Genomic DNA, 56,106 nt, shown 5'->3' with positions numbered 1-56,106 from the left:
AGCGAATCGCGCACGGAGCCCTCCGCGGCCCGCGCCACGGCAGCGAGCGCCTCTTCCTCGGCCTCGATGCCTTCGGCCCGGCAGATCTTGTCGAGATGCCCGACCAAGAGCGCGGCATCGACGCGGCGCAGGTCGAAGCGCTGGCAGCGCGACAGCACCGTCACCGGCACCTTCCGGATCTCGGTGGTGGCGAAGATGAACTTGGCGTGCGGCGGCGGCTCCTCCAGCGTCTTCAGGAAGGCGTTGAAGGCGCCTCCCGAGAGCATGTGGACCTCGTCGATGATGTAGACCTTGTAGCGCGCGCTGGTCGGGGCGTAGCGCACCGCGTCGTTGATCTGGCGGACATTGTCGACGCCGTTGTTCGAGGCGGCGTCGATCTCCATCACGTCGATATGCCGGCCCTCGACGATTGCCTGGCAATGTACGCCGAATTGCGTGAGGTCGGTGGTCGGGGCGCCGCTGCCGTCGGCATTCTGGTAGTTCAGCGCCCGCGCCAGGATGCGGGCCGTCGTGGTCTTGCCGACGCCGCGCACGCCGGTCAGCATCCAGGCCTGCGGGATGCGGCCCGCCGCGAAGGCGTTGGTCAGCGTCCGGACCATCGCATCCTGGCCGATCAGGTCGCCGAAATGCGCTGGCCGGTACTTGCGCGCCAGCACGCGATAGCCGGTGGGCGCTGCGGCCGGGGCTGGCGCCGGAGCCATGCCGGGAAAACCCGGCTCGTCGGCAAGGACGGTCTCGTCGGTCATGCCCCTGCTTTCGCCAATCCCGGCGCGGCGGTCAACGCCACTCTGTCATGGGTCGGCGCGAATGCGTCAGGAATGTGAAGGGAGGCGCGGTTCGCGAACATGCGCGAAGATGGTCGTGCGCGAAGGTAGGAGGTTGGACGAAGACCCGTTCGGTCTCGTTACGGCTGCTTCCTTCCGGACCTGACCGGGTTGGCGAGTGAGACGTCCCTCGCCAACCTCCCGCCGGCTATATCGTTGCTTTGGCGCGCGAGCGCAAGTCTGCGATGGATGGCGCCGCTGCGACGGTCCGGCACAGGTGTTTCGGCATTGACTTGGGCTGCCCCATCCGCCATAAGCCCGCCACCTGCGCTGCCTACCGGGCGGCGCGGACCCTTTTTGCACGACAGGCCTGGCTGGCATCGGCTTTCCTTGAGAGCTGCGCCCGCCCTGCCGATCAAGGCCCCGGAGACGGACCGTGAAGAGAACCTATCAACCCAGCAAGCTGGTGCGTAAGCGCCGTCACGGCTACCGCGCCCGTATGGCGACCAAGGGTGGCCGCAAGGTCATCGCCGCTCGCCGCGCCCACGGCCGCAAGCGCCTGTCGGCCTGATGAGCTCAAGGCGCGCAGGTCTGGCGCGCCCGTTCCGGAAGACTGGCCAACCGCCATGCGCCTCGCCCGTCTGACGCAACGCAAGGACTTTCTCGCGGCGGCCGAGCACGGCCGCCGTTTTCGTTCGCCCGCCTTCACCGCGCAGGTCCTGGACAAGCCGGCCCAGGAGGGCTTGCGCCTCGGGTTGACCGCCTCGCGCAAGACCGGCAACGCTGTGGTGCGTAACCGCATCCGCCGCCGTCTGCGCGCCGCCGCTGCGCTCGCCTTGGCGGAGCAGACCGGCAAGCCCTGCGATCTCGTGATCGTCGCCCGAGCCGAAACCGTGAACGCCGCGTTCAGGGCCATGGTCGATGATATCGCGGTCGCGCTCGACCGTGCCCGCCCGAGCGGCGGCAAGCGCCGCCCCGATAGGCGCCCTTCTCCGCGCCAAGCCTCATAAGGCCCGCCAGGGCCGCCAGCGAGACCGTTTTCAGACGATGATGAAAGAAGACAACCGCAATCTGCTGCTGGCGATCACGCTCTCGGTCGTCGTGCTGCTCGGCTGGCAATATTTCTACGGCCTGCCGCAAGCCGAGAAGCAAAAGCAGATCGCCCAGCAGAACCAGCAGACGCAGAGCCAGCAGATGGCCCAGCCTTCTGGCGCACCGGCTGCTCCCGGCACTGCCCCGGCTCCGGGCACGGCGCCGGCGCAGCCCGGCCAGGCGCCCGTCACGGCTGCTCCGGTTGCCGCGACCCGCGAGGCGGCGCTCGCCGCCGGCCCGCGCCTCAGGATCGACACGCCCAAGATCGCTGGCTCGCTCTCGCTGACCGGCGCGCGCATAGACGATGTCTCGCTCAAGGCCTATCACGAGACGGTCGACCCGAAGAGCCCGATCATCGTGCTGCTCTCGCCGGCCGGCGGCCCGAACGCCTACTATTCCGATTTCGGCTGGGTCGCGGGGCCGGGCGCTTCCGTCCCGCTGCCGAACGCCACCACGGTCTGGGCCGCCGACAGCCAGGTCCTGACCTCGGCCAAGCCGGTGACGCTGACCTGGGACAACGGCCAGGGCCTCACGTTCAAGCGCACCATCGCAGTCGACGACAACGCCATGTTCTCGATCCGCGACGAGGTCGAGAACAAGGGCACCAACGCCGTCTCGCTCTACCCCTATGGCCAGGTCGTTCGCGTCGGCAAGCCGACGACGCTCGGCTACTACGTGCTGCACGAGGGCATGATCGGCTCGCTCGGCGAGCAGGGCCTGCAGGAATACACCTACGATACCGTCGACAAGGAGCCGGCGCTCGGCTCGGCGACGCATGGCAAGGCCTGGAAGGATGTCGTCGGCGGTTTCGTCGGCATCACCGACAAGTACTGGGCTGCCGCCGCGATCCCGGACCAGGCCAAGAAATACGAGGGCCGCTATTCCTCGGTGCAGACCGGCTCGGTGCGCACCTATCAGGCCGACTTCCTCGGAGAGGCCGTCAATGTCGCGCCCGGCGCCTCGGCCAGCGCTTCCTCGCGCCTGTTCGCCGGCGCCAAGGAAGTCGCGGCGATCGACGGCTACGAGAAGAACCAGGGCATCAAGCGCTTCGAGCTGATGATCGACTGGGGCTGGTTCTATTTCATCACGAAGCCGATGTTCTACGTGATGGACTGGGTCTACAAGCATGTCGGCAATTTCGGCATCGCCATCCTGGTCGTCACCGTCCTGCTGAAGGGCCTGTTCTTCCCGCTCGCCAACAAGTCCTACGCCTCGATGGCGAAGATGAAGGCGGTCCAGCCGGAGATGATGGCGATCCGCGAGCGCTATGCTGACGACAAGATGAAGCAGCAGCAGGCGCTGATGGAGCTGTACAAGACGCAGAAGATCAACCCGCTCGCCGGCTGCTGGCCGGTGCTGGTGCAGATCCCGGTCTTCTTCGCGCTCTACAAGATCCTGTTCATCACCATCGAGATGCGGCACGCGCCGTTCTATGGCTGGATCAAGGATCTCGCCGCGCCGGACCCGACCAACCTCTTCAACCTGTTCGGCCTGCTGCCGTTCACGCCGCCCGCCATGCTCCATCTCGGCATCTGGCCGATCCTGATGGGCGTGACGATGTTCGTGCAGATGAAGATGAATCCGGAGCCGCCGGATCCGGTCCAGAAGATGATGTTCACCTGGATGCCGGTGTTCTTCACCTTCCTGCTCGGCTCGTTCCCGGCCGGCCTGGTGATCTACTGGAGCTGGAATAACCTGCTCTCGGTCGCCCAGCAGGGCTACATCATGCGCAAGCACGGCGTGAAGATCGAGCTCTGGGACAATCTCAAGGGCCTGTTCGGCAAGAAGCCGGCCGCGGCTGGCGCCGTTACCGCGCCCAAACCGGCGAATAGCAACAAGAAGTGAGGCGGCGGGGCGAGAGCCCCTGCCTGACGACATCGAACGCCGGATGCCTCTCGGGGCTCCGGCGTTTTTCGTTTGCTGCCAGGTTTGCGCGGCTTCGCGGCTTGTCCCTGATGGTGGCGATGTGCTTAGTGCCGCGCCATGCCTCTTCCCGATCCGAAAACCCGCCATCCGATCGCCGGCTGGAAGGGCACGGCCTTCCTGAAGGCGGTCGTCGACCACCCGCTCGTCGAGGTCGGCGACTACTCCTATTATGACGACTCGCGCGGGCCCGAGCATTTCCTCGCCCGCTGCGTGCGCTATCACTTCGACTTCATCGGCGACCGATTGATCATCGGCAAGTTCGTCGCGATCGCCCAGGCGGCGCAGTTCATCATGAACGGCGCCAACCATCCGATGGGCGGCTTCTCGACCTATCCGTTCGGCATGTTCGGCTTCGAGAATGTGCCCGACTTCACCCGCGACGGCCTTGGATTGCGCGGCGATACCGTTGTTGGCAACGATGTCTGGATCGGCCGCGAGGCGGTGATCATGCCGGGCGTCACGATCGGCGATGGCGCGATCATCGGCACCCGTGCTCAGGTCGTGCGTGACGTGCCACCTTATGCCGTCATCGTCGGCAATCCCGGGCGCGTCGTGAAGATGCGCTTCCCAGCGGAAGTGGTCGCGGCCCTGCTCGAGATCCGCTGGTGGGATTGGGAGCCGGAAAAGATCGCGCGCAACCTGCCATTGATCGCTGGCGCGGACATCGACGCGCTGCGCTCTGCCGTGTAGGCAGGGGCTATGACCTCAGATCAGACCACGCCCTTCAGCGCCGACGAACTCGAATCCGCCCGAAAACTGTTCGAGGGCCCGTGGGACTTTGTCTGGGCCTCGACCAAGATCGACGACCTGCCGCCCATGGTCGGCCAGGAGATCGCCTTCGCCGGCCGCTCCAATGTCGGCAAGTCGAGCCTGATCAACGCGCTGACCCGCCGCAATGCCCTGGCGCGGACTTCGCATACGCCGGGCCGCACCCAGCAGCTCAATTTCTTCCGGCAGGTCGACCATGACGAGCGCCTGACCATCGTCGACATGCCGGGCTATGGCTATGCCGCCGTCGGCAAGGAGAAGGTCGCGGCCTGGACGCGGCTGATCCACGACTATCTGCGCGGCCGCGCCAATCTGATGCGGGTCTATGTGCTGATCGACGCCCGTCACGGCATCAAGGATGTCGACGGTGCCGTGCTGGAGACGCTCGACAAGGCCGCCGTCAGCTACCAGGTCGTGCTGACCAAGGGTGATGCGCTCAAGCAGGCCGACCAGACCTTCATGGCCGAGGCGACCTATGACGAGATCAAGCGCCGGCCTGCCGCCTTTCCCGAGGTGCTGCTGACCTCCAGCGAGAAGGGTCTCGGCATTCCCGAATTCCGCGCCGCAATCGCGCGGGCACTGGCGGAGCGGGCCTGACGGCTTGGGTCGTCATTGCTGGGGCGCTCTGCTTTTCGCGATGACAATCCGATGAGATTGCGGTGGCGCAATATTTGATTTGCCCGCGAGGGGACGACAAGCGCGGCTGAAAGCCCCATCTTGCAGTCAGGCGGCGTTGCCGCCAGCAAGTTTGGAGCAGCCCGATGTCCGCAGCCACAGAGGCTTTGGCCCACCCCGTCCGTAACGAAGCGCTCGACGCTCCCGTCCAGATCGGTGCGGTGAGTTTGCGCGTCCGCGATCTCGCCGGGCTGACGGCGTTCTATCGCGATGCGATCGGGCTTTCGGTCATTGAGCAGGATGCGGACCACGCGGTGCTCGGCGCCGGCGGCGAGCCGCTGGTGAAGCTGGAGGCCGGTGCGCAGCATCCCTCCTCGGCAGCCGGTCTGTTCCATATGGCGATCCTGCTGCCCTCGCGCGGCGATCTCGGCAATTGGCTGCAGCATGCCGCGCAGACGTCCGTGCCGCTCGAAGGTGCCTCGAACCATCTCGTCAGCGAGGCGCTCTATCTCTCTGACCCCGAGGGCAACGGGATCGAGATCTATCGCGACCGCGGCCGTCCCGAATGGCCGCGTCTCGACGGTGGTCGGATCAAGATGGCGACCGAGCGACTCGATCTCGATGCGCTGCTGCGCGACGCGGATGGCCGTGCCTATGCCGGCATGCCGGAGGGCACGGTGATGGGCCATATCCATCTGCGCGTCGGCGATGTCGCGCAGGCGGAGAGCTTCTATTGCGATGCGCTCGGCTTCGAGGTGATGGTGCACTATCCCGGTGCGAGCTTCATGGCGACTGGCGGCTATCACCACCACATCGCGACCAATACCTGGCACAGCCGTGGCGCGGGCCCGCGCCGGGACAGTGAGGCGGGTTTGTCGAGCTTCGAACTGGTCGCGCGCGGTGTGGAAGCTCATGCCGCGCTGAGCCGGCGTATGGCCGCTGCCGGCGGCGATGCTGGATCGGTCGTCGATCCCTGGGGTAACCGGATCACGCTCCGAGGCTGACTTCAGCGCGTCAGCAGATGGGTCCGGCGCGTGCCGCCTGTATAGGGTTGGAAGCCCATGGCCTCCCAAAAGGCGGAAGCACTGGCATCGGCAGCATTGAGCGAGAGTCGCGGCGCCAGCGCGAGCCCTTGCTGAATCAAGGCACTGGCGAGCGCCCTGCCGACGCCCTCGCGCCGGGAAGCCGGCCGGACATAGACATGGCGAATGCGCAGCAGGTCTGGCGCTGGATCGTACGGATCGGGCGTCACGGCCCCGACCGCCGCCAGGACACCTTCGCGATATAGCGCGAACAGCGCGTTGCGCTCGTCTCCGCCTTCGTAGCGGCCGGTATCCCACTCTTCCAGGATACCCTCGACGAAGCGGTAGCCCTCGGCCGCCGCTTCGGCCTGCAAGGCAGGCAGATCGTCCGGCAAGGCTTCGCCGACCCGGACGATCTGCAGGTTTGCTGGGATCACAGACCCTCGAACAGCGCGCTGGAGATATAGCGCTCGGCGAAGGAGGGAATGATCACCACGATCGTCTTGCCGGCGTTCTCCGGCCGGGCGCCGACCTCCAGCGCTGCGGCGACGGCCGCGCCGGAGGAGATGCCGGCCGGGATGCCCTCGGCCTTGGCGAGCGCGCGCGCGGTCTCGAAGGCAGTCTGGTTGCCGACGGTGACGACCTCGTCGATGACGCTCCGGTCGAGGATGCCCGGGACGAAGCCGGCGCCGATGCCCTGAATCTTGTGCGGGCCGGGCTGGCCGCCGGACAGGACCGGCGAATCCTCCGGTTCGATTGCAACCATCTTCACCGAGGACTTCTTCGCCTTCAGCACCTGGCCGACGCCGGTGATGGTGCCGCCTGTGCCGACGCCCGAGATGACGATGTCGACCGCGCCATTGGTGTCGTTCCAGATCTCCTCCGCCGTGGTCTTGCGGTGGATCGCCGGATTGGCCGGGTTCTCGAATTGCTGCGGGATGATCGAGCCGGGGATTTCGTTCTTGAGCTCTTCGGCCTTGGCGACGGCGCCGCGCATGCCGCCGGGGCCGGGCGTCAGCACGAGCTCGGCGCCGAGGAAGGCCAGCATCTTGCGGCGCTCGAGCGACATCGTCTCCGGCATCACCAGGATAAGCCGGTAGCCGCGCGCGGCGGCGACGAAAGCGAGCGCGATGCCGGTATTGCCCGAGGTCGGCTCGATCAGCGTGCCGCCGGGCTTGAGCGCGCCCGAGGCTTCGAGCGCGTCGATCATGGAGACGCCGATCCGGTCCTTGACGCTGGAGATCGGGTTGAAGAATTCGAGCTTGGCCAGGATCGTCGCCTGGACGCCGCGCTCGGCCGGCAGGCGGTTCAGGCGCACCAGCGGGGTATCACCGATCGTGTCGGTGATCGAATCGTAGACGCGGCCACGGCCGGGAACACGGGCGGGCTTCTGCGCTGCATCGGCCATGGCGGCCTCCTTGTTGGTCTGGACTTGGCTGGTCTGGGCTCGTGAACTGGATCTCAAGCTAGCATCAAATCACAGAATCTGTCGAGAAATGACAAATTTAACAAATCAAATCGTGAAATCTGTGTCGATCGCCGGTTTTCCGGTGGCTGCGCGCTCCTCGGCCTCGCGGCAGAGGTCGGCGACGCTGACCGCGTCGAGCTTAGCGAGCCAGGCCTCCATGGCCTGCTGCATCATCGGGTCGACCACCGCGTCCACCAGGGCGGAACGCGGCAGCGGCGGCAGGGTTTCGTCGGCATTCGCCTGCATCGCGGCCCGCACGATCTCGCCGGCGGTGATGCGGCGGCGTTCCCGGGCGAGCTCGTAGCCGCCGCGCGGGCCGCGCACGCCCTTGAGGATGCCGACCCTGACCAGCGCCTGCAGCACGGTTTCGAGATGGCGCGGCGGCAGTTCGTGCCGCGCCGCCAGCGCCTTGGCCGCGACGGGAGTGGGGCGGGCGTGCAGGGCGATGTCGACCACGGCGGTGACGGCGAGCAGGCTGCGGCGCGAGAGCTGGATCATGCCTTGCCTCCGGCCGCCTGTCGGGGGGCAGTGTCGCTCACCCCGGTCGAGCCGAAGCCGCCGGCGCCGCGCGTGGTTTCGCTGAGCTCCTCGACCTCGACGATCTCCGCCTGCAGCACGGCCGCGACGACGAGCTGGGCGATGCGGTCGCCATGCGCGATGGTGATGGCCTCCTGACCGTGATTGATCAGGATGACCTTGACCTCGCCGCGATAGTCAGCGTCGATCGTTCCCGGCGTGTTGAGCAGGGTGACGCCGTGGCGTAGCGCCAGCCCCGAGCGCGGCCTGACCTGCCCTTCCGTACCCGCGGGCAGTTCGAGTACGAGCCCGGTCGGCACGAGCAGGCGCGCGCCCGGCTCCAGCCGCTGTGGCCCGTCGGGCAAAGCGGCGCGCAGGTCGAGGCCTGCGGCGCTGGCGGTTTCATAAGCCGGCAGCGGCAAGTCATGGGCGTGCGGCAGGCGGCGAATGCGGAGCGTCGCCATCGCCTTCAGCCCTTCGGCTTCAGCAGATCGGCGAAATGCGCGACGAGGCGCGTCGCGACTTCGGCCTTGGGCAGGGTCGGCCAGGTCTCGACGTTGTCCGCGCTGACGAGATGGACGGTGTTGGCATCACCGCCCATCACCCCGGTGCCGCCGACATCATTGGCGACGATCAGATCGCAGCCCTTCCTGGCCAATTTGGCGCGGGCATAGTCGACGACGTTCTGGGTCTCGGCCGCGAAGCCGATGACGAGAGCCGGCCGGTCGATCTCGCGTGCCGCGATGGTGGCGAGGATGTCGGGATTCTCGACCAAAGCGAGGCTGGGCGGGCCGCCGCCATCCTTCTTCATCTTCTGGCCGGCGGCATCGGCAGTGCGCCAGTCGGCGACGGCCGCGGCGAAGATCGCGAGATCGGCCGGCAGCGCCGCTTCCGTCGCTGCAAGCATGTCGCGGGCACTCTCGACATGGACGGTGTTGACCCCGGCGGGGTCGGGGATTGTCACCGGGCCTGAGATCAGCGTCACCTCGGCACCTGCGGCCGCGGCCGCGGCTGCGATGGCGTGGCCCTGCTTGCCGGAGGAGCGGTTGGCGATATAGCGTACCGGGTCGATCGGCTCATGCGTGGGCCCGGAGGTGATGAGCACGCGCTTGCCTGCAAGCGGCTTCGGCGTGGACGGCGCCCCGCCCGGTAGGCGGCCAAGGAAACCGATCGGGGAGGGGTTACGGGTCTCGCCGGCGAGCGCTAGCTCGATCGCTGCCAGCAGCTCGTGCGGCTCGGCCATGCGCCCGGGGCCGCTCTCGCCGCGTTCGGCCATGGCGCCGGCGTTGGGGCCGACGACGAGGACGCCGTCCTTCAGCAAGGTCGCCATGTTGCGCTGCGTCGCCGGATGCTCCCACATCCTCGGATTCATCGCCGGTGCGACCAGGATGCGCTTGTCGGTGGCGAGGAGCGCGGTGGAGGCGAGGTCGTCGGCATGGCCGTTCGCCATCTTGGCGAGCAGGTCGGCGGTTGCGGGCGCTACGACGAGCAGGTCGGTCGAGCGCGACAGCGCGATATGGCCGATATCGGCTTCGTCGGTCAGCGAGAACAGGTCGGTGAAGCATTTCTCGCCGGCGAGCGAAGACACCGCAAGCGGCGTGACGAACTGCTCGCCTGCCCTGGTCAGGATGCAGCGGCAGGCGATGCCGTGATCCTTCAGGCGCCGGATCAACTCCAGACACTTATAGGCGGCGATGCCGCCACCGATGATCAGCAGGATGGAGCGGGAGGCGGGCAAGGGCTTGGCTCCGGAAGGCGGGACGCGCAGTTTGGTAGCATCGGCCGGGCCGGGCTGTCATGTGCCGGCATTGGAGCCTCTCAGCCGTGCATCGCCGCACGAGGGGCGCGTCAGCGGCGCATGTTGCAACCGCACCATGCGCTCGGCTAGTTGTTTTCGAGGCCTCCCCACCCAGCGATGAAGGCATCCCGATGAAGAAGGTTTATCCCGACGCCAAGGCGGCACTCGCCGGCGCCGTCAAGGACGGCATGACCATCATGGCCGGCGGTTTCGGCCTCTGCGGCATTCCCGATATGTTGATCGAGGCGATCCGCGAATCCGGCGCCAAGGACCTGACCTTCATCTCCAACAATGCCGGCGTCGATGGTGCCGGCCTCGGCGTCCTGCTTGAGACCCGCCAGATCCGGAAGATGATCAGTTCCTATGTCGGCGAGAACAAGCTCTTCGCCGAGCAGTACCTTTCCGGCCAGCTCGAGCTCGAATTCAACCCGCAGGGCACCCTCGCCGAGCGCATCCGCGCCGGCGGCGCCGGCATCCCGGCCTTCTTCACCAAGACCGGTGTCGGCACGCTGATCGCCGAGGGCAAGGAGGAGCGCGAATTCGATGGCGAGCGCTACATCATGGAGCGCGGCCTCTTCGCCGACATCTCGATCGTCCATGCCTGGAAGGGCGATACAGAGGGCAACCTCGTCTACCGGAAGACCGCGCGCAACTTCAATCCGATGATGGCCTCGGCCTCGCGAATGACGATCGCCCAGGTCGAGCATCTCGTCCCAGCCGGCGAGATCGACCCCGACCAGATCCATACGCCCGGCATCTTCGTGAAGCGCATCGTGCACGTCGCCAATCCGGCAAAGCGCATCGAGCAGCGCACCGTGCGCAAGCGCGAAACGGCTTGAGAGGAGATCACGCACATGGCCTGGACCCGTGAACAGATCGCCGCTCGCGCCGCCAAGGAGCTGAAGGACGGCTTCTACGTCAATCTCGGCATCGGCATCCCGACGCTCGTCTCGAACTACATCCCCGACGGCATGAGCGTGCAGCTCCAATCGGAAAACGGCATGCTCGGCATGGGCCCCTTCCCCTATGAGGGCGAGGAGGACCCCGACCTGATCAATGCCGGCAAGCAGACGATAACCGAACTGCCGACGACCAGCTATTTCTCCTCCTCGGATTCCTTCGGCATGATCCGCGGCGGCCATATCGACCTCTCCATCCTCGGCGCCATGCAGGTCGCGCAGAATGGCGACCTCGCCAATTGGATGATCCCCGGCAAGATGGTGAAGGGCATGGGCGGCGCCATGGACCTCGTCGCCGGCGTCAAGAAGGTCGTCGTGGTGATGGAGCACGTCGCCAAGAACAAGGACGGCTCGGAATCACCGAAGCTGCTCAAGGCCTGCGACCTGCCGCTGACCGGCGCTGGCGTCGTCGACATGGTGATCACCGATCTCGGCGTCTTCAAGATCGACGAGAATGGCGGCGGCATGACGCTGATCGAGCTCGCCGAGGGCGTGACGCTCGACGAGATCAAGGCCAAGACCGAGGCGGACTTCAAGGTCGCGCTCTGACCTCGCAGAGCTGCGCCAGCGCTTCGGCGAAGGCGCGCGCGGCCGGGCCCATCGCCTCGTCGAGGCGGTGAGCGAGATAGGCTTCGGCCGGGAGTTGCGCGTTCCGGCCGAGCGCCCTGGTCGCGACCCGGACCAGCCTCCCTTCGGCGAGATCGCGCTCGATCAGCCAGTTCGGTAGCCGCCCCCAGCCGAGCCCGGCCAGGATCATCGCATGCTTGGTGTCCTGCCCGGTAACGCGGCAGGTCTGCGGCGAGAGCACGCCAAAATCCTGCGCGCCCGAGATCGGCGTCGGGTCGATCTGCACGATCTGGAGATGCGAGGCGAGTTCGGAGCGCGACAGGGCGCGCCCGTCACCGGCTCGGGCGAGCGGATGCGTCGCCGCGACAACCGCGATCGCCTCGATGCTCGTCAGGGCCTCGATTGCGATGCGCGGATCGCGGAAATTCTCGCCGACAGTGATCGCCAGCGCACTGCGACGTTCCAATAGCGCTGCGATCGGTCCGCCGAGCGGCTCGATGGCGAGCCGGATCGTGACCGATGGGTAGCGTTCGCGCAGGCCGGCGAGCGCCGCGCCGATCAGCGGAAACGGGAACAAGACATCGATCGTCAGCGCAAGCTCGATCTCGACGCCCTTGCTGAGGCCATGCGCGCGGGCCTTCAGTGCGCCGACGCGCAGCAGCACCTCCCTGATGTCGGTCAGCAGCGCCCGCCCCCCTGCCGTCAGGGTGGGCCGATGGCCGGAGCGGTCGAACAGCGAGATACCGAGCTGCGCCTCGAGATTGGCGATGGCATGGCTGATCGCCGATTGCGCCCGCGATAGACGCGTTGCCGCCGAACGAAAGCTGCCGGCTTCGGCCACGGTGGCGAAGATCCGCATCTGATCGAGCGTGAGGGCATCCAGCATGATCGATTGCCTTGATCGAGTTGATGCAGATTATCTCACTTTCTGAGATCGACGGGAAACCACATCTCGGAGCAGCGCCCGCACGTAGCCGAGGACTGGCCATGACCGATCGCAAAACCCCGACCATCATTGCGAGGCCTCGTTCATGACGACGATCACGGCGGCACCTGCTGCCAGGACCGACTGGCTCGCCGTCTCCGTCGTCGTCGCCGGCGGCATCGTTGCGGCGCTGCAGGTCGGCAAGGCGGCGATCGCGATGCCGCTGGTCCAGGCCGAGTTCGGGCTGGACCTCGGAACGCTCGGCTGGCTCGCCTCGATCTTCGCCGTGCTTGGCATGGTCGGCGGCATCCCGGTCGGCACGCTCGCCATCGGCCTCGGCGCGCGGCGCGTCCTCCTCTTCGGCCTGCTCGCGGTTGCGGTCGGCGCCTTCCTGGGGGCGGCGGCGCCGCGCTTTCCGATGCTGCTGGCCTCGCGCGTCCTCGAAGGCTTCGGCTTCCTGCTGATCACCATCGCCGGACCAGCGATTCTCCAGCGCGTCGCCAGCCCCGCGCAGCGCGATATCGCCATGGCGCTGTGGAGCTGCTTCATGCCGACCGGCATCGCGCTCGCCATGCTCGCTGGGCTCTGGCTCACCGACTGGCGCATGATCTGGCAGGTCACCGGCGTTCTTGCGATCGCCGCGATCGTCCTCACCATGCTCGCCGTGCCGCAAGTCGATGGCGGTGGGCGCACCTCCCTGGCTGTGCTGGCAAGCGATGCCGGCGCGGTGCTGAGCGCGCGCGGCCCGCTGCTGCTCGCACTCACCTTCGCGCTTTACGCGCTGATGTTCTTCGCCTTGTTCAGCTTCCTCCCGGTGCTGCTGATGCAGCGCATGCAGGTCTCGCTCGCGACTGCTGGCGTGCTCGGTGCTCTCGCCAGCGCAGTCAATATCATCGGCAACCTCGCCGCCGGCATGCTGCTGGCGCGCGGCGTCTCGCGTGTCAGCCTGATCGTCTTCGCCAGCCTGGTGATGGGGCTGTCCGCGCTCGGCATCTTCCTCGGCCTCTTGCCGGATTCCGCGACCTTCCTGCTTTGCGTGCTGTTCTCGATGGTCGGCGGGATCATCCCCGCGACATTGCTGTCGTCGGCGCCGGTGCTCGCACCAGCAGCGGCACTGACCCCGGTCGTCGTCGGCCTGCTGATGCAGGGCAGCAATCTCGGCCAGGTCGTCGGGCCGGTCGCGGTCGGCGGCGTTATCGAGGCATTAGGCTGGCCTTCGGCGGCCGGGCTGGTCGGCGGTACGGCAGTGCTCGCCATCCTGACGGCGCTCGGCCTGCGCGGCGTGTTTCGCCGGGCAGGCTAGTTGCGCTCGGCGAGCCGCGGATCGCTTTCCCAGCCGGCGCGGACCAGTTCCGGCACCTCATGCTCTTCCTCGGGGTAGCCGAGGCAGAGATAGCCGATCAGCTTCCACTCCGGCGGCGCGCCGACGATCTTGGCGAGCTCGGCGGGGTCGAGGATCGAGACCCAGCCGAGGCCGAGCCCATGGGCGCGGGCGGCGAGCCAGAACTGCGTGATCGCCGCCACGACCGAATAGTCCAGCATCTCCGGCATGGTCCGCCGGCCGAGGCCGTGGCCCTGCGCCGTGCCATGGTCGCAAAACACCGCGAACTGCACCGGCGCCTCGCGCAGGCCTTCGAGCTTGAGGCGGGCATAGAGCGCGGCGCGTTCGCCCCCATACTCGGCCAGCGCGTCCGCGTTGCAGCGGGAAAAACTCGCCTGGACCGCGCTACGCTGAGCAGGATCGTCGACCTTCAGCCAGCGCCAGGGCTGCGAATAGCCAACCGAGGGCGAGAGCTGCATCAGATCGAGCAGTTTCGCCAGCAGCTCTTCCGGCACCGGCTCGCGGCGGAAGCGCCGGACATCGCGGCGCCAGGCGATGAGCTCGCCGAGCTTGTCGCGAAAGCCGTCGTCGAAGATGGGCGGCGCGGTCACGCCCCCTCCCGCACCGCGATCGCGTGGAAGAAGGAGCCGGAGGTCACGCCGCGGCGGCTGCCGGCCGGAGCCGGGGCCGAGCCATGCGGATCGGTGACGATCGCGAAAGGCGGATCCTCGCCTTGCGAGATCACGGTCGCATAATGGAATTCGTGCCCGCTCAGGCGACTGCCCGCGGGGCCGAGCGGCCCATCGGCGGCGAGTGCTGCATTGCGATAGCCGAGATTCATCTTGCGCTTGGCGAAGCTGGTCTCGACCGAGAGCAGTCCGGCCATGGCATGGCTGATGCCGTCGGCATCGATCAGACTCTTGCCCAGCACCATGTAGCCGCCGCACTCGCCATGAACCGGGCGGGTCCGGGCGAAATCGCGCAGCCCATCGAGAAAGCGCGAGGCGCCAGCGAGCCGGCCGGCATGCAGTTCAGGATAGCCACCGGGCAGCCAGCAGGCATCGCAGGCCTCTGGCGGCGGCTCGTCGGCGAGCGGCGAGAACGGTACGAGCTCGGTCTCCAGTGCCCGCCAGCCCGCCTCGACATGCGGGTAGACGAAGCTGAAGGCGGCATCACGGGCGATGGCGAGGCGCTTGCCGGGTGCCGGAAGTGGGATCGTCTGATCTGTGGAAATCGGCAAAGCGGTCGCGCCGGCAGTTGCGACCACAGCGTCGAGATCGACTGCTGCCGCGACAGCGCCGGCGAGCGCGTCGAGGCGCTGGTGCAGGTCCTCGGTCTCACCGGCCTGGACGAGGCCGAGATGGCGCTCCGGCAGGATCAGGCTCGCCTCGCGCGGCACGGCGCCGAGCACGGGCAGGCCGATTGTCTCCATGCCGGCCGCTGCAAGCCGGCGATGGCGCTCGCTCGCGACCTTATTGAGGATCACACCGGCGACGCGGATGCGCTTGTCGTAGACCATGCAGCCGAGCGCCACCGCGCCGGCAGACTGCGCCTGTCCGGAGACGTCGATGACGAGGACGACCGGCCAGCCGAGCAGGGCGGCGATGTCGGCGCCGGTGCCGGTATGCCCGTCAGGGCCGGGCACGCCGTCGAACAGCCCCATTGAGCCCTCGGCGATGACGATGTCGGTGTCCTTCGCCGCCGCGCTCGCGATCTGGCCGAGCAGCGCGTTCGGCATCGCATAGCTGTCGAGATTGGCGCTGGGAGCGCCGGTTGCGGCAGCGTGGAAGGCCGGATCGATATAATCCGGCCCACATTTCAGCCCACGCACCTTCAGGCCCCGGCGGACCAAAGCGCGTTGCAGCCCGAGCGTGATCGTGGTCTTGCCCGAGCCGGAGCGTGGCGCGGCGATGAGGAGGCCTCTGGCAGTCATTCCTGGCCTCCCCGCGGCCGGAAACGGCGATCATAGCCGGTGGAGTAGAGCGCGCTTGCGGAAAAATCCTCGGCCGCCAGCGCCGGGCCGACCAGGATCAGGGCGGTCCGCTCCAGCTCGGCTGCCCGGACCTGGCCGGCGATGTCGGCGAGCCGCCCGCGCAGGATGCGCTCCTCCGGCCAGGAGGCGCGGAAGACGATCGCGACCGGGCAGTCCGCGCCGTAGAAGGGTGTCAGCTCCACCACCACCTGTTCGATCACATGGATCGAGAGATGGATGGCGAGCGTTGCGCCCGACGCGGCGAAGGTCGCCAGCTTCTCTGTCTCCGGCATCGCCGAGGCGCGGCCGGAGGTGCGCGTCAGCACCAGCGATTGCGCGACGCCCGGCAGCGTCAGTTCGCGCTTGAGCGCGGCTGCCGCGGCGGCGAAGGCCGGCACGCCCGGCGTGATCTCATAGGGGATGCCCAGCTGATCCAGGCGGCGCATCTGCTCGCCCGTCGCGCTCCAGATCGAGATATCGCCGGAATGCAGCCGGGCGACGTCCTTGCCCGCGGCATGAGCGGCTTCGATCTCGGCGATGATCGCGTCGAGGTCGAGCGGGGCGGTGTCGACGATGCGCGCGCCCGGCGGGCACCAGCCCAGCATCGCCTTGGGGATCAGCGAGCCCGCATAGAGGCAGACCGGGCAGGCGCCGATCAAGTCGCGGCCGCGCAGTGTGATGAGATCGACCGCGCCGGGGCCGGCGCCGATGAAATGGACGGTCACGCGGCGCTCCGGGCAAGCGCACAGGTGACGCGGTCGGTGGCGATGCGCGGCTGGATCAGGGTTGCGCCCGGTCCCGCGGCAGCGAGCGCGGCCGCCTCGGCTACCGAGCCGACGCCGTAGAGTCCCGAAATCCGGGTCGAGCGGGTGGCACAGGCCGCCTCGAAGCCGGCGAGCGCCTCGTCGGGGATGGCGACCAGTGTCAAATCATGTGCCTGGGCGACGGCGGCCAGCCCCGGCTCGTCCTGGCGCGAGGCCAGAGTGGCGAGGCGACCAATCGCATCTGCCGCCAAGCCAGCAACGGCGAGCGTCTGCGCAAGGCAAGCCTCGATGTCGGCTTCGCAGGTTCCCGGACGCAGGCCGATGCCGGCGGTGATGCCGCTCACGGCTTCACCACGCGCCATTGCGTCACTGCCATCGCGGCGCGCCAGCCATGCATCGTCCCGATCGGGTCGAGATGCGCGACGCTGATGCGGCGCAAGTTGCCGCCATGAACGGCGAACAGTCCAGCGAGCCTGGCTTCGCCCTCGATCGTCACGGCATTGGCGACCAGTCGCCCGCGTGGCTTCAGCGCCGCGAAGGCGGCTTCGAAGACGCCGGGATCGGTCAGCCCACCGCCGATGAAGACGGCGTCCGGCGAGGCTTTTCCGGCAAAACTCTCGGGCGCCTTGCCCTCGACCACCTCGAGCGGCGGCGCGCCGAGGGCGAGCCGGTTGCGGGCGATGCGGGCGGCGCGCTCGGGCCGCTCCTCGAAGGCAATGGCGCGGCTGTGGCGGTGGCGCAGGCTCCATTCGATGCCGATCGAGCCCGAGCCCGCGCCGATATCCCAGAGCAATTCGCCGGCGCGCGGCGCCAGCGCCGACAACGTGATCGCCCGGATATCGGCCTTGGTGAGCTGGCCGTCATGCTCGAACCAGTCGTCGGAGAGACCGGTCGCCAGCGGCAATATGCGGGCGTCGCGGCTGGCGACCACCTCGATCGCCAGCATGTTGAGCGGCACGATGCCGTCGAGCGCAAACGCGTCGGCGCGCGCCTGCCGGATGCGCTCGTTCGGGCCGCCGATCGTTTCCAGCACGGTGATCGTGCTTTCGCCGAAGCCGCGGGCGCTCATCAACTGGGCCACTGCGAGCGGCGTCGAATCGTCCCAGGACAGGGCGAGCACCCGCGCGCCCGGCTGGAGAAAAGGGATGATCCTCTGAAGGGCGCGGCCGTGTAGCGAGACCAGACCGCATTCCTCCTGCGGCCAGCGCATACGCGTGCAGGCCATAGAGAAGGAGGAGAGCTGCGGGATGACGCGCATCTCCGCCGCCGGTACCGCCTTGGTCAGCCCGGCGCCGATGCCGTAATGGAACGGATCGCTGGTCGCGAGCACGCAGACATTGCGGCCCTTTTCGGCCAGAATCGCCGGCAACGCATTGCGGAAGGGCTGCGGCCAGGGCCGCGCATCGCCGGGCACGTCGCCGATCAATTTGAGATGTCGCTCACCGCCGAAGACGATCTCGGCGCTCTCCAGCGCCGCCAGCGCCTCGGCGCAGAGGCCGGCACGGCCATCCTCGCCGAGCCCGACCAGCGACAGCCAGGGCCCGGGCGGTGTGCTCGACAGTTTGGTCGATTCAGGCGAAAACTGTTCCATGACGGTCCTCATCCTCGGCGGCACCAGCGAAGCGGCTGCACTCGATCAGCTCCTGGCTGAACAGGCCCCCGAAATTCGCGCTGTGATCTCGCTTGCGGGTCATACCTCCGACCCGCGCCCTCTGTCCTTGCCGACCCGCACTGGTGGCTTCGGCGGCATTGCCGGCCTCAGGCAATACCTCGTCGAGGAGGGCGTTGTCGCGGTGATCGACGCGACCCATCCCTTCGCGGCGATCATGCCCTATCATGCGCAGGCCGCCTGCAAGGCGGAAGGCGTGCCGCTGCTGGCGATCAGGCGCGAAAGCTGGAAGCCGCAGAACGGCGACCGCTGGAAATGCGTGCCCGACATCGACGCTGCGGTCGAAGCGCTGGGCGATGAGCCGCGCCGCGTCTTCCTGACCATCGGCCGGCTCGAATTGCCCCACTTCTTCGCCGCTCCGCAGCACAAATACCTGATCCGCGTGATCGAGCCCGTCAGCGACCTGCCGCTGCCGCATGCCACGGTGCTGCAGCAGCGCGGGCCGTTCGAGGCTGATGCCGAGGAGAAGCTGATGCGGGAGGAGGGCACGGAGGTCCTCGTCAGCAAGAACGCCGGCGGACCGATGACCCTCGGCAAGCTCGTCGCGGCGCGCCGGCTCTCCCTGCCGGTGATCATGGTCGAGCGGCCGCCCAAGCCCGATGTCGAGACCGTCGAGCATATCGATCAGGTCCTGCCCTGGCTGGTGACGCAGGGGCTCTTCGTCACCGAGCGCGGCGTATAGACGATCGGGTTCTCGCCCTCGCGGGGGATCAGTCGTGTCGTGCTGGCCCCGATCATCACCAAAGTTGCCATGTCGGCGGTCTCGGCGGCGGCGATGGCTTCCGCCAGCGTCAGGATGCGCAGGCTCTCGTCGGGGCGTCCGACGGCGCGGGCGAAGATCACCGGCGTCTCCGGCGTCCGGATCGTCGCCGCAAGTTCGAGAGCCTTGCCGAGTTGCCAGGGCCGTGCCTTCGAAATCGGATTGTAGAGGGCGATCACGAAATCGGCGGTGAGTGCGGCCGTGAGCCGGGCGGTGACGACCTCCCAGGGCTTGAGATTGTCCGAGAGCGAGATCGCGCAGAAATCGCCGCCGAGCGGCGCACCCGCCTTGGCCGCGGCCGCCAGCATGGCGGTGATGCCGGGCTCGACGGTGATCCGAAGCTTGCGCCAGTCCGGTTCGCCTGCTTCCAGCGCTTCGAACACGGCCGCCGCCATGGCGAAGACGCCGGGATCTCCGCCGGAAACGACCGCAACCGCCTTGCCTTCCGCCGCCAGCATCAGCGCATGCCGGGCGCGCTCGACCTCGACGCGGTTGTCGGAGGCATGCTTGGTCTGGCCCTCGCGCGCCGGCACGCGATCGAGATAGGGACCGTAGCCGACGAGATCGCTGGCGGCCTCGAGCGCAGCCAGCGCGGCGGGCGTGAGGTAGCGCGCTTCGCCGGGGCCGAGGCCGATGATGGCGAGCGAGCCGCTCACAGCCGCCGCCCTTCGCCGGGAACAAGGATCATCGAGAAATAAGGCGCTTCGTCGTCGGGCTTCGCGGCGAGGCGCGTCACCACCTGCCCGGCCATGGTGGCGCGCTCCACATAGATGGCGCGGTTGATCAGCCCGGCTGCCTTCAGCGCGCGGCGTACCTTGGGCAGGTTGCGGCCGAGCTTCATGATCACCGCTGCATCGGTATCGGCGAGCCGGCGCGTCAGCTCGCTCTCTCCAAGCGTACCCGGCACCACCGTCATCACATCGTCGCCCCAGCTGATCGGGGCGTCGGCGCGGGCCCAGGCGCCGGCCATGCCGGTGACGCCCGGCACGACCTCGGTCGGGAAACGATGGGCGAGGCGGCGCCACAAATGCATGAAGGAGCCGTAGAAGAAGGGGTCGCCGTCGCAGAGCACGGCGACGCTGCGGCCGGCCGCCATCTCGCCGGCGAGTTGCTCGGCAGCCTCGTCATAGAAGGCGGCGATCGGCCCGCTATAGCCCTCGTCCTCGACCGGCACCTCGATCGTCACCGGGAAGGCGAGCTCGATCTCGCGGGTCGGATCGGGTGCGATAATGGCGTCTGCCGTGACGCGGGCGTTGCCGCGCCGACCGCGCTTGCAGAAATGAACGAGCCGGTCGGCCTTGAGGATGATGTCGCGGGCGCGCACCGTCATATAGTCGGGATCGCCGGGCCCGAGGCCGACGCCGTAGAGCAAAGTGCGGGGTGCCTCAACGCTCACGCCGCTCATTCCTTCACCTGCGCCAGCGCGTTGACCGCCGCGGCCGCCATGGCTGAGCCACCGCGTCGTCCGTGCACGACGAGGAAGGGCACGCGCCCGTCCTGCGCCAGCGCCTCCTTCGATTCCGCTGCGCCGACGAAGCCGACGGGGATGCCGATCACGGCGGCCGGCTTCGGCGCCCCCTCGTCGAGCATGTCGAGCAGGCGGAACAGCGAGGTCGGTGCATTGCCGATCACGACGACCGAGCCGGCAAGATGCGGGCGCCAGAGCTCCATCGCCGCGGCCGAACGCGTCGTGCCGATCTCCTCGGCGAGCTTCGGCACGGACGCGTCGGGAAGCGTGCAGATCACCTCGTTCTTCGCCGGCAGGCGGGCGCGGGTGACGCCGTCGGCGACCATCCGTGCATCGCACAGGATCGGCGCGCCATTTGCCAGCGCCGCAGCGGCAGCTTCAGCGAAATCAGGCGACATCGCCACGTCCTTGGGCAGATCGGTCATGCCACAGGCATGGATCATCCTGACGACCACGCGCTCGGCCGTGCCGGAAAAGCGCGACAGATCGGATTCGGCCCGGATGATGGCGAAGGAGCGCTCATAGATCGCGGCTCCGTCGCGGATATAGGCGTGACGCGTGCTCAACTCTCAACCTGCTTCTAGTGCCGCGCCGCTTCCAGGCGCGCGCGGATGTCCTGACCCGGTTCGAGCCGGCGCACAAGTTCTCCCAGCGAAAGATGGGCGATGGCAGTATCGCCGGCGGCTCCGTCGAGGATCACGTCGTAGCGTCCGTCGCGGCCGACCAAAGTGAGACCGGCGCGACCGGAATGGGCGCAGGATTTGGCGCAGCCTGAGACGTGGAGGGTGAGGCCATCGATGAGCAGTGGCGCGAGTGTCTCCGCCAACACTGAGGCATCAGCCAGCGCTGGAGCCTCACCGCGGGTGCAGGCTGGTGCGCCCGTGCAGGCCGAGACCGCAAGGCGTGGATCGTCCGACTCGACGACGAGGCCCTCGCTTCGGAGAGCAGCTTGCAAGGCGCCCGCTCCGTCGGCTAATAGGCCGCAGAAGGCGAGCCCGCGCCAGGGCGAGAGCCTGATCTCGCGAACGCCGGCATCGCGGGCGAGTGCGCCAAGCCGGTGCAAGTCGTCCGCATCCGTCCGGCCGAAGGGCAATCCGGCCAGCACGGCGACCCGGTTATCCCGCTCGGCGACGAAGCCGACGGAAGCGGGCCTGGGCCGAGTGGCCGGCGCCGTCATTGGCACCAGCCCGGATGATGTGGCCAGCGCGGTCAACTCATCCGGATCGAGATCGCGCATGCGGCGGATGTGGTCAGGGCTGCGGCGGCTCGCAGCGACGAAGCTGCCGAGCAACCGCGCCGTGAGCGCCGGCGCCTCCTCCGGCGCTACCGGTCCGAACCAGATCTCGCCCGGCAGACCGAATGCGACCGCCTCGGCCGTGACGGCGCGCAGCCTGAGATCGATAGCGAAGCTATCCAGCACGAGCGCGCCGCCGCCATCGACGGCGATCGAGAACTTTGCCGGCAGCCCGGCGGCGCCGCGACCGGCGTGCTCGACCGCTTCTGCCAGCACAGCGGCGTCGACCAGCTCACCGGCCGCCCGGCCGGCAAGCGGCGAAGTGAGCACAAGCCGGTTCGGACCGTCGCCTTCGGCTTCGTCGATCAGACCTGCCTCGCGCAAATCATTGACCAGCGTCTGGTGCGCCTCCTCGCGGATGCCGCGCAATTGCAGATTGCCGCGGCCGGAGATCTCGATCTGCCCGTTGCCGTGTTGGCTCGCCAATTCGGCGATGTAGGTGAGCTGATCCGGCGTTAGAGCATTGCGCGGAGGGTGCAGGCGCACGAGCAGCCCATCGCCGGTCAGCATCGGCCGCAAGGTGCCGGGGCACCAGCCGCGCCGCATCGTCTCGCGGGCCGGGGCGCTCATTCCGCGGCCTCCTGCCCATTGAGCATCGCTGCCGAGTTCGAGCGGCTGTGCCAGAGTCCGCGTTCTTGTGCCTCGGCGAGGCGCGAGCGGATCGAGGCGGCGGCCGGGGCATTCGCTTTTTCCAGCGCCTGCCAGACGGTCGTATCGCCGCAATAGGCCTGGAACACCGCGTCGAACAGGGCGTCGGAAACCGTGTCCGTGCTGGCGGCGTAGACAAAGAGCGCGTCGACCGCCTCCGCCAGCTCCGCCGCGCCGCGCCAGCCATGGGCGAGATGACTTGCAATCCATTTGGGATGGCAGAGCCGGCCATGGACGATGCGCGAGACATCCTCGGCCAGCGTCCTTGCCTTCGGCTTGTCGGGATCGGAGGTGTCGAGGCTATAGAGCGCGGCCTCGCCGCCTTGCGCCTGCATCGCCGCGACGAAGCCGCCGATCACATCGGCGGCGCTGGTCGCCTCAATGATGTCGCGCCCGGCGGTGTCGCTGACATGGACGAAGGCCTGGGCTTCGGCGACGCGAGTGGCGAAGCCGGCATCGGGCGCGGCGGCGCCGTCCGGCCCGCCATAGGCATGGCTGGTGGCGGCAAGATAGACCTCGCCGAGTTCGTTCCGCGCCTGCCAGTCGCCATCGAGCGCCCGGTCGGCCATGGCGGCGCCATAGCGGCCGGGCGCGGCGCCGAAGATGCGGGCGCCCGCTTCGCCGCGGCGATTGGCGGCGGCAGGTTCGTTCCACTCGTCGGGCTCGTCGAGCGCGGCGACGGCGCGAGCGGCTGCGTCGAGCAGGGCAATCTGCGCCGGGAAGGTGTCTCGGAAGGCGCCGGAGATGCGGATGGTGACGTCGGCGCGCGGCGCGGAAAGCTTCGCTTGTGGGATGATCGCAAAGCCGGTGACGCGGGTCGAGCCATGGTCCCACAGTGGCTCGACACCCATCAGATGCAAGGCATGGGCGATATCCTCGCCGCCCGAGCGCAGGGTCGGCGACGCCCAGAGATCCATCACGATCCGGCGCGGATAATCGCCCTCATCCTGGAGATGCCTAGCGATGATCGCCTCGGCCGCTCTAGCGCCGAGCTTTGCGGCCGAGCGGGTTGGCAGCGCACGCGGATCGAGCGTCGAGAGGTTGCGCCCGCTCGGCAGCACGTCGGGTCGGCCGCGATGCGGCGCGCCGGCCGGGCCGGGCGGCACGAAGCCGGCATCGAGCGCCTTCAGCAGGTTGCGGCGCTCGTTCTCGGCGGAGGCCGGGTCGGCCTCGGAATAGCCGAAGACATGGAGCCCGTCGCGGAAGGCAGTCTCGGCGAGGTCGCAGAGATGGGCGTCGAGCGCCGCGAGTGCGCTCGGCATGTCCTGCCCGGGCGCGACGCCGCTCGCCGCGGCGAGGCCGGTGCGCTCGGCCCGGTCGAGGATCTCGCGTGCGACCAGCTCGGCCCGGCGCGGATCGAGCACCTGCGCCTGCGAATACTCCTCCACGAGATCGCGCAGCAGCGCCGTTTCGCCGGCCGCGTCATGGCTCGCCAGCGGTGGCGGCAGATGGCCGAGCGTCAAGGCCGAGAGCCGGCGCTTGGCCGGCGCCGCCTCGCCGGGATCGTCGACGACATAGGGGTAGATCATCGGCAGCGCGCCGGTCGCGAGCCGCGGCCAGCAGGCAGCCGAGAGCGCCACCGCCTTGCCGGGCAGCCATTCGGTCGTGCCATGGGTGCCGAGATGGATCAGCGCGTCGGCGCGCAAGACCTCGCGCAGACCGAGATAGAAGGCGAGATAGGCATGGCCAGGCGGCGCGTCGGGATCGTGATAGCGCGCCTTGCGGTCGGGCGAGGCATCGCGCGGCGGCTGCAGCGCGATGGCGAGCTTGCCGAAGCGTACGAGCCGGAAAGGGAAGGCCTCGCCGTTGCAGGTGGGGTCGGCCTCAGGTTGGCCATGGCTGGCTAGCAGGGATTCGCGCGCAGCGGGCGGGATGCTGGCGAGCCAGGCGCGGTAACTGGCGAGCGGGACGGCGAAGTCAGCTGGGCCCTCGGTGAGTGCCTGCATCAGGTCCGCGCCATCCGGGCCGGATACCGCTGGGCCGACATCATACCCCGCCCCACCCAGCAGTTCCCGGATCGCCAGTGCGCTCGCCGGTGTGTCGAGGCCGACGGCGAAGCCGGCGCGGCCGCCACGGGCGGGATAGTCGGACATCACCAGAGCAAGTTGCCGCTCGCTGCGCGGCTTGTTGCCGAGCGCGACCCAATTCGCCGCAAGGTTGGCGAGGGTGGCGATGCCGTCGGCATCGGGAGTCAGTCGTCGCAATGTCAGGCTGGTAGCGGGATCGGCGATCTCCTCTTTGAAGGCCACAGGGATAGCACCGAGCCTTCCGTCGAACTCCGGCAGCGCTGCCTGCATGGCGAGGTCCGCAGCAGAGAGCCCGCGTGGCGAAGCCTCCCAGGCCTCGCGGGAGCTGCCAACCGGAACAGCTTGCAGGATCGGGCAGTCGGCCGCGTCGAAGACGAAATCGGCGCCGTCGCGAGCCGAGAAGGCTGTGGTGGTGACGATCAAGGCAGGCTTGCGGGCGGCGATCAGCGCGGCGAGTTCGGCAGCCACGCCCTCGTCCTTGAGGCTGGTCAGGGCGAGCGGCAGCGGGCTGAGGCCGCGCTCGGCGAGGGCGGTCGCGATTGCCTCGACCATTGCGGTGTCGCCGGCAGCGACGCCTGAGCGGTAGACGAGGATCGGTACGAGCGGGGCATCTGCCGGGAGGGCGGTGAGTGCTTCCCGCCAGGGCAGGGGCGCGGCGTTTGGGCCGAGAGCGAAGAGCGTTGGGAGCGGAAGGGGAGAGAGGTCGCGTTGGCCCTCATCCCCCTGCCGGGACCTTCTCCCCCGAGGGGAGAAGGGGGCTGCCAGTGCCGCCTTATCCTTCTCCCCTCGGGGGAGAAGGTGGCCCGGCGAAGCCGGGTCGGATGAGGGCAGCGTGAGGTAGCCATCCACCCGCCTCAGCAACCGCCGCATGTTCTCGGCGCCGCCACCGGCATGGAAATAGCCGAGCAGGTCTGCCGCGAACGCTGGCGGCACCGTGCCGTAACCCACCAGCCGCTCATCCTCGCGATCGTCGCCCGGCAAGACCGCCAGCGCGACACCATGCTGCCGGCAGGCGCTGGCGATCTGCTCGACGCCGTAGCGGAGATAATCGAGCCCGCCGAGGCAGCGCAGCAGCACAAAGCGCGAGTGGACAAGCGTCTTCTCGATCAGCAGGTCGATCGAGAGCGGATGCTTGAAGCGCCTTAGCGGCACGAGGCGTAAGCTCAGCCCGCTATCGGGCGCAGCCGCCGCCAGGGCCGAGAGGTCGCTGTCGCTGAAGGAGAGGACGACGAGGTCTCCCGGCGGCAAAGCGAGGTCGACGGCGTCTTCGCCGTCGTCGAGCCTCACCTCGCTGGTCGGGAGAAGGTGCATCGCATCAGCCTGCCAGCGCAGCCTCCACGGCGGCGCGGTCGAAGCCCTTGAGGCCGATCACCACAAGCCGTCCGTCGCGTGCCTCATCAGCACCCCAGGCCCGATCGTAATGATGGCCCACGCGCCGGCCGACGCCCTGGACGACGAGCCGCATCGGCTTGCCGGGGATGCCAGCGAAGCCCTTGAGCCGCAGCACGCCCTCGGCCTCGGCCGCCTTGGCGACGCGGGCGACGAGCTCCTCCGGCGAGCCGGCCTGCGGTAGCGGCAGCGCGACGCTGTCGAAATCGTCATGGTCGTGATCCTCGCCCTCGCCGTGATGCGAGGGGCGGGCGGCGAGGTCAGCTTCGGCCGCAGCACCGAGGCCGATGATCAGGGCCGGCTCGACCTTGCCATGGGCGGTTTCCACCACCTTGATCGCCTTGGGCAGGTGCTGGGCGATCTCGGCCTTGACCCGCTCGCGGCCTGCCGCGTCGACGAGGTCGCTCTTGTTGAGCAGGATCAGGTCGGCGCAGAGGATCTGGTCCTCGAACACCTCCTCCAGCGGGTTGTCGTGATCGACCGCCTGGTCCTGCGCGGCCTGCGCCTTCAGCGCCTCGGGATCATCCGCGAACTGGCCCTCGGCCACCGCCGGCCCATCGACCACGGCGATGACGCCGTCGACGGTGACGCGCGAACGGATCGCCGGCCAGTTGAAGGCCTTGACCAGTGGCTTCGGCAAGGCGAGCCCCGAGGTCTCGATCAGGATGTGCTCGGGCGGGTTCGGCCGGTTCAGCAGCTTCTCCAGCGCCGGCACGAAATCATCGGCGACGGTGCAGCAGATGCAGCCGTTCGGCAGTTCGACGATGTCCTCCTGCGTACAGCCCTCGATGCCGCAGCCGGCGATGAAGGAGCCGTCGAAGCCGAGATCGCCAAACTCGTTGACGAGGACGGCGAGGCGTTTGCCGCCGGCATTCTCGAGCAGATGGCGGACGAGAGTGGTCTTACCCGCGCCGAGGAAGCCGGTGATGATCGTGCACGGCACCTTGCCGAGCGTCGTAGTCTGCGGAGCGTTCATTGATCTGATCCTTGCTGGCGCGGCAAAGGAGGCACGCGCGCGACCACGCCCTTGCGGAACGAGACGGGTCTTTCTTTCCAGGGAACGATGCCGTTGGCGCTGGCGGCAAAACTTTCCGCCGCGCCGACGATCTCGTCGAGATGAAGACCGGCGTCGAGATCGCCGATCAGATAGGTCCATTTGCCGTCGGCCGCGAGCGCGATTGTGCAGGGCCGTTTGCAGACGGCGAGGCACTCGACCGGGACGACGGCGATGCCGCTGCCGGCCATGCGCTCTGAGAGTGCCGCTGCGAGGCCGATGCCGGGTTGGTCATAGCCCTCCGGCAGGTCCTCGCGCTGGCGCCGGCAGACGGTGCAGACATGGATGGTGCAGCCCGGCTCCAGCCGGGTTTCCGTCGCGAGGGCGAGATCGCCTTCGAGCATCGAAACGCCTCCTTGGGCTGGCGCGGCCGCAATCGGCCGCGCGAGGCGTCAGGCCGCCGCGGCTGCGGCGCTGCGACGAGCAAGCCAGGGCCAGAGCACGCCGACGGCAAAGCCGGTGGCGAGCCAGAGGGCGGCCTGGATGGCGAGCGAGAGCGCGGCGAAATGCGCGGCGATCTCGGCCGGCACCTTGCTCTCCGGCGCAGCCGGATGCGGCGCGCCGATCAGATGCGGCACGAGCAGCGCCAGCACGGCAAGCGCCCGCGCCCAGGAGGCCTCGACCCGCAGGAACACGAAGAGCGCGCCGGCGGTGACCACCGCCGTCAGCAGCCACCAGAGCTGGCGCTGTTGCAGTTCGGCCGCGGCTGAACCCGGCAATTCAGGCGCCAGCCCCATCGCCGGGGCGAGTCCGAAGGCGAGGAAACCGCAGACAGCCCATGCCAGCGCCCGGCACTGGTCGATCTGTTCGTTTGCCGCGATCATCCCGGCGAGCAGCAGGGCTGCGAAGCCGATCGCGGTGCCGATCGTCACCAGACTGGTGAAGGCGGTGCGCTGCAAGCCGTCCTGCGGCTTCCATTCATGCTCGCCGGTGTGCTCCGCCCCGGCTTTCGGATCGTTATGGGCGAGCTGGATGCGGGCGCCATCGGTGAAGGCGGCCTGCATCGGTGCGCCCTGCGTACGCAGCGCCGCCTCATAGGTCTCGGCCTTGAGGATCAGCGGGGTGGTGGTGACGTGCTGGAGCGCCGAGATCAGCAGTCCAGCCAGAAGCCCGGCCAGGATGCTGACCGTGAGAATACGCGTGACCATGTGCTTCCCCTCAATGACAGGGGAAGGCGAGGCCGTGACGGGTGTCGTGCGCCGCGTTGTGGACAGTGGACGAGGCGGCGAAGCCGACGGTGTAGATCAGCACGAAGCCGAGGATCAGCGCGGCGGCGACGGCTTTCGCCCGTTCCGAGACGCTGGCCTGGCTGGTGACGGTTGCGGTGTTCATTGGCTCACTCCTGGCCACCCCACCGGCAGCCTGCTGGACGACATCGGAAGACGGCAGGTCTCCTGGCTCACGGCTTGGTGTCCTGCTCCGCCTTCCCGGGAAACCCAGTGGCCGATGGCGCAGGACGCGCCGCTTACAGTTGCGGGGGCAGCCGCGGTCCTTCACCGCGTTCCCTTTTCACCTCGTCGTCGAGGCACCGTCACCGATGATCATTAGCCACAGGCGCGGTGCTGTGCAATGCAATGCCGTCATTCCCGGCGGAGCGCGGCGCAAGCCGAAGCATGACGCGGAGACTGCAGCATGACCCTCCCCCCGCTCACCCTCATCCTCGGCGGCGCCCGCTCCGGCAAGAGCCGCCATGCGGAAGCGCTGATCGAGGCGCTGCCGCCCGCCTGGACCTATATCGCCACCGCCCAGGCCTATGATGACGAGATGCGGGCCCGGATCGCCGAGCATCGCGCCCGCCGCTCCCGCGATTGGCAAACGGTCGATGCTCCGGTCGCGCTGCCCGAGGCGATCCGCAACGCCCGGTCCGGGCAGCCCATCCTCGTCGATTGCCTGACGCTCTGGCTGACCAATCTCCTGCTTGCCGAACGCGACATCGCGATCGCGACCGGCGAGCTCATTGCGGCCTGCCGCGAGGCGGAGGGACCGGTTGTGCTGGTCTCCAACGAGGTCGGCCTCGGCATCGTGCCCGACAATGCGCTCGCCCGGCGCTTCCGCGACGAGGCCGGCCGCCTGCACCAGCGGCTTGCGGCGCAGGCCGGGCGCGTGGTCTTCATGGTCGCCGGATTGCCGATGCAGGTGAAATGAAGAGCGAAGCGACGATGACGGACCAAGCCGAGGATGCCGCCCGCCACAAGGCGAAGATGGCAAAGCGCAAGGCAGTGCAGGACGCCGAGGTCGCCGGCAAGACGGTCGAGAAGGGCCTGCTGATCGTCAACACCGGCCCGGGCAAGGGCAAGTCGACCGCCGCCTTCGGCCTGATCCTGCGCGCGCTCGGCCATGGTTGGCGCATCGGCGTCGTGCAGTTCATCAAGGGCGCTTGGTCGACCGGCGAGCGCAAGGCGCTGGAGGCCTTCGGCGACCAGATCTCCTGGCATTCGATGGGCGAGGGCTTCACCTGGGAGACGCAGGACAAGGCCCGCGACATCGCTGCGGCGACCCGCGCCTTCGACAAGGCCAGGGAGTTGATGGCGGACGAGAGCATCCGGCTGCTCGTGCTGGACGAACTCAACATCGCCCTGCGCTACGACTATCTGCCGCTCGCCGAGGTGGTTGCGACGCTCGCTGCCCGCCGCTCGGATCTCCACATCGTCGTCACTGGCCGCAACGCCAAGCCTGAGCTGATCGAGGCCGCCGACTTGGTCACAGAGATGACGCTGGTGAAGCACCACTTCGCCGCCGGCGTGAAGGCGCAGGAGGGGATCGAGTTCTAGAGGCCGAGTGCGGCGAGACTTCCGGCCGCTGCCAAGCCCCAGAGCAGCAGGCAGGCGCGCCGGTAGAGGGCGAGCGCCCGCCGGATATCGGCCGCCGTAGCCTCCGCCCTGCCATCGCCCATCCAGCCGTCCTCGACCCTGACCGCGCCGTAGACGCGCGGGCCGGCGAGGCGGAGCCCCAGCGCGCCGGCCATCGCCGCCTCCGGCCAGCCGGCATTGGGCGAGCGGTGGCGCTGGGCGTCGCGTTGCACCGCGCGCCAGGCCGCACCGGCATCAGCCTGTCGGTCGAGCACCGCGGCGGCGATCAGCAGCAAAGCCGTCAGCCTAGAAGCGGGCAAATTTACGAGATCGTCGAGCCGCGCCGCCGCCCAGCCGAAGGCGAGGTATCGTGGCGATTTGTGGCCGATCATCGAATCGGCGGTGTTGATCGCCTTGTAGAGCGCCCCACCCGGCAGGCCGCCGACGCCGAGCCAGAAGGCTGGCGCGACGATCCCATCGGAAAAATTCTCGGCCAGGCTCTCGATCGCAGCGCGCGCCACCCCGGCCTCGTCGAGGCTCTCCGGGTCGCGGCCGACGATCATCGCGACGGCCTTGCGCCCACCGGCGAGCCCGCTTTGCTCCAGCCCTGCGGCGACATCGGCGACGTGGTCATGGAGGCTGCGCTGGGCGAGCAGGGTCGACGCGAGCAGCGCCAGCGGTAACAATGCGAGGACGCCGGCGAGACGGCAGAGCGCAACGAGGGCCAGTGCGGCGGCCAGTGTCACGCCGAGCAGGATCAATAACGCCACGACGCCGGCCATCCGCCGCGTCGCGAAGCTCGCAGTCTCGCGGTTGAGGCCCCGGTCCAGCCAGCCGATCAACGTGCCGATCCAGGTGACGGGATGGCCGATCCATGCGAACAGGCGCGCCGGATAGCCGATCGCCGCCTCGGTCACGAGGGCGGCGAGAAGCAGCGGCAGGCTTTCGGAGAGCGACATGGCGGCCGGGGAGATGAAGGAAGCGATCTGGCACGGCGGCGATCTCGCCACGGCCAAGGCGCTGTTCCCGCAGGCGCCCGAACCCTGGATCGATCTCTCGACCGGTATCAACCCGATCCCCTATCCGCTTCCGGAGCTGCCGTTAAGCCTGTGGCAGCGTCTGCCTGGCAAGGCCGAGGAGGCTGTGTTGCTCGCGGCGGCTCGCAAAGCCTATCGTGTTCGCGCTGAAAGCGGCATCGTCGCGGCGCCCGGCACGCAGATTCTGATCGAGCTGCTGCCGCGTCTGGTGCCGACGGCAAACGTCGCCGTGCTCGGGCCGACCTATGGCGAACACGCGCCGGCCTGGCGCAAGGCGGGCGCCGAGGTACGCGAGATCAACGATCTCGCCGAGATCGGCGATGCCAATGTCCTCGTGCTGGTCAATCCGAACAATCCGGACGGGCGCATCGTTGCGTGTGAGACGCTGGTCGCACTTGCTGGAGCGCTCGCCGCGCGCGGCGGCCTGCTGGTCGTCGACGAGGCTTTCGCCGATTTCGCGCCTGAGATGAGCCTGTTGCCGACCCTGTCGGAAGGGGCCCTCGTCCTGCGCTCCTTCGGCAAGGCCTACGGGCTGGCGGGCATGAGGCTCGGCTTCGCGGTCGGTGAAGCGCGCTTTACCGATGCCCTCCAGGCGATGCTCGGCCTCTGGGCCGTGGCCGGCCCGGCGCTGCATGTCGGGGCTGCTGCGCTCGCCGATGCCGATTGGCTTTCGGCTGCAGGGGAGGCGCGCGCGGCTGACAGCGGGCGACTCGATGCGATCCTCAACCCCTATGGCCGCGCCGTCGGCGGAACCGTGCTCTATCGCTTGCTCGAAACATCGCAGGCGCCCGCTCTGTTCGAGCGGCTCGGCCGGGCCGGCATCTATGTCCGCCGTTTCCAGCACGATCCCTCGCGCCTGCGCTTCGGCCTGCCGGGGGAGGAAGCGGCATGGATGCGGTTGGCGCAGGCGCTAGCGCTGGCCTGAGCTCGCTGCGCAGCGATTGCAGCCGGCGCATGCGGGTGCGGGTGGGACGAAGCGGCGCGCCGCCGCTATCGTCGAATGATTCCAGCGATCCGGAGACAAGACGCATGCCTTGGCCGAAGCAGAATGCCCTCACCATCGGCTTTGCCCATGCGGCCTATCAGCTGCGCGACGAATATCTGGCGCGCAATGGACAGGCGACGAGTTTCGAGGTCCGCACGATCGATGATCTCAAGGCCCGTGCCCACGAGACCGATGTGCTGGTCGTCTCGGGCCTGTGGCGCAACGAGATGCTCGACGGCCTCGGCAAGCTGCGCTTCATCCAGTCGATCAGTGCTGGCACCGACCAGTTCGACAAGCCGAAGCTCGCCGCGGCGGGCGTTCGCCTCGCCAGTGCCCAGGGCGGCAATGAGCGCGCCGTCGCCGAGCACGCGATCTCGCTGATCCTTGCGCTGGCGCGTCAGCTCCACCTTGCCCGCGACAACCAGGCCAATCGGGTCTGGCGCCCGATGATCGGCGACCGCTCCCGCCGCGAGGACGAGCTCGGCGGCCGCACGCTGGTCATCGTCGGGCTCGGCCGCATCGGCCTCCGCCTCGCGGCGATCGCCTCGGCCTTCGGCATGCGGGTCATTGGCGTGCGCCGCCGGCCGGGTTCGGAGCCGAATGTCGAGCGGATCGTGCCGCCGGCGGAGCTGCACGCCGCGCTGGTGCAGGCCGATTTCGTCGCGCTGACCTGCCCGCTGACGCCGGAGACGGAAGGGCTGATCGATGCCGCGGCACTCGCAGCGATGAAGCCGTCCGCCTACCTGATCAATGTCGCGCGTGGCCGCGTCGTCGATGAGCCGGCGCTGATCGCCGCGCTCGACGCTGGTCGCATCGCCGGCGCCGGCATCGACTGCGTTTATGAGGAGCCTTTGCCTGCAAGTTCGCCGCTCTGGGGAATGCCGCAGGTACTGCTGACGCCGCACAGCGCCGGCGAGACCCGCGCCTATGAGAGCAACGTCATCGACATCCTGCTCGACAATCTCGGCCGGCTGGAGCGCGGCGAGGTCGCGCTCCAGAACCAGATCGTTTGACGCGCTGGGTCACGCCTTCAGCTTGCGCCCCAGGAAATCGCGGATCAGCGCCGCGATCTCCTCGCCCTTGTCCTCCAGCGCGAAATGGCCGCTGTCGATCAGGTTGAGCTCGGCCTCGGGCAGGTCGCGCAGATAGGCGCGCGCACCTTCCGGCGGGAAGATGAAGTCGTTCTTGCCCCAGGCGATCAGGGTCGGCGGCTTGCGCTCGCGGAAGAAGGCGTGGAACTGCGGGTAGAGCTCGACATTCGTCCGGTAGTCCTTGAACAGGTCGAGATGGATCTCGCTGACGCCGGGCCGGTCGATCAGCATCTGGTCGATCAGCCAGCTGTCGGGATCGACCAGGCTCTTGTCGGCGACACCGTCGAGATATTGCGAGCGCGTCGCCTCCAGCGTCAGCCCGCCGCGCATCTTTTCGCGCCCGGCCGGCGTGTCGTCGGCCCAGTAGGCTTTCACCGGGATCCAGAAGTCGCGCAGGCCCTCTTCGTAAGCGTTGCCGTTCTGGGCGATCAGTGCCGTCACCTGGCCCGGCCGCTTCAGCGCCAGGCGGAAGCCGACCGGCGCGCCATAGTCCATCACATAGAGCGCGAAGCGGTCGATCCTGAGCTCGGTCAGGAATTTGTCGATCAGCTCGGCGAAGCGGGCAAAGCCGTACTTGAAGCTCGTCCGGTCCGGCACGGCGCTGTGGCCGAAGCCGGGATAATCCGGCGCGATCACCCGATATCGGTCCGACAGCGCCGGGATGAGATTGCGGAACATGCGCGAGGAACTCGGGAAACCGTGCAGCAGGAGCAGCACCGGCGCATCGGCCGGGCCAGCCTCGCGGTAGAAGAGATCGATGCCGTCGATGGCGACGGTGCGGTGATGCGTGGGCTGGTTCAGTGCCTTTGCCTGCGCCGGCGCGGTGAGGCCGGCAAAGGCTCCGCCAGTGGCGGTCGCCGACAGGGCGACGAAGGCGTCGCGGCGGCTGAATGAATCTTGCGTCATCTGAAGGCTCCTCGCGGTGGCTGGCAACGGCCGGCCAATCTCGTGGCATCAAGTTAGGGGCTGACGAAATTCGGCAGAATGGCTATCTTGAGAAAGCTATTATTCCAGAAATTGGAATGCCGATGGATCGGTTGGAAGCGATGCGCGTCTTCGTCAGCGCGCTCGACGAGGGCAGCCTGGCTGGCGCAGGGCGAAGGCTCGGGCGCTCGGCCCCGGCCGTGACGCGTGCCATCAATGCGCTCGAGGGCCATGTCGGGGCGCGGCTGCTCGACCGCACCACGCGGATGATCCGTCTCACCGAGGCCGGAGAGCGCTATGCCGCCGCCTGCCGGCGCGTGCTCGTCGATCTGGAGGAGGCCGAGTTGCAGGCGGCGGGTGAGCGCGCCGCACCGCGCGGCCTCCTCACCCTGACCGCCCCGGTCGTCGCCGGCACGCGCCTACTGCGTCCGCTGGTCGACGCCTTCCTCGATGAGCAGCCGGAGGTTCAGGTCAGGATGCTGCTCCTGGACCGCGTCGTCAGTCTGCTCGACGAGGGCGTCGATCTTGCCCTGCGTATCGCCCATCTGCCGGATTCGAATCTGGTCGCGCTGCGTGTCGGCAGCGTGCGCCAGATCGTCTGCGCCGCGCCGTCCTATCTCGCCCGGCATGGCGTGCCTCAGGAGCCGGGCGATCTCGCCGGCCATCGCTGCATCGCCCAGATCCATCCGCTGGCGGGCGAGCTCTGGACCTTCCCACCTATTTCAGAAGGCGGCCGGCCGCGCCAGGTCAAGGTCAAGCCGCGCCTGATAGCCAGCTCGGTCGAGGCGGCGATCGCCTCCGCGGTCGACGGGCATGGATTGGTGCGCCCGCTCTGCTACCAGGTCACCGACGAGGTGCGCAGCGGGTGGCTCAAGCTGGTGCTGACGGATTGCGAGCCGGAACCGCTGCCGGTCCATCTCGTCGCACCGGAGGGCAGGCTTTCCGTGGCCAAGGTCCGTGCCTTTGCCGATTTTGCCTTGCCGAAGTTGAAGGCGCGCTTCGCCGAACGGGTCGGCTAGCGCGCCTGCGTCTCGAGATTTGGATGCTTACCAGCGCGGGCGCGGGCCGTAGCTGCCGTCGCAGCCAACGAGCGGGCCGCCCGGATAGTAGTCATCGATGACGATGTCCGGCATCTGGCAGCCGCGATTGACGCTGCGGCTGATGCGGCGGCGCTGCTGGCCGTAATCGTCAGGCTCGACCAGGACGGTGCGGCCGTCATAGCGCGGCTCCGCCGAGTGATCGAAGGCCAGCTTCTGGGCCGGGCGCGGCGCCGAAGCCTGGGTCCGCTGCTGCGCCTTTTCGGTTGCCTGCTGGCGCACCGGCGGCACTGGTGCCGTGGCAACGTCGGTTGTGTCCTTGCCGTCCTTGCCGGCGACCTGCGAGGCCGGGATCACCGTATCCTCGGCGGTGGCGCGCACCAGTTTCTGGACGCCGGTATCGAGGGCGAGCGTACGGAAGGAAGCATCGCCGCAGCCGCCGCAGCGCGCCGGATCGAGCGGGACGAGGTCGACGCGCGCTTTGCCGTCGTCGCTGGCCTGGCCTTCGCCGGCAGCGCGGGCAGCGATCACCACTTTGGCGGCGTCCTCGAGCTGCATCTCGATCAGCTGGGTGCGCAGGGCGCGGGCGCGGCGATAATTGACCACTTCGTCGCCGCCAGAGACCAGGATCGCGAAGGGCGCGCCCTTGGGAGCGTTGCCGCGGAAGATGTCGCGCAGCTGGGTGATGGCGCGGCGGGCATCGGAGGTGACCTCCCAGCTGCCGGGTGCGAACGGGATCTGGCGCGTCGTCATGATCTCGCGGGCCGCCTGGGCGACGCCGAACGAGACGGTGCGCGAGGAGAATTCCAGCTTCAGCGACTGCGGCCGCTCGGCGATCTTCGGCGCATCGGAGTTACCTCCGCTGGCCTGCGCCAGCTGATGCGCGGGAGCGGTGTCGGTCTGGGCGAATGCCGCACCGGACGAGACGATGAGCGCGAGCGCGGCGACGGCGAAGCGCAGGCTGCTGCGCAGGCGGACGGTCTGGTCGAGCTGGAAGCCCATGGCGGGTCTCCTCATGAACGGATGTGCGCTGGGCACGTTGTCAGGCCCTTGGCGATCCTTGAGCCGGTTTCGCGAATGCCTGCTCACGGGCGAGGCGTCTATGTTGAATGCGCGCGCGTAGGAGGCCGTGCGTTCATCCACTGTTCAGCAAAAAATGCGGCTCGACGCGAAAATGCGGCAAACACTGGCAAAGCTCGAGCAACGCCACTGCTGCGACCCGCTTTCACCCGACCGGGACGTCGCATTGTCGAGGCTACTGGACTATGCGAAGAGAGGGTAAACAGGGGGTCTGGCTATGAAGAACGCAGATGAGCGCAAGGACAACAGCGAGCTTCCGCAGATGATGTCCCGCCGTGCGCTCGGCGGATTCGTGCTTTCGCTGCCACTGCTCAGCGTCGTTCCTGCATTGGCGCAGACTGATCAGGGCGCGACCAATATCCTGCGCTCGCTGGCACCGCATGATCGCGTGCCGGGCCGCTCAGGTGGTGGCGCGAGTGGGGGCGGCAGGGTCGTGGTGCGCCGCGTTGCGCCAGTGCCTCGCCGGGTCCATCCGCGCGGTTATGGCCAGGATGTCGTGATCGACCTGACCCGACGCGTCGAGGTCACGGTTTTCTTCGACAACGACTCGGCGTCACTGCGCCGCGGCGCGGAAGCCACGCTGATGCGGCTTGCCCTGGCGCTGCGCGATCCGATCCTGCTCGATCAGCGCTTTCTGATCGCCGGCCACACCAGCGCCGAAGGGGGCTACGACTACAATGTCGAGCTCTCGCAGGAGCGTGCTGCTGCGGTCCGCGACTGGCTGGTTTCCTATGGCGAGATTGCGCCGAGCCGTCTCGTCGCCCACGGCTTCGGCCCTGACATGCTGCGCAATCCGCGCAGTCCGTATTCGCCTGTCAATCGCCGCGTTGAAGTCATCGCCATCACCGGCTGAGTTTCTACCGTCTTCCCGAAACAACCATTTGCCTCAGGGGGCACTGTCATGGCTTTGTTCAAGCGTCTCATGCTCGGCTTCGCGCTGCTGATGTCCTTCGCAGTCGTTGCCCACGCTCAATCGCCGAATTCCCGCATCAACCTCCTGGTGATGTCGGACGACGCCGATCCGGACACTGTTCCGCGCAACAACCGCATCTTCAACCGGGTTCAGCTCCAGCTTTCGGAGTATCTGAACACTCGCGGCTTCCAGGTCTATGACGAGACCAGCCTGGCGCTCGGCATCACCCAGACCGCCCGGGTCCGCCGCCGCGACGCCGAGCTGATCGAGATCGCCCGTGCCGTTTCGACCCCGGTCGACGCCATGGTCGTCTACCAGATCTACGCTTCGGCCCGCCGCGCCGTCGCCGCCGACATCCGCTTCCCCGAAATCCGCATCGCCGGCCGCGTGCTCAACGTCCGCTCCGGCCAGTTCATCGCCTCCTTCGAGGTCGGCGGCTTCCAGCTGCCCGCCTTGCCGAATCCCTGCAGCGCCGAGTGCCTGCTTGAGACCGTCGGCACCCACTCCCGCGTTCTCGCCGCCGATCTCGGCGCTGCGATCGCCCAGAAGCTCGAGGGCTTTGCCCGCCCGAGCGGTGGTGCGGCTGCTGTCGGCAAGGACGGCATCGTCCTCGGCGGTGGAGCTGCTGGTGGTGCGGCTCCGGTCGCGGCTGGTGGCGACGGCTGCAACAACCTGCCGACCGACTTCGTGATCCAGCTGCGCGACTTCACCGCCACGGAAGTCGACCGGGTCGAGAGCGAGTTCGTCCGCTGGGGTTGCTACCGCGCCCACCGCGCCACGCAGATGACGTCGACCTCGGCCGACTTCTTCTACTCGACATCCGCCGACTCGGCTCGGCTGACCCGCAATTTCCGCCTGATGCTGGAACTGGTTGGTCTGAACGGCCAGGTCACCTTCTCCGGCAACCGGCTGGTCGTCAGCAAGGTCGCCACCCGCTGATAAAAAAGGGCTGCCGGGTAACCATAAACCCCGGCCCTTTCCGACAAAAAAGCCGCCCGGTCGACACGGACCGGGCGGCTTGTTACTTTAATTATGGCAGCAATATGTGCCGGCCTGATGCGAGCGGACTTGGCTGGGTTTCCGTTCGCCGCAGTTGACCGGTGTCCGATGCGGATATTTGAGATATGGATTGGGGCATTGACCCGGCTCGGGTCGCGGAGATCAGCACGATTGCGTCTTCGCGCCGGTTTTCCGCGCGGGACACCGAGAAGTTCGTTCTGGCGATCACCGGCAGCGGCTCGGAGAATGCCGACCTTCCGCTCTGGGACATGCTGCAGGTGCTGTTTTCGCTCGGCGCGCTGACGGCAACTCCTCGGATGCCGGCCCGCGATGCGGCCATCGGCTGCATGCTCGACGAGAGCGGCATCCTCCTGCGACCGCTGCGCCAGGATGGGCCGGTATCCATCAGCTTCGCCGGCGCCACCATCGAAGCTTCGGCGAGCGAGATCGTTCTCTCCTACGGAGCGGACAAGGGCGATGCGAAGACGCGCTCCTTCTCCTGGAGCCGAGTCAGGCGCGCGCTCGGCCTCGCCGATTTTCTCTTCGCCGCGGAGGCGGACGAACGCTCGGAGGGCGGGCTCGCGGCGTTGCGCACGGCGCTCGATGCGGTCTTCGCGTTGTCTGCCTTCGACGAGGACGGGCTGAAGCGAGCGGTCCAGGAGCCGGCGCGCTTCATGCGGGCCTGGCGCCGGCGGCACCTGCCCTTGCTGGCCTTCGCCGACCTGATCCGCCAGCGCGAAGCCTTCCTCAACGCCTCCGGCCGGCGCGAGCGTCAGCGCGAGTTCGATCCGGAGGATCTCGTCTCGCTCTGGAGCTTTGCCCTGCTGCATGGCGAGACTTGGAGTTTCGCTCGCTTCGCCGAGCGTTTCAGCGCCCTCATCCGCGAGGAGCGTTCCAGCGTCGGCCGCCGCGACTTCATGGCGCCCGCCTCGATCGACTCGCTGATGGCGCGTCAGCCTTCGGAAAACCCTGAGGAGGCATTGATCGCCTGGCTCGATCAGCAGGCGCTGATTGGCGAGCTCGAGCTGGACGAGCCCGAGGAAGAGGATGACGAGCCCGAGGAGGAGGATGAGGACGGCATCGTGCGCGAGCGCGTCTACGCCGCGCTGATGCGCCTGCCGGCCGAACCGAAATTCCTCAACAAGGAGGAGCGCGAATCGATCGGCCGCGCCCTCGCTATCTTGCCGCTCGCGCATGAGCAGCCGTTGACGCTGGTTCGCTCCCGCGCCGTTGCTCCCTGGGAGAACCGGCTGGTCGAGGCGAGCCGCCGCATCGCCGGCTCCAATCGTGGCCAGGTCGATCAGAGCCCGGAAGCTTTCGACTATGCCGGTATCGCCGCGGGGCTTGCGGCCCTGGGCAGGCGGCTCGACGAGTTGCTGCTGATCGCCAACGCGCTCGAGGCGATCGAGGGCCCACAAAGTGACGCGGCGACGGCCGAGGGGCAGAAGCTGCTGCGGCGTTGGCGTCATGATCGCGCCAGCTTCCGGATCGACGATGCGAAACTGGCGCTGACCTTCGCAAGGCATGGGGGAGCACTGAGAACGGTCGCAGCAGCCCTGCACCGGATCAACAGGCAACAGAAGCGCTTCGGTGAAACGACGGACCTGGTCGCCCAGGCCGCCAACGACGAGGCGCGGTTCACCGACGTCTTCTCGCAGCGCTATCAAGGGCGATCGAAACGGCCATGACAGACTTCCTCAACCAGGGTCCGCTAGAGGACGATCCGCGCGTCGGCCGCGCTACGGCCCGCCTGGTTCTGGCGGCGCTCGCGAGCGCCGAGCCGGAAGAGGCGGTGACCGCGAGCATCAGCCGCGCCGATCTCTGGGCGCATGCCCGCCGCGTGCGTGGCGAGCCGGTCAACTTCGCCGCAGAACGCGCTATCCGCACCGATCCGGAGGCGGCACGGCTCTATCGCCGCTTGCTCTCCTTCCAGGCCGTGGCGCGTAGCGAACTCGCCGCCGCGGCCTATGACAGCAGCGCGACCCATCGTCGGATCGGTTCCTTCGAGCTCGACGTGATCGAGGAGGACGATGCGCCGCCGGCCCTGGTCATCCAGTGTCTGTCGGAGACCGACCCGGCCCCGACCATGATCGAGGTCGTCTCGATCGAGGGCGTGGTCCGCCTGCCGCTGCCGGCGCCGGTCGACAAGCACATCGTGATCGACCTGCCGCGGCAGGATGCCGAGCGCGATCTGCTGCGATTGATGCTCGCCAACCCGCTCGCGGGCGTTTATCTGCTGTAAGGTCGGGAGCGTTGCGGAAAGCTGCGCTTTTGCCCGGCATAAGGGGACGGCAGGGCCTGCGAGAAGATGATGGCGGGAGATCAGAACGTCAGGCGCTCCGGTGTCTTCGTCGTCGTGCCGACGACCGACCAGCCAATCATCCTGAAGAAGCTCGCCTGGTCGGCACGCGTGCCGGTTTCGCGCGTCGTGCTGGCGACTGAGAGTTCCGAGGTCTGCGAGCCCTGGAGCACGCAATACAGCAATCTGCTGCGCCCGGGCGAGCCCTTGCGCCAGATCCTCGGCCTGCCGGACGGCGGAAGCTATCGCCTTGCGGCCTCTGGCTCGATCGATCAGGGCAAGAGCTGGATGGTGCCGACGCTCGCGGCCCATTGCGCGCTCGCCCATGGCGAAGCGGTGACGCACAAGGCCGCCGAGGCCAAGCTGGTGATCTGGGGCACCGGCGCGATCGACCTCTCCGTCGCCGATATCGCGACCGAAGCGCGCGTCACCCAGCAGGAATACCACCTCACCACCAAGATCGACCGCTGCCGCCATCTCTTCGCCGATGCCGAGCATGGCGCCACTCCAGTGCTGGCGCTGGTACCGCGTGGCGACGAGGCCGAGCGCGCCGTCGCGATCCTCGGCAAGATTCTCGGTGGCCAGCCGCACCATATCGTGGTTGTCTCTTCCCTCGCTGACATCGCCGCGCCGATAGATCTCTTCCTGCGCAGCGGCTCCTTCGAACCGCAGGCCGCGGCGTCGGCGCCGGAACGGCCGGCTACGTCGGGATCGTCTTCGATGGCCCTGAGACCGTTCGAGCCCAAGACCGCCGAGCAACCCGCTGAGCCGCAGCCCGCGCTGCAGCAGGGGCAGACTGTGGTGCAGCCGCGGCCCACCGGGGACGAGCCCTCGATCGCCGATGTGCTGAAGAGCCCGCAGGCGCCCCGGCCGCGGCGCTCGGTGCTCGGCGACAAGCCGGCATCGTCCGCCTCCTCGTCCCGCCTGCCACTGATCGCGGCCTCGGCGCTGGTGCTGCTTGCCGGCGCCGCAGGAGCGGGCTGGTATTTGACGCGCGGCGGCCCCTCCGAGGGTCCCTATCAGGCCCCGCCCACATTGACCCAGCCCGGGACCAACGAGGCGACGCAGCCTGCAGCCGGTCAGCAGGGTAGCCGTCAGCAGAATGCGACGGCGCCCTCGCTGGGGAACCCTGCTTCTCAGGGCGGTCCTGCGGTCTTCGCGGGCGCTGTCCTGGCCAAGCTGGTGACCTTGTCGGCGCCAGCCGGCAGCACCTGCGAGGCCCAGATCTACGAAATCCGTCCGCGCTACAGCGAGGCTGCGGTCGATGTCGGCGAGATGGCGAGCGTCCTGATCAACGGCCAGGATATCTGCGGGCTGGCGCTCGATCCGGTCGCTCCGGCCAAGGCGAAGTTCCAGAACGGGACCGGCCCTGCCGTGGTGGCCTCCAAATCGACGGCGACCCGTGTGGTCTTCAATCCGAACGCGATCCGCGGCGGTATCATCGCCTTCCCGGTGATCCAGGTCGAAGAGCCCAAGGCGCTCTCGATCCAGATCCAGCGGCGCTGAGCCAACTCAGCCGTCATGCTCGGGCTTGACCCGAGCATCTCAGGCCGGATGAGGCGCTGATCAGCGCCTTCTCGTCACAAGATTCTCGGCCCTACGCTGCGTCTCGGCCGAGAGTGGCGGCCGTTCTCACAGCCCCGCCCGCGTCAGCCCGCGCCACAGGCCCCAGGGCGGCGGATCGCTGGTCGGCGAGAGCTGGCGGATCGCCGCGAGGCGGCCGGCGATCAGGGCGATCGCGATCGAGGGCAGCGCCATCAGCATGTGATGCGAGGTCGCCGCGGCGATGAAGGTCATCGGCTGGCCCATCACCGGCAAGAGGCCGAGCGCGTTGCCCCAGGAGATGCTCCAATGCAGCGCGAAGATCGTGGCGATGCCGACGAGGATGATCGCCATGCCCTTGTTGGCGCCCTCCTGGGCCGAGCCCATGGCGCGCTCGCGCATAAGACTGACCGCCAGGCAGAGCAGTCCGAAGACGGTGATCACCTGCGCCGCCAGCAAGGCGAGCCCGGCCGGCAGGCCGAAGCGCACCATCAGGAAGGTGGCGATGAAGTCGTTCTGCACCACCGGTAGCCGCACGAGGTCGCTGACGGTGAAGCGGCTGACGGTCTCGTCCTGCTCTTCGCCCTTGCGTTCGGCTATCGGGGTGATGCGGGCGCCCGGCAGCATGGCGCAGAGCGAGACCGGCGAGGGCGGCAATTCGTCGAGCGCCCGGCGGACCTCGACCGGCGTCTTGTCGAGGCCGAGATCGAGCCTGGCCAGCGTGCACGGCATCTCGGCGAGCGCGACCTTGGACTGCAGCAGCTGGAAACCGAGATCGCGATGGATCACGTCCGGGCTGCGCTCCTGCGCCGCCGTGGCGGCGCGCTTGGTGGCATGGTCGAGATCGTACCAGGTCAGCAGGCGCTCGGCCGGCACGCGCAAGGGGCCACCGCGCGCCTTCTCGAGCACGTCGATGGCAGCGAGCCGTTCCTTGGGCAAGTTCCACTGGCCGGAGATTGCGTAGGTGACGAGGCCTGGGAAGACGTAGATCAGCGCCGCATTGATGCCGAGCAGGATGACGAGCACCAGCGCCAGCACGCCGCCGCGGGGCCAGCCGAGCCGGCGCGCCTTGCGCTGCGGCGCGTCGGCACGGCGCAGGAAGACCCGCATGATCTCGACCAGGCGCTTCAGCGTGCTCGGCAGCAGGAAAGCGAAGGCGAGGACGACGGCCGTGACGATGATGATCAGCGCCGGCGAATAGTCGCTCTTCAGGAACGGCACCGCGGTCAGGAACAGGATGAAGACCAGCACGGTCGCGAGGCTGACCGTCAGCCAGGAGATGTAGTGGCGCTGGTTGTAGAAGTAGTCGATCCGCGAGAAGCCGAGGAAGATATGCGCCAGCACCAGCACGAGCGCGATCTTGCCGAGCTCGACCGGCTGGAAGCCGGCGACACCGGTCTCGGTGCCGAGCACGCCCCAGGCGACGAAGGCGGCGAGGATCAGGATCGCCGGCACGGCGCGCAGCAACTGGTCCTTGAAGCCGACGCCCATGAAGAAGGAGCGCGGCAGCGCCGCGATCGAGCGCTGCGGCTGGAACGCGATTACCACCGCGACGACCGGGATCAGGTCGAAGAACAGGAGCTTGTTCTTCTCGGCATGGATGGTGAAGTCGGTCTTCTCGGCGTCGATGCCGAGCGCCGTCAGGGTCAGGCTGCCGAGGCAGCAGAGCATGACGAGGCCGAGCCAGGTCAGGCGCAACGGCGTGGTGAAGCGCGGCCCGACCATGATCGCAATGCAGGCGATCGCATAGGCGAGGATGGTAGCGTGCAGCGCCGCCTCATAGGAGATCGAGGCGCCGCCGAGCCGTGACAGTTCCGGGGCCAGCACCAGCATGGTCGTCGCCCCGATGAAGGCGGTCGAGCCGAGTGCGCCGACGAGCCGCACAAGGATGGCGCTGCGTCGGAACAGGGTGGCGTGATGCATGGCCGAAAGCACGCCGAACACGGCGATGCCGAGCGTCAGCAGTAGCCGCACGATACGTTCGACGCCATTGAGCGAGGAGAGCGGGTTGCCGAGCTCGGCCGCCGACATGGGCTGGCGCGGCGGTGTCACCACCGGCCGCACGCTCTCGGTCGTCGCCGCAGCACGCAGGATCTCGGCGTCATCGGGCGCGAAGCGGTGGGTCTTGCTCAGCGGCGTCAATCGCAGCGGCAGGCGCCCGTTCGATTCCTGGCCGATCTCGACGGCATAGCGGGTGCGGCCGATGATCATGTGGCTGAGCCGCGCTGGCCCGTCCGGGTCGAGCTCCCAGGCGATGTCGGTGAAGTCGGTGATGCGCTGGTTGCCGCGCGCGAACACGACCGGTGGGCGCGGCGCATCGACGGCATCGCCCGGGGCGAGGAAATAGCCGCCGCCGCGCGCGACGATGGTCAGCGCCTTGAACGGCAGGGCATTGGCGGCGATATGCGCCTCCTCGCGGACCGAGCAGGTCAGGCGGCCGCCTAGCGAGACGAGCTTGTCCTCGCCGCGCTCGTCGGTGGCGATCAGGCCGGTGACGACCCCGCGGATGCGGTCGGCGCTGCTGAGTGGCTGGCAGACCGGGAGCGCATTGCCGTCGAGCCGGAGCGTCGAGAGCGGGCCGGTCGAGTCGACCGTGAGCTTGCGGGCACCGGGGCGGCCGGCTTCGGTCAAGGTCAATGCAAGGCGGCCCGGCCGCGCTTCGTCGACCGCGATCGCGAGCGCACCGGCGGCGATGCGATCGCCCGGCTGGAAGCGCCAGCGCGCCGAGAAGCTGCCCGAGCCGTTGGCATAGTCGAGCCAGAGCCGCCGGGTGTTGGCAACGTTGCGGATGGTGACGCGCCCGTCCTGCTGACGGGCGAGGGAGACATGGCGCGCCTCGGCGGCGTCGAAGCGCTGCGGCTGGAGGAGTTCGCGCCGGCCGATCGTCGCGGTCTCGCCGCGGGCGAGCGCGAGGTCGAGCCGCTCCAGGCTGACCACTGGCCGGGCGCTCTCGATCAGATGCGTGGCGTTGTGCCACCAGAAGCCGAGCACGGCGAGGCAGAGCGCGAGCAGCACCAGGCCGGTCAGAGCCCCGCCAGCCCCGCCGATGCGGATGCGTGGCAGGCGGAACGGCCGCAAGGTCAGCCAGCGCCCCATCAGCTGGCGCAGCGCGGTGGTCTCGCTCACTTCTTGTCTCCGAGCGCGGCGACCTTGCCGAGCAGGCCGGCCATCAGGCGGCCGCAGGCGCGTCCGCCGGTCTCCCGCGTATGCGAGACCAGGCAGGTGAAGGCGACGCGCTTGCGCCCCGCGACATTGTCCATCCAGCCGGCGAACCAGGCCGAGTTCATGCCATCGGTGGTATCGGCCGTGCCGGTCTTGCCGAAGATGCGCTTGCGGATATCCGGCGGCAGCGAGGCCATCACGCCCGCGGCGGTGCCGCCCGGCGAGTTGACCACGCCGAACAGGCCGCGCTGGGCGTCGTCGAGGAAGGGCTCGGCCTGGCGCGGATCCATGCCGGGGATGACCGGCTTGCCCTCGTTCGGCAGCGGCGTCTCGGCGACGTCCGAGACTGGTTTCAGCACGCGCGGCAGGATGACCTTGCGAGCACCGACCGAGCCATAGATCGAGGCCATGGCGACCGGCGTCGCCCGCACGCCCTGGCCATAGGAGTTGGTGGCGAGGTCGATGCGGCGGGCGTTGCGCTTGTCCTCGACCGCGAGGTCGAGCGCCTCGCCGGTCAGCCGCTGCGCGCCCGGCACAATGCCGCGCGTCAGGTCGACGCCGGGCTGGGCAAGGCTGCCCGGCTGGGTGATCGGATAGAGATGCTCGGTCATCTGCGCCAGGATCGTGCCGGTGCGGCCTGGCACTGTCGTCGGCCGCCCGCCGACCTTGCGGCCGTCCATGGTCAGCGCCATGCCGGCGAACCACAGGTTCGACGATTTGATCAGCGCCTCGCAGAAGCCGATCTGCGCGCCGCGCCCGGCATCGGGGCAGCCGGTCTGGGCCGGCGAGAGGATGCCGACATTGAAGCCGGCGCCGCCATAATTGGCGATCGCCACGCCGTCGACATTGAGGCCGCCGCCTCCGGGGATGCCGAAGACCTGCGCCTGCTGCGCCGGCGGCATCCGGCCCATGATCATGTCGGCGAAGCGCGGCTGCTCGCGCACCGCCAGGATGCTGGCGAGGCCGGTGACCAGCTTGAAGGTCGAACCCGGCATGGTGTGAACGTCGCCGGCGCGCCAGCCATGGCCGGCGAGCGGCGAGTCACTGTCGCGCCCGGTGGAGAGCGCCTGGATGTCCCAGCTGTGCATGCCAGGCACGAAATCGGGCCAGCTCGCCAGGCCGAGCAGCGAGCCGGGCTCGTCGCCGGCATCCATCAGCAGCACGACGGCGCGGCCGTCGCCCTGGTCGGGCGGCTCCTGCTCGGGGGCAAGGTTGACCGGCAGCGGGCCGGGCTTGCGCGGGCGCTTCCCGCGGCCGAGGCGCTCGCCCATATGCTCGTAGACGGCTTCCTGGACCAGCTTCTGCAGGCGCGGCTCGATCGTCAGTGTCAGGTTCTCGCGGGTACGGGCCCGGCCGAGCGCGGCCGAGAGCGAGCCGACATCGCCGGCGCCATAGCCGATCATCGCGGTCAGGCCGAGCTCATCGACGATCGGCAGCGGCACGCCGTTATTGTCGAGTGCCGGCGTGCCGTCGGCGAAGAAGAGGGCGCGGGCAGCGCCGGTGCGTCGCTGCGTGACCGCGCCGCGCCAGCCGAGCTCACAGACCAGCTTGGTCTTGGCCCGCTCGCAATCGGCCTCGATATGCGAGGAGCGCCAGAGCTTGACCTTGCCGTCCTCGCTCTGGACGCCCGGCCCGCCCAAAACTTCGCGGGCGCGCGGCGGCACCGCCCGGACCGGCTGGCCTTCGAAGCTGATCTCGACATCGCGGCGGCGCGCCCCGGTGATCGAGAAGCGCCAGCCATGCGGCAGGCCCTGCTGGGCCTCCTCGGCGCAGGTTGCGAACTCGTCGCTGTCGGAGCAGACGCGCTCGGCCGCGATCGAGAGGCCGGCGATGCGCACGGTCTGCTCGTCGCGCTTGGGATCGAGATTGACCCGCTCATTACCGACGGCGATGCGCGCCGGCTCCAGGATCATGTCGACGGTGACGCGGCGATTGCCGGGAGGCAGCCGGGTCGAGAGCACGAGCCTGTCATCCGGCGCCCTCAAGGGCCCGAACAGGGCCCAGTCGGAGAGCTGGTTGGCGCGGCGCTTGGCGAAATCGGAAAAATCGCGCGGCGGCGGCACCGCATTCGGCATCACGTTGAGCGGTGCGGCGAGATCGGTGGTCTGGGCGACGCGCGCGGTCCAACTCGACGGGCGGCAGCCGGCCGGCACCACCGGCAGCGTCAACGGCGTGCCGTCGGCGCAGCGCCGGTCCGGCGCACGGTCGTCGCGAGCGCCGGCGATCAGGAAGGAGTTGTTCCAGGCCAGCATCTCCGAGCGGATCTGCGCGCCGGCCGGCAGGTTGCAGAGCCGGTCGAGCAAGGTGCGCGAGAACTCCTTGGCGCCTTGCGGGGTCGGCACGGTCAGCGAGGCGTCGTAGAGCGCTTCGCATGGCTGCGAGCGGATCACCGGGCCGGCGGGGTCGAGCCAGATCAGCCCGGTCGCGACGCCTTGCTGGAACAGGTCCTCGTTCGAGCGGCTGGTCTCGGTGAAATCGGGCTGCTTGATCCAGGCGCGGCTGGCAGCGAGCTCGCCGATCAGCCCGCCCGAGAGCCAGAGAAAGCCGGCGATGGTGACGGTGCCGACCGCCACAGTGGTGACGCTGCGCTTCAGGCCGCGAAAGAGCGGATGGCTCATGGCGTCGCCTCCCGAAGCTCGACCACCAGCGGCCCGAGCACGAAGGGCCCGTTCGGCGGAATGATGCTGGTTCCGGCGGCCTGTGGCTTGCGGCCGCCGAGCAGCCAGATGTCGCCGGCCGATTGCACCGCGACGCCGCCGGGCGCGGCCGCAATGAAGCCGACCGGGTTGTGATCATAGAGATCGTCTAGGCGCTCGACCACACCGGAGCCGAACTGGACGCGCACCGCTTCGCCGAGCCAGTCGAAGGTGCCGTAGCCGCGCGAGGACTGGTCCGGGCCGAAGGCAATCGCGGTCTGTTCGCGCGGCAGGCCGATATAGCCGAACTCGCCATCCTCCAGCATCAGCAGCGAGCGGCGGCGCCCGTCGAAGCTCATGCTCTCGGCGCGGAACTCGCCGCCGACGCGGCTATAGCGCAGTTCGCGCCGGTCGTAGCGGCGGGCGTCGCGGCCCTGCACGACGATGCTGTCGCGCTGGGCCAGCATGGCCGACGACATCAATCGTCCGCCATGGCTGCGCTCGACCCAGTAGCGCGCCATGCGCTTTCCGCCGAAATTCTCGGGGATGGCGAGGCCGACCACGGCGAGATGCGGGCCCTTGGGTGGCTGCGCCTGCAGGCGGCTCGGCCGGCGGTCGAGCGTGACGTCGACGAGCCCGAGCGAGACGCGGCCGACCTGCGGGCGCACACCGAGGATTTCGAAGCGGGCATCGACATTGCCGCCGGGCAGCGCCAGCGTCTCGACCTGGATCGCCTGGGCCCGCGCTTCCGGCGTCTGCGGCAAAGCGGTGAGCAGCGGCAGGCCGCCGGCATCGCGGGCGGAGGCGTCGACCGGAAAGCGCCCGAGGAAGAAGATCGTGCCGCCGGGCAGGTCGGGATGCACCGCCGGCGTCAGCATCTCGCTGCGCGAGAAGGCGAAACGGGCCTGGCCGGAATAGAGCCCACCCGGCGTGTTGACGCCGATGATCGGCTGGCCGATCGCGGTCTGCGCATCCTGCCGGATCACCACCTCGCCATGCGGCAGCCGGTTGTCGGCCGGCGGAGCGTAGACGCCATGGCCGAGATAGACCGCGACCGGCGCGGTCGCGTGCAGGCTCTGCTCGACATGGACGGTGACGCCGATGTCGGGATCGATCACGTCGCGGAAGCGCTGCTCGATCCGGTCGGCGAGGAAGCGGCCGAGTTCCTGGGCGCCGGGTAGCGCTTCGGCGGTCAGCACCACCAGCGAGGTGAAGGGCACGTCGATCGGCTGCGGGCCGCTGCCGCCATCGGTCAGCGCGATGCTGCGATGGCGATCGATCAGGTCTTCCAGCGAGGCCTTGCCGTCCTTGGTCGGTTGCCCGCCCGCCATCAGGCTGAAGACCGGCTTGCGCCAGAGATTCTCGATGCCGGGCATGGCCTCGCCTGGCTCGCCGGCGACGGCGCGCAGGCTGGTCAGCCGCCGCGGGTCGTGCATCACCAGGTCCATGAGATCGGGCAGGGCCATGGCGTCAGCTCACTCGGGCGAAAAAGTCGGGATAGAAATACGGTCGCGACGAGGCGGGCCGAGCCCGCCTTTGTGAACGCCAGAGCCGTTTTCGCGTGCGGGCCATGACGATCCTGCGATCCTAATAGATGCGCGAGACGCGGTCGTGCTCGATCCGCCAGCAGGCTTCCCAGCCCTCATTGGCGGCGACCACCGTGACCTTGCGGCTCGAGGGCGACAGCACCTCGCTGATGATCTCGCAGACGCCGAAGCCGTCTAGCCCTTCCCGGTGTGCCTCGACGATGGAATCGCCCTCGAGCAGCACCATCGGCTCCTGTCCGTCGAGCAATGGGCGCAGGCGCGCCAGCGCTTTCCCTTGCGGATCGAGCCCCGGGATCGTGCGCACGAACTGGAAGCGGCGGCCGAGATTGGCGCGCCCGCCAAGGCTCGGTGCGGTCTCGTCATGCTCGGCATGGACACGCGCACCCGAGGCGATGTCGTAGCCGAGGTAATGGATGCGCTCGGCCGCGAATTCGGTGCGTAGGCCGGTGGCGCCGAGATCGCGCATCTGCACTGCCATCGCGGCGATGCCGAGCGGGTTCTTGTGCTGCACGGTGCTGCCGGCCATGTCGCCCTCGATGCCGAGGATCGCCGCGCCTGCGATCACCGCCTTCTTCATCGCCGCCGGCGAGAACGGCCGCTCGAACGGGAAGGCGGCCCGGCTGGCCTCGGCCTCGACCGCGATCGCCTCGAAGATCGGCGGCCAGAGCGCGGCGCGCCCGGTCGGCACCATGATCACGGTCGGCCGGCGCACCGGATTCGGGCCGGCGGCGCGGGCGAGGCGCGGCAGCATGCCGCCGAGCACGGCGCCGATTTCGGCCAGGCGCTGCGAGGCCTCGCCGGCACCTTTCTCCAGCGCAGCGCGCGAGAGCTTGAGCACGAGACGGCAGGTGCCGGCCTTGTCGGGACTGTCGAGCACAAGCCGCAGACCCGGCCTGGATGCCGCCTCCGCCAGCTTCGGCTCGTTCTGGGCGACATAGAGGCCGGCCGGTCCGCCGTCCGGCCTCACCTCGGCGAGGATGAGGTCGAACGTCTCATCGGCCGCATCCGCATCCCAACGATAGCGCGCCGAGGAGGCCTGCGCCTTCTCGCTCAGATGGTTGGCAAGGCGCGCCTTGGCCTGTTTCACCGCATTGCGCAGCCAGCCGCGTGCCGCCAGCGCGGCCGCGTCCTCGCGCTGGATCGCGCGGGCGAGCGAGGCTTCGGCGAAGGCAGGCTGCCAATGGGCGTCCTGCCCCTCCATCGCCCGGTCGATCAGCGTCGCGGCGATGCCGGTCAGTGCCTCGTCGATCAGGTCGCCGCCGACAGGCAGGCCGAAGGTCGCGAGCGTCGAATGGTTCAGCCGGTCGCCATCGCGACGTAGAGACGCGAGCGCGACGTCGCTGGTGCCGCCGCCGATGTCGAGCGTGATGAGCAGCGCCTCACCCATGTCCGGCACGGCGGCGCGCACCTCCGGCAGGCTGGCGACATAGCGTGCGGCCGCGACCGCTTCGGGTACGGTGACGGCGGCGTCGGGGAAGCTGGTCGTGCCGGGAAAGAGGCGTTCCAGCCGCTGAGAGAAGAGTTCGAGCGCGGCGCGGTAGCGCGAGGCGATCTCGTCGCCGATACCGCTCGGGCAGGAGACCAGGATGCGCGGCACCACCGGGGGCGGCGCCTGGTCCTCGACCCGCAGGCGATCCTCGCCGAGACGCAGCACATAGAGGTCGACGAGCTCGTCGAGCACATCGGCGACCAGTGGCGCGATCTCGACGGTGTTGGTGGCGACGACCCGGTCGGCCGCGGCGTCGTAGCGGTGCACCGGCTCATTCAGAGTCAGCGAGACCGCGCCGGAGGTCAGCGCGTGCTTCAGCGAGTCGATCCGCTTGCCACCTTCGGGCAGACCGGCCTGCGGCGGTGGGGCAGGGGCGGAGACGTCGTAACGCCGCGAAAATGCTTTCAGCCGTCGCGCGACGCTCGCGCGGTCCGAGCCGATCAGAGCGAGGTCCGGTAGGCTATGCGGCGCGTGGTCGGCGCGCAGATTGTTGCCGGAATCGAGCCCGACATGGCTCGGGATCAGCGGCGCAGCGCCGGCATCCTGCAAGGTTGCTTCGCCATGGCGCGGGTCGACATGGGCGGCGAGCCAGGTTCCGAGGGCCAGCGGCCTGATCTCGGTGGCGCGGCCGGCGGCACGCGGCGCGCCGGACCAGATCGAGGTGGCGGAGGCCCCGAGATCGATGCAGATCGGCAGGCGGTGGACGCGGCGGCTATAGCGCAGCGGCAGGCTCGCCTGCGCAAAGGCCTGGCCGCCCTCGTCGCCGGACTTGATCGCGAGCGAGACCGTGATCTCACCGCGCAGCACATTGGCGCCGCTGGTGCGCACGGCACGCGACAGGGTCGAGGTCAGGTTCTGCATCGGCACGACGGCGCGGCCGCGCCGGCCGAAATCGCCCTCGCGCACGATCTCGAGCGGGAACGATGTCGATGGCTCGGCGATCTCGCTCTCGCCCATGCGGCTGGTGACCTCGACCGTCAGCGGCGCGGTCCGGGTCAGCGGCCAGCGGCGCAGGTCGATCACCAGCCCGTCGCAGCGCACGATCGAGGTCTCGTCGTCCGGGTCGACCTCGGCATTGAGCCCGCCGGCGATCTCGAACTGCGCGTTGCCGCCGAGCGGGCAGGTGAAATGCTGTCCCGCGATGGTCAGCGCGACCTCGCCGCGGTTCTGGCTGCGGATCGGCACCGAGCGCGCTTCGAGCGCGCTCGACCACGGCTTGGCCGGGCCGTCCGGATCATGGCCGGCGCCGTCTTGACCGACCCAGCCGCCGAGCTTGGCGGTCAGCCTCACCTGCAGCGGCGCTTTTGGATTGGCCTGGATCGTCTCGTCGACAAAATCGAGCACGGCATCGCGCGTCAGGGTCACGTCGAGGCGCACTTCCTGACCGGCCAGCGCCGGCGCATCGGCGAGCCAGATCAGGTGCCGGCTGGTCGCGGTGCCGGTGTCCGGAAAGCGCCTGAGCGAGACCGAATGATCCATCGGCGCAGCGACGCCGAGCGAGAGATGCTGCGCCCTGAGGCCAAAGCAGCTCGCCTCGAGGGTCAGCCCGCGCCGGCCTTCGAGCACGATGTCCCTGGGGATATCGATGGCGATCTGGCCGATCGCGAGCAGCTTGCCGGCGTGCAGGGAATCCAGGTCGATCTCGACCGGCTCGATCCGCCATTCCGGCTGCGAGGCGCCGGCAAGCGCGGCGACCTTGAGGAGGCGTCGCGGCGAGGCGCGGGTGCCGCTCGCCGTCTCGACGATGGTGGAGAACGCGATCTCGATGCTGGCGTCGCCGTCGACATCGACCTGGGCTCGATGGTTCGCCACGGCGCGCATCACCGCCTCGCGGCGCAGGCCCAGCACGAGGCGCTCGCCAGCCCGGACCGCGGCCTTGTCGAGCAAAGCATTACCTTGCAGCCAGCCGATATCGATACCGCTGGCGAGGCTGGGCGTATGCGAGACCAGCGAGACCGTTACCGCCTTGACCATGTCTTCCGGCGCCTCGAAGGCGAGGAGGTCGATCAAGTCGCCGCTACGGTCGAGCGCAATGGTCGCGGCAAAGCTCCCGAGCCGGGTCTCGAGGTTGTAGCAGGGCAAGCTGGTCATGCGTCCTGCCTCGAAGCGGTGGCCGCGGCGTCGCCGGCAAGCGCAATGCCCCAGTGATGATCGAGGCCGGTCAATGCGGCGGCCGCGGCGAGATAGCGCGGCAGCATGTCGCCCGCACCGGCCCGGAGCCGGCGATAGGCGGCGCCGAAGCTGGTATCTTGGGGGTTAGCGAGCGCTCGGCCGGCGAAAGGCACCTCGGCGAAGGCGGCGTCGGCTTCGCACAGCACCATTTGCGCCAACAGCAGCCGGCTATAGCTTTCGAGCGTCATGCGCAGCGCCTGGCCGCGGCTCGTGGCTTCGCCCGCGGGACCGAGTAAGGCATCGATCTGTGCCGAGAGACCGGCCAGAGCCGGAGCGAGACTCTCGACATGCGCCAGAGAGCCGGCGAAATGGCGGCTCGTTGCCGTGAGACGCTCGGCGCCGCGCACGGGATCGCCGCCGCTATGGGCGCGCGCGGCGAGGTCCGGATACCCGGCCACCTGTTCCCAACCCCGAATGAGATCGGCGGTTGCGAGCGCCTGCTCGACCTCGCGCCGCAAGCCGGCGAAATGGCCATGCAGCAGGACGATCTCGCCCGGCGTCAGCTCACCGAGTCGTCGGGCCAGCTCGTCGGTGATCGCCGCCGACTGGCTCGCTTGCTGCGCGGCCTCGCCAAGCTCGCTGCGCATGCGAGCGACCGCTTCGAGGCCTGGTGCCGGCTGCCGCGGTGGCTGCCGCCGCAGGTTGAGCAGCAGGGTATCGAGCGGCGAGAGCCGGCGCTGGCCACTGCGCGTGGCGGCGTCCGCCACCGCCTCTTCGACTTCGGTTACGAGGCCGGCGTCGAGCCAGCTCTGATGAGCGCTCGCGGCAACATCGTGCAGCAGGCGCATCGCCCGCCGATCGTGGCCGGCCAATGCCATAGCCTCGCGGGCGAGCACTTGCGGGAGATTGGGGTCCTCGTACCAGGCAAGCAGCCGCTCTATCGCCGCCTCTTCGCGGGCAGTACCGGGCAGGGGCAAAGCGAGGCGGACGGCGCAGGCGCGTCTTGCCAGCTGCGGCTGTGTAATCCCCCGCAGCAGCATGGCGATCTGTTCGTCGAGCGTGCGTTCGCCGAGCTCGTCCGTCCGCGACGGATCGATACCCGCGGTCGCGGCAAGCGCATCGAGCAGACTTGCCGGCGCGGCGTCCTTGGCCCGCGCATCGAGCCGCGCGAGCTGCCCGACAGGCGCTGATGCAGCACGTCCGGCGATCTCATCGAGCATGGCGGCGAGGCGCGCCGGCTGGAGAGCGCTCGTGGCGCGCCATAGCCCCTCGGCCAGCCGGCCTGCGGCGAGCGCAAGATCATCATGCAGCGGTACGCTCGCGCCGGCCTCTGCGACGACCAGGGCGTTGCCGCCGCTTGCACCAAGCGTCAATCCGGTCGCGGTCGAGGCGGCATAGCCCTGGCGGTGCGAGGTCACGGCGAACGCCCCGTCCTGCCAGCGCAACGTCATTGGCGTGCCGCTGATCGTCTCGCCCTCGCCAGTCCAGGTCAGCTGGCGGCGCGGCGCGGCGAAGACGATGATTTCGTCACCCTCGACCCAATCGGGGAGCGCGATACCGGCGCTGCCGTCGGGTCGGGCCTGTGGGCGGATCAGGCGAAAGCCGCGGCGCAGCGCGGCAAGACGGCCGAGGCCGGTCGCATCGACGTCGCGCTGGTCGGTGAGCGAAGCGGCGAGCAGGTCGAGTTCGGTCTCGATGGCGAGCCGAAGTTCCTGATCGATCTGGCCCAGCGCCTGCCTGGCCTCGCGCATCGCTGCCGGCAGATGCGCGACCAGAATCACTTCGGATGCAATCTGCGCATCGTCGCCGCTGAACGAGAGTGCCAGACCGTCTGCCGGGCCGCTACGGATTGCGGTCATCTTTGTCAGAGCGGCCCGCTCATCCTCAGGGTTGAGGAAGGGGCCAACCAACAGGCGAAAGCCTTCCGTCTCCGGGCCGCTGGCCTGGTTGAAGCCGGAAGCCAGAAGCTCGGCTTGCGTCTGGGCGCCGGCCAACTCGTCCTGCAGCACGAGTGCGCCGTCGGTCTCGCGATGCACCTGCACGAGCGAAAGGCCGAGCGAGCGCCGGTCGGCTTCGTTGAGCGAAAGCCTTTCGTCGAGCTGGGCGGGAACCGTGGTCAGTCGGCCGTCTGCGGTGAGCGTCACGGCATGAAGGGCTCGGCTTCCCGTGGGTAGCTTGCCGTGCAGCGGCGTGGTCCCTGCGTCGGCGGCAGCGATCAGGCTGATACGTCCTCCGGCCTCCTCGGCCGCCAGGAAACGGATCGGGGCGCTTTGTCGCCAGATCGCGGCGACATGGCGCGACCCGTCCCAGATGATAGCGACAGGCGCCACGGAGGAAGTCACGAAAACAGGCTCCGCGAAAGACGAATGAGGCGGGATGACGCGAGGCGACCTTGCGCGATGGTCCGACGTCTTGCAAGAGATGCACCGGGCCCAACTTTCGGTGTGCGGGCCTGATCTTGTGGCCGGCTGGCCGCAACTTTGGAGACCTGCAGGGCCGGCTTGCCGGAAAGGCGGGGGTGGATGCTGACACGGAGCGGGAAGCGATGACGGCAGAAACGGTTTGCTTTGCCGCTTTGCCGGCTGCCTTGCCGGTCACGCTCGCCCAGGCCACTGCCGGCCAAGACGTGACGGCTCGTGCGCTGGCGCTGTCGGATGCCTCGGATGGGTCGCCGCACACGATTGCGGCAAGCTTCCTCGCGCCGCGCCTGCTGCCGCGCCTGTTCCGTGATTCGGGTCAGGCCACCTCGGAGGCGCAGGCGGCACTGACGAGCGCCGAGAAGCTGATCGTCCTGCTGCCGGCCGGCCGTTATGACGATGGTGTCTGGGCCCCGATCATCGAGCGCATCCTGCTCGGCCTCGATGCAGCTGCGACGCGTCCGCGCGAGATTGTTTTCGCCTGGAGCGGGCTCGAACCCTTCCTTGCCCCCTTCGGACGCCGTGCGCAGGATGTCTGGAGCGATCCGCGCCTCGTCCCGGCACTGCTCGGCGTGCTGGAACGCTCCGCCCGCTCCCTCACCTCCGTGCTTGACGCGGCCAAGGACGTTCGCCACGGCCTGATCAGGTTCGAGTCTGCCGGCGACGGAACGGGGTCGGCGCAGGCGACGCTCGCGCTGGCCTGAACGCATAGGCGGGCGACTACTTCCAGACCAAGGCGTTGGCGAGGTCGCGCCGACCGCATTCCAGCGACATCGCGTTGACGGCGGCGCGGTAGCCCTGCAGCGAGTAGACCACATGGGCCGGACGCCCCTCAGGCGTGGTGCCGCTAATCTCTAGCGTCGTGCCTCGATTGTAGCCGGCAACCGCGTCCATATCGAGGATGGGCTGACCGTTCGAGCCTTGCTTCATCGGGCGGATGAAATTGCCGGAGGCGGTCGGGGCGGCATTGAGCCGGCGCATCGCGCTGCCCTCGTTGATCACTGCCTCGAAGGGCGCGCCAGGCTTGTAGTAGCGCTTGTCCTCGATCAGATGCTGGAGATCGTTGGTTCCACCGCTGCTGGTCTGCAACAGGATGAAGGGCGCCTGTTCGCGCCAATAGCGCGGTGTTGCCTCCTGCGCTGCGGTGTAGGCAAAGCAGGTGCGCTGGCCGGTGCGGGGATCCTCGGAGACGCTGGCGTACCAGTCCTGGAAGCGGCGCAGAAGCCTGCCGGGCGCTTCGGGCACCAGCATATCCTTGGTG

At 68.7% G+C, this 56,106-nt stretch carries 51 protein-coding genes, 1 other RNA gene and 1 riboswitch (2 of these 53 running past the window's edge); of the genes, 21 read left to right on the top strand and 31 right to left on the bottom strand.

Annotated elements, in window-relative coordinates; translation table 11 throughout:
* Positions 1–746, bottom strand: the beginning of a protein-coding gene (locus tag BLM15_RS19060; protein ID WP_126114225.1) for a DNA polymerase III subunit gamma/tau. Its footprint begins 1,096 nt before the window's first position; 746 of the gene's 1,842 nt are visible here — the first part of the coding sequence; the start codon lies at positions 744–746; the stop codon falls past the left edge of the window.
* Between the two features lie 124 nt (positions 747–870).
* Positions 871–967, bottom strand: an RNA gene (gene ffs, locus BLM15_RS19055) — signal recognition particle sRNA small type.
* Positions 968–1,200: 233 nt separating this feature from the next.
* On the opposite strand from ffs, the gene rpmH reads away from it, so the two are divergent.
* The 6 genes from rpmH to BLM15_RS19025 all read left to right on the top strand — a co-directional run bounded on the left by rpmH (position 1,201) and on the right by BLM15_RS19025 (position 6,169).
* Positions 1,201–1,335 carry a 50S ribosomal protein L34 gene (gene rpmH, locus BLM15_RS19050; protein WP_038364779.1) on the top strand — a complete coding sequence of 45 codons (135 nt, stop codon included), beginning with the start codon at positions 1,201–1,203 and terminating at the stop codon, positions 1,333–1,335.
* Between the two features lie 55 nt (positions 1,336–1,390).
* Positions 1,391–1,774, top strand: a complete 384-nt coding sequence (gene rnpA / locus BLM15_RS19045) for a ribonuclease P protein component (protein WP_126114224.1) — start codon at positions 1,391–1,393, stop codon at positions 1,772–1,774.
* Positions 1,775–1,814: 40 nt separating this feature from the next.
* Entirely contained in the window at positions 1,815–3,701 is a 1,887-nt protein-coding gene (yidC, locus tag BLM15_RS19040; protein WP_126116256.1) for a membrane protein insertase YidC, read from the top strand.
* Positions 3,702–3,839: 138 nt separating this feature from the next.
* Complete coding sequence (locus BLM15_RS19035; RefSeq protein WP_126114223.1) at positions 3,840–4,472, top strand: CatB-related O-acetyltransferase; 633 nt, start codon at positions 3,840–3,842, stop codon at positions 4,470–4,472.
* A 9-nt stretch (positions 4,473–4,481) separates the two neighbouring features.
* On the top strand, positions 4,482–5,147 hold the full coding sequence (gene yihA, locus BLM15_RS19030; RefSeq protein ID WP_126114222.1) for a ribosome biogenesis GTP-binding protein YihA/YsxC: 666 nt from the start codon (positions 4,482–4,484) through the stop codon (positions 5,145–5,147).
* A gap of 164 nt (positions 5,148–5,311) precedes the next feature.
* Positions 5,312–6,169: a VOC family protein gene (locus tag BLM15_RS19025; protein WP_126114221.1), complete on the top strand. Its 858-nt coding sequence runs from the start codon at positions 5,312–5,314 to the stop codon at positions 6,167–6,169.
* A 2-nt stretch (positions 6,170–6,171) separates the two neighbouring features.
* On the opposite strand, the gene BLM15_RS19020 is transcribed toward BLM15_RS19025, so the two are convergent.
* The 5 genes from BLM15_RS19020 to BLM15_RS19000 form a co-directional block, all read right to left on the bottom strand.
* Positions 6,172–6,624 (bottom strand): GNAT family N-acetyltransferase, encoded by a 453-nt coding sequence (locus tag BLM15_RS19020; protein ID WP_126114220.1) that lies wholly within the window; start codon positions 6,622–6,624, stop codon positions 6,172–6,174.
* Entirely contained in the window at positions 6,621–7,595 is a 975-nt protein-coding gene (cysK, locus tag BLM15_RS19015) for a cysteine synthase A (RefSeq protein ID WP_126114219.1), read from the bottom strand. The genes BLM15_RS19020 and cysK overlap by 4 nt, the downstream gene beginning before the upstream one ends.
* A gap of 105 nt (positions 7,596–7,700) precedes the next feature.
* Positions 7,701–8,153: an RrF2 family transcriptional regulator gene (locus tag BLM15_RS19010; RefSeq protein WP_126114218.1), complete on the bottom strand. Its 453-nt coding sequence runs from the start codon at positions 8,151–8,153 to the stop codon at positions 7,701–7,703.
* Positions 8,150–8,635: a dUTP diphosphatase gene (gene dut / locus BLM15_RS19005; RefSeq protein ID WP_126114217.1), complete on the bottom strand. Its 486-nt coding sequence runs from the start codon at positions 8,633–8,635 to the stop codon at positions 8,150–8,152. Before dut ends, BLM15_RS19010 begins: the two co-directional genes overlap by 4 nt.
* 5 nt (positions 8,636–8,640) lie before the next feature.
* Entirely contained in the window at positions 8,641–9,939 is a 1,299-nt protein-coding gene (locus BLM15_RS19000; protein WP_442859464.1) for a phosphopantothenoylcysteine decarboxylase domain-containing protein, read from the bottom strand.
* A 161-nt stretch (positions 9,940–10,100) separates the two neighbouring features.
* Between BLM15_RS19000 and BLM15_RS18995 the strand changes: the two genes are divergently transcribed.
* Positions 10,101–10,808 (top strand): CoA transferase subunit A, encoded by a 708-nt coding sequence (locus BLM15_RS18995; protein WP_126114215.1) that lies wholly within the window; start codon positions 10,101–10,103, stop codon positions 10,806–10,808.
* Positions 10,809–10,823: 15 nt separating this feature from the next.
* A complete protein-coding gene (locus BLM15_RS18990) occupies positions 10,824–11,477 on the top strand; it encodes a CoA transferase subunit B (RefSeq protein WP_126114214.1) in 654 nt (217 codons plus the stop codon).
* Here the strand turns inward: BLM15_RS18990 and BLM15_RS18985 are convergent.
* Positions 11,461–12,381, bottom strand: a complete 921-nt coding sequence (locus tag BLM15_RS18985; protein ID WP_126114213.1) for a LysR family transcriptional regulator — start codon at positions 12,379–12,381, stop codon at positions 11,461–11,463. The genes BLM15_RS18990 and BLM15_RS18985 overlap by 17 nt on opposite strands.
* 145 nt (positions 12,382–12,526) lie before the next feature.
* On the opposite strand from BLM15_RS18985, the gene BLM15_RS18980 reads away from it, so the two are divergent.
* Positions 12,527–13,723, top strand: a complete 1,197-nt coding sequence (locus BLM15_RS18980; RefSeq protein ID WP_126114212.1) for an MFS transporter — start codon at positions 12,527–12,529, stop codon at positions 13,721–13,723.
* Here BLM15_RS18980 and bluB read toward each other — a convergent pair.
* The 5 genes from bluB to cbiE are packed head-to-tail and all read right to left on the bottom strand — an operon-like array spanning position 13,720 to position 18,068.
* Positions 13,720–14,352, bottom strand: coding sequence for a 5,6-dimethylbenzimidazole synthase (gene bluB / locus BLM15_RS18975; RefSeq protein ID WP_126114211.1), 633 nt, complete (start codon positions 14,350–14,352; stop codon positions 13,720–13,722). The genes BLM15_RS18980 and bluB overlap by 4 nt on opposite strands.
* Positions 14,349–15,674 (bottom strand): cobyrinate a,c-diamide synthase, encoded by a 1,326-nt coding sequence (locus BLM15_RS18970; protein ID WP_126114210.1) that lies wholly within the window; start codon positions 15,672–15,674, stop codon positions 14,349–14,351. The genes bluB and BLM15_RS18970 overlap by 4 nt, the downstream gene beginning before the upstream one ends.
* Positions 15,671–16,438 (bottom strand): precorrin-4 C(11)-methyltransferase, encoded by a 768-nt coding sequence (gene cobM, locus BLM15_RS18965; protein ID WP_126114209.1) that lies wholly within the window; start codon positions 16,436–16,438, stop codon positions 15,671–15,673. Before cobM ends, BLM15_RS18970 begins: the two co-directional genes overlap by 4 nt.
* Entirely contained in the window at positions 16,435–16,821 is a 387-nt protein-coding gene (locus BLM15_RS18960) for a cobalamin biosynthesis protein (protein ID WP_236846351.1), read from the bottom strand. Before BLM15_RS18960 ends, cobM begins: the two co-directional genes overlap by 4 nt.
* A complete protein-coding gene (gene cbiE / locus BLM15_RS18955) occupies positions 16,818–18,068 on the bottom strand; it encodes a precorrin-6y C5,15-methyltransferase (decarboxylating) subunit CbiE (protein ID WP_126114207.1) in 1,251 nt (416 codons plus the stop codon). The genes BLM15_RS18960 and cbiE overlap by 4 nt, the downstream gene beginning before the upstream one ends.
* On the opposite strand from cbiE, the gene BLM15_RS18950 reads away from it, so the two are divergent.
* A complete protein-coding gene (locus BLM15_RS18950) occupies positions 18,067–18,828 on the top strand; it encodes a cobalt-precorrin-6A reductase (protein ID WP_126114206.1) in 762 nt (253 codons plus the stop codon). The two genes, cbiE and BLM15_RS18950, sit on opposite strands and share 2 nt — an antisense overlap.
* Here BLM15_RS18950 and cobJ read toward each other — a convergent pair.
* The 9 genes from cobJ to BLM15_RS18905 are packed head-to-tail and all read right to left on the bottom strand — an operon-like array spanning position 18,771 to position 28,118.
* The gene (gene cobJ, locus BLM15_RS18945) at positions 18,771–19,562 is read right to left on the bottom strand and encodes a precorrin-3B C(17)-methyltransferase (protein ID WP_126114205.1); all 792 of its coding nucleotides are present in this window, start codon (positions 19,560–19,562) and stop codon (positions 18,771–18,773) included. The genes BLM15_RS18950 and cobJ overlap by 58 nt on opposite strands.
* Positions 19,559–20,311, bottom strand: coding sequence for a precorrin-2 C(20)-methyltransferase (locus BLM15_RS18940; protein ID WP_126114204.1), 753 nt, complete (start codon positions 20,309–20,311; stop codon positions 19,559–19,561). Before BLM15_RS18940 ends, cobJ begins: the two co-directional genes overlap by 4 nt.
* Positions 20,308–20,940 (bottom strand): precorrin-8X methylmutase, encoded by a 633-nt coding sequence (locus BLM15_RS18935; protein ID WP_126114203.1) that lies wholly within the window; start codon positions 20,938–20,940, stop codon positions 20,308–20,310. The genes BLM15_RS18940 and BLM15_RS18935 overlap by 4 nt, the downstream gene beginning before the upstream one ends.
* A 14-nt stretch (positions 20,941–20,954) precedes the next feature.
* The gene (cobG, locus tag BLM15_RS18930) at positions 20,955–22,238 is read right to left on the bottom strand and encodes a precorrin-3B synthase (protein WP_126114202.1); all 1,284 of its coding nucleotides are present in this window, start codon (positions 22,236–22,238) and stop codon (positions 20,955–20,957) included.
* A complete protein-coding gene (gene cobN, locus BLM15_RS18925; protein WP_126114201.1) occupies positions 22,235–25,654 on the bottom strand; it encodes a cobaltochelatase subunit CobN in 3,420 nt (1,139 codons plus the stop codon). The genes cobG and cobN overlap by 4 nt, the downstream gene beginning before the upstream one ends.
* A 4-nt stretch (positions 25,655–25,658) precedes the next feature.
* Positions 25,659–26,708 carry a cobalamin biosynthesis protein CobW gene (gene cobW / locus BLM15_RS18920; protein ID WP_126114200.1) on the bottom strand — a complete coding sequence of 350 codons (1,050 nt, stop codon included), beginning with the start codon at positions 26,706–26,708 and terminating at the stop codon, positions 25,659–25,661.
* Positions 26,705–27,130 (bottom strand): DUF1636 family protein, encoded by a 426-nt coding sequence (locus tag BLM15_RS18915; RefSeq protein ID WP_126114199.1) that lies wholly within the window; start codon positions 27,128–27,130, stop codon positions 26,705–26,707. The genes cobW and BLM15_RS18915 overlap by 4 nt, the downstream gene beginning before the upstream one ends.
* 48 nt (positions 27,131–27,178) lie before the next feature.
* Positions 27,179–27,934, bottom strand: a complete 756-nt coding sequence (locus BLM15_RS18910; RefSeq protein WP_126114198.1) for a CbtA family protein — start codon at positions 27,932–27,934, stop codon at positions 27,179–27,181.
* Positions 27,935–27,944: 10 nt separating this feature from the next.
* The gene (locus BLM15_RS18905) at positions 27,945–28,118 is read right to left on the bottom strand and encodes a CbtB domain-containing protein (RefSeq protein WP_082613285.1); all 174 of its coding nucleotides are present in this window, start codon (positions 28,116–28,118) and stop codon (positions 27,945–27,947) included.
* A 35-nt stretch (positions 28,119–28,153) separates the two neighbouring features.
* A riboswitch (cobalamin riboswitch) is annotated at positions 28,154–28,333 on the bottom strand.
* 85 nt (positions 28,334–28,418) lie between these two features.
* Between BLM15_RS18905 and cobU the strand changes: the two genes are divergently transcribed.
* Both cobU and cobO read left to right on the top strand, forming a co-directional pair.
* Positions 28,419–28,931, top strand: a complete 513-nt coding sequence (gene cobU / locus BLM15_RS18900) for a bifunctional adenosylcobinamide kinase/adenosylcobinamide-phosphate guanylyltransferase (RefSeq protein WP_126114197.1) — start codon at positions 28,419–28,421, stop codon at positions 28,929–28,931.
* A 14-nt stretch (positions 28,932–28,945) separates the two neighbouring features.
* The gene (gene cobO, locus BLM15_RS18895) at positions 28,946–29,557 is read left to right on the top strand and encodes a cob(I)yrinic acid a,c-diamide adenosyltransferase (protein ID WP_126114196.1); all 612 of its coding nucleotides are present in this window, start codon (positions 28,946–28,948) and stop codon (positions 29,555–29,557) included.
* Here the strand turns inward: cobO and cbiB are convergent.
* Positions 29,554–30,534: an adenosylcobinamide-phosphate synthase CbiB gene (gene cbiB, locus BLM15_RS18890; RefSeq protein ID WP_126114195.1), complete on the bottom strand. Its 981-nt coding sequence runs from the start codon at positions 30,532–30,534 to the stop codon at positions 29,554–29,556. The genes cobO and cbiB overlap by 4 nt on opposite strands.
* Here cbiB and cobD point away from each other — a divergent pair.
* Entirely contained in the window at positions 30,533–31,537 is a 1,005-nt protein-coding gene (cobD, locus tag BLM15_RS18885; protein ID WP_126114194.1) for a threonine-phosphate decarboxylase CobD, read from the top strand. The genes cbiB and cobD overlap by 2 nt on opposite strands.
* A 104-nt stretch (positions 31,538–31,641) precedes the next feature.
* Positions 31,642–32,610 (top strand): D-2-hydroxyacid dehydrogenase, encoded by a 969-nt coding sequence (locus tag BLM15_RS18880; RefSeq protein WP_126114193.1) that lies wholly within the window; start codon positions 31,642–31,644, stop codon positions 32,608–32,610.
* Positions 32,611–32,619: 9 nt separating this feature from the next.
* Here the strand turns inward: BLM15_RS18880 and BLM15_RS18875 are convergent, their stop codons facing one another.
* Complete coding sequence (locus BLM15_RS18875; protein WP_126114192.1) at positions 32,620–33,594, bottom strand: alpha/beta fold hydrolase; 975 nt, start codon at positions 33,592–33,594, stop codon at positions 32,620–32,622.
* Between the two features lie 122 nt (positions 33,595–33,716).
* On the opposite strand from BLM15_RS18875, the gene BLM15_RS18870 reads away from it, so the two are divergent.
* Positions 33,717–34,631: a LysR family transcriptional regulator gene (locus BLM15_RS18870; RefSeq protein ID WP_126114191.1), complete on the top strand. Its 915-nt coding sequence runs from the start codon at positions 33,717–33,719 to the stop codon at positions 34,629–34,631.
* A gap of 27 nt (positions 34,632–34,658) precedes the next feature.
* On the opposite strand, the gene BLM15_RS18865 is transcribed toward BLM15_RS18870, so the two are convergent.
* Positions 34,659–35,651, bottom strand: a complete 993-nt coding sequence (locus BLM15_RS18865; protein WP_126114190.1) for a hypothetical protein — start codon at positions 35,649–35,651, stop codon at positions 34,659–34,661.
* 295 nt (positions 35,652–35,946) lie between these two features.
* On the opposite strand from BLM15_RS18865, the gene BLM15_RS18860 reads away from it, so the two are divergent.
* From BLM15_RS18860 to BLM15_RS18840, 5 genes are all read left to right on the top strand, one after another.
* Positions 35,947–36,582, top strand: a complete 636-nt coding sequence (locus tag BLM15_RS18860; RefSeq protein WP_126114189.1) for an OmpA family protein — start codon at positions 35,947–35,949, stop codon at positions 36,580–36,582.
* Between the two features lie 48 nt (positions 36,583–36,630).
* A complete protein-coding gene (locus BLM15_RS18855) occupies positions 36,631–37,581 on the top strand; it encodes a hypothetical protein (RefSeq protein ID WP_126114188.1) in 951 nt (316 codons plus the stop codon).
* Positions 37,582–37,766: 185 nt separating this feature from the next.
* A complete protein-coding gene (locus BLM15_RS31420) occupies positions 37,767–39,329 on the top strand; it encodes a hypothetical protein (protein WP_164547576.1) in 1,563 nt (520 codons plus the stop codon).
* Positions 39,326–39,883, top strand: a complete 558-nt coding sequence (locus BLM15_RS18845) for a hypothetical protein (RefSeq protein ID WP_110492247.1) — start codon at positions 39,326–39,328, stop codon at positions 39,881–39,883. The genes BLM15_RS31420 and BLM15_RS18845 overlap by 4 nt, the downstream gene beginning before the upstream one ends.
* A gap of 69 nt (positions 39,884–39,952) precedes the next feature.
* Positions 39,953–41,446 (top strand): hypothetical protein, encoded by a 1,494-nt coding sequence (locus BLM15_RS18840; protein WP_126114187.1) that lies wholly within the window; start codon positions 39,953–39,955, stop codon positions 41,444–41,446.
* Between the two features lie 126 nt (positions 41,447–41,572).
* Here the strand turns inward: BLM15_RS18840 and BLM15_RS18835 are convergent, their stop codons facing one another.
* The 5 genes from BLM15_RS18835 to BLM15_RS18815 all read right to left on the bottom strand — a co-directional run bounded on the left by BLM15_RS18835 (position 41,573) and on the right by BLM15_RS18815 (position 54,770).
* Positions 41,573–44,608: an MATE family efflux transporter gene (locus BLM15_RS18835; RefSeq protein ID WP_126114186.1), complete on the bottom strand. Its 3,036-nt coding sequence runs from the start codon at positions 44,606–44,608 to the stop codon at positions 41,573–41,575.
* Positions 44,605–47,262 (bottom strand): penicillin-binding transpeptidase domain-containing protein, encoded by a 2,658-nt coding sequence (locus tag BLM15_RS18830; RefSeq protein WP_126114185.1) that lies wholly within the window; start codon positions 47,260–47,262, stop codon positions 44,605–44,607. The genes BLM15_RS18835 and BLM15_RS18830 overlap by 4 nt, the downstream gene beginning before the upstream one ends.
* On the bottom strand, positions 47,259–48,746 hold the full coding sequence (locus tag BLM15_RS18825) for a hypothetical protein (RefSeq protein ID WP_126114184.1): 1,488 nt from the start codon (positions 48,744–48,746) through the stop codon (positions 47,259–47,261). Before BLM15_RS18825 ends, BLM15_RS18830 begins: the two co-directional genes overlap by 4 nt.
* Positions 48,747–48,867: 121 nt before the next feature.
* Entirely contained in the window at positions 48,868–52,407 is a 3,540-nt protein-coding gene (locus BLM15_RS18820; protein ID WP_126114183.1) for an acetate and sugar kinases/Hsc70/actin family protein, read from the bottom strand.
* On the bottom strand, positions 52,404–54,770 hold the full coding sequence (locus tag BLM15_RS18815; protein ID WP_126114182.1) for a hypothetical protein: 2,367 nt from the start codon (positions 54,768–54,770) through the stop codon (positions 52,404–52,406). The genes BLM15_RS18820 and BLM15_RS18815 overlap by 4 nt, the downstream gene beginning before the upstream one ends.
* Positions 54,771–54,973: 203 nt before the next feature.
* Between BLM15_RS18815 and BLM15_RS18810 the strand changes: the two genes are divergently transcribed.
* The gene (locus BLM15_RS18810; protein WP_126114181.1) at positions 54,974–55,549 is read left to right on the top strand and encodes a hypothetical protein; all 576 of its coding nucleotides are present in this window, start codon (positions 54,974–54,976) and stop codon (positions 55,547–55,549) included.
* A gap of 16 nt (positions 55,550–55,565) precedes the next feature.
* Here BLM15_RS18810 and BLM15_RS18805 read toward each other — a convergent pair whose 3' ends face one another.
* A protein-coding gene (locus BLM15_RS18805; RefSeq protein WP_126114180.1) for a hypothetical protein crosses the window boundary here: on the bottom strand, positions 55,566–56,106 show its 3' end. 1,193 nt of this gene lie beyond the right edge of the window; the window shows 541 of its 1,734 coding nt (coding positions 1,194–1,734); the start codon falls outside the window, past its right edge; its stop codon occupies positions 55,566–55,568.

Origin of the sequence: Bosea sp. Tri-49 (assembly GCF_003952665.1) — a bacterium.
Classification (GTDB): domain Bacteria; phylum Pseudomonadota; class Alphaproteobacteria; order Rhizobiales; family Beijerinckiaceae; genus Allobosea.
The sequence above is the reverse complement of the archived record's forward strand: the minus strand, read 5'-3'. Positions and strand labels throughout refer to the sequence as shown.

Coding starts and splice junctions, on each gene's coding strand:
- cobO (WP_126114196.1), top strand. CDS start 28,946: ATGACGGACCAAGCCGAGGATGCCGCCCGCCACAAGGCGAAGATGGCA.
- rnpA (WP_126114224.1), top strand. CDS start 1,391: ATGCGCCTCGCCCGTCTGACGCAACGCAAGGACTTTCTCGCGGCGGCC.
- yidC (WP_126116256.1), top strand. CDS start 1,815: ATGAAAGAAGACAACCGCAATCTGCTGCTGGCGATCACGCTCTCGGTC.
- BLM15_RS31420 (WP_164547576.1), top strand. CDS start 37,767: ATGGATTGGGGCATTGACCCGGCTCGGGTCGCGGAGATCAGCACGATT.
- yihA (WP_126114222.1), top strand. CDS start 4,482: ATGACCTCAGATCAGACCACGCCCTTCAGCGCCGACGAACTCGAATCC.
- BLM15_RS18950 (WP_126114206.1), top strand. CDS start 18,067: ATGACGGTCCTCATCCTCGGCGGCACCAGCGAAGCGGCTGCACTCGAT.
- cbiB (WP_126114195.1), bottom strand. CDS start 30,534: ATGTCGCTCTCCGAAAGCCTGCCGCTGCTTCTCGCCGCCCTCGTGACC.
- cobW (WP_126114200.1), bottom strand. CDS start 26,708: ATGAACGCTCCGCAGACTACGACGCTCGGCAAGGTGCCGTGCACGATC.
- cbiE (WP_126114207.1), bottom strand. CDS start 18,068: ATGGAACAGTTTTCGCCTGAATCGACCAAACTGTCGAGCACACCGCCC.
- cobD (WP_126114194.1), top strand. CDS start 30,533: ATGGCGGCCGGGGAGATGAAGGAAGCGATCTGGCACGGCGGCGATCTC.
- BLM15_RS18905 (WP_082613285.1), bottom strand. CDS start 28,118: ATGAACACCGCAACCGTCACCAGCCAGGCCAGCGTCTCGGAACGGGCG.
- BLM15_RS18985 (WP_126114213.1), bottom strand. CDS start 12,381: ATGCTGGATGCCCTCACGCTCGATCAGATGCGGATCTTCGCCACCGTG.
- BLM15_RS19025 (WP_126114221.1), top strand. CDS start 5,312: ATGTCCGCAGCCACAGAGGCTTTGGCCCACCCCGTCCGTAACGAAGCG.
- BLM15_RS18830 (WP_126114185.1), bottom strand. CDS start 47,262: ATGAGCCATCCGCTCTTTCGCGGCCTGAAGCGCAGCGTCACCACTGTG.
- cobN (WP_126114201.1), bottom strand. CDS start 25,654: ATGCACCTTCTCCCGACCAGCGAGGTGAGGCTCGACGACGGCGAAGAC.
- cobU (WP_126114197.1), top strand. CDS start 28,419: ATGACCCTCCCCCCGCTCACCCTCATCCTCGGCGGCGCCCGCTCCGGC.
- BLM15_RS18860 (WP_126114189.1), top strand. CDS start 35,947: ATGAAGAACGCAGATGAGCGCAAGGACAACAGCGAGCTTCCGCAGATG.
- BLM15_RS18840 (WP_126114187.1), top strand. CDS start 39,953: ATGGCGGGAGATCAGAACGTCAGGCGCTCCGGTGTCTTCGTCGTCGTG.
- BLM15_RS18980 (WP_126114212.1), top strand. CDS start 12,527: ATGACGACGATCACGGCGGCACCTGCTGCCAGGACCGACTGGCTCGCC.
- BLM15_RS18970 (WP_126114210.1), bottom strand. CDS start 15,674: ATGACTGCCAGAGGCCTCCTCATCGCCGCGCCACGCTCCGGCTCGGGC.
- cysK (WP_126114219.1), bottom strand. CDS start 7,595: ATGGCCGATGCAGCGCAGAAGCCCGCCCGTGTTCCCGGCCGTGGCCGC.
- BLM15_RS19010 (WP_126114218.1), bottom strand. CDS start 8,153: ATGATCCAGCTCTCGCGCCGCAGCCTGCTCGCCGTCACCGCCGTGGTC.
- cobG (WP_126114202.1), bottom strand. CDS start 22,238: ATGAGCGCCCCGGCCCGCGAGACGATGCGGCGCGGCTGGTGCCCCGGC.
- BLM15_RS18870 (WP_126114191.1), top strand. CDS start 33,717: ATGGATCGGTTGGAAGCGATGCGCGTCTTCGTCAGCGCGCTCGACGAG.
- BLM15_RS18855 (WP_126114188.1), top strand. CDS start 36,631: ATGGCTTTGTTCAAGCGTCTCATGCTCGGCTTCGCGCTGCTGATGTCC.
- BLM15_RS18865 (WP_126114190.1), bottom strand. CDS start 35,651: ATGGGCTTCCAGCTCGACCAGACCGTCCGCCTGCGCAGCAGCCTGCGC.
- BLM15_RS18910 (WP_126114198.1), bottom strand. CDS start 27,934: ATGGTCACGCGTATTCTCACGGTCAGCATCCTGGCCGGGCTTCTGGCT.
- BLM15_RS19035 (WP_126114223.1), top strand. CDS start 3,840: ATGCCTCTTCCCGATCCGAAAACCCGCCATCCGATCGCCGGCTGGAAG.
- BLM15_RS18810 (WP_126114181.1), top strand. CDS start 54,974: ATGACGGCAGAAACGGTTTGCTTTGCCGCTTTGCCGGCTGCCTTGCCG.
- BLM15_RS18845 (WP_110492247.1), top strand. CDS start 39,326: ATGACAGACTTCCTCAACCAGGGTCCGCTAGAGGACGATCCGCGCGTC.
- BLM15_RS18995 (WP_126114215.1), top strand. CDS start 10,101: ATGAAGAAGGTTTATCCCGACGCCAAGGCGGCACTCGCCGGCGCCGTC.
- BLM15_RS18820 (WP_126114183.1), bottom strand. CDS start 52,407: ATGACCAGCTTGCCCTGCTACAACCTCGAGACCCGGCTCGGGAGCTTT.
- BLM15_RS18940 (WP_126114204.1), bottom strand. CDS start 20,311: ATGAGCGGCGTGAGCGTTGAGGCACCCCGCACTTTGCTCTACGGCGTC.
- BLM15_RS18825 (WP_126114184.1), bottom strand. CDS start 48,746: ATGGCCCTGCCCGATCTCATGGACCTGGTGATGCACGACCCGCGGCGG.
- BLM15_RS18915 (WP_126114199.1), bottom strand. CDS start 27,130: ATGCTCGAAGGCGATCTCGCCCTCGCGACGGAAACCCGGCTGGAGCCG.
- BLM15_RS18875 (WP_126114192.1), bottom strand. CDS start 33,594: ATGACGCAAGATTCATTCAGCCGCCGCGACGCCTTCGTCGCCCTGTCG.
- BLM15_RS18880 (WP_126114193.1), top strand. CDS start 31,642: ATGCCTTGGCCGAAGCAGAATGCCCTCACCATCGGCTTTGCCCATGCG.
- BLM15_RS18990 (WP_126114214.1), top strand. CDS start 10,824: ATGGCCTGGACCCGTGAACAGATCGCCGCTCGCGCCGCCAAGGAGCTG.
- dut (WP_126114217.1), bottom strand. CDS start 8,635: ATGGCGACGCTCCGCATTCGCCGCCTGCCGCACGCCCATGACTTGCCG.